We start from the raw sequence: 44,252 nt of genomic DNA, 5'->3' as shown, positions 1-44,252 counted from the left end.
TCGGTAATTTCGGATTTTTGAATACCTGTGAGGATAATTTTGATACAAAATCGTCGAAATCTTAGGTGGCGATCGCTAATATCAAATCCCCAAACGACCATTTTTCGTTGTGTGACAGTTTAGGGTGCGGAAGGTGGGTTCTAAACTTAATCCTTCAACTCTCAATAAATCACTATCATTAGAAACAAGAATAAAATCTTTAATAATAGCAGTTGCAGCAATTAAAATATCCTCTGTTTGGATTGGTAATCCTCTTAACCTGAGATTTGCATGAATTTCTGCCGCTTTTTCTAAAATCGCTAAATCATCCAAGAAAATGATTTCAAAATCCCTACAAAAATCATCAAATCTTTCTAATTGTTTACTTGCTTTTACTGCAAACAAACCTCTTTTAACCTCAAAATAAGTAATGCAACTAATAGATATTAATTCTTCTTGTGAACGTAATTCTTCTAATCTTTCCTTAATTATGAGATTATTTTTGATAGCAAAAGAAACTATGTTGGTATCTAATAAATAAGTCATTTTTTATTTCCTTTTAACTGCTTCGTCAAAAATAGCTATTTGTTCAGGAGTTAAATCATCTAACAATCCTGACAGCATTTCTACAGACAAAATACCGCTACAACGTTTTTTTAAGTCTTGATCTTCCATAATATTAAACTCCTCAATAGATAAATTTTTCTGAAATATGTTACATAAATGCTGAATCATTTCCTCATCATTCAGTTCTTCTTTAAACAAAGGACGTTCTTCCATTAAAATAGCCACAATTTTCTCAATTCTGCTGATCATGGATTCTTGTTGAAGTTCTGTTGATAACATAATATTTCCTCCAGAAAAATGTAAATGATATTCAGGTATGTTATTTATTGTAGCATTTTTTAGTTTTGTGATGTCTGTTTATTACTCCAGTGTTAATTTTTGAGTAATAGATTGTGTCAGATTTTGAATTTAATTGTTTTATGATTAAGTTTTGTATATGATGCAGTTTAATCATTAGTATACTGTACAGGCGCACAATTTTGGAACATTGAGATTCATCTACGTAATGCTGCTACTTTAGGTATTGTTGATAATCAGTGGCTAGAAATGCGATCGCAGTGATCGCCAAAGGCATCACGTCGTGGTAAAACTAAGTTTCCATTTAGTCTTGACAATGGTAAGCTTTTAACTATATTCATAAATGAGGAATTCACAATTTAACCTATAGTTAATCATCAATAGTTATGATTATTTTTTTAGATACCTCAATTCTTAAATCATGATCAGGATTAATTTTAAAATACAAGTGATAAACTATAGGAACTGTCAATGATATTTGATAGTTTGCGTGGCGTAGCCATAAAAATTCAAGTATTATCCGGTGGGTAATGCCCACCCTACGGATATTTCCAAAATCAAATATCAGTCCTATATTACTTTGAAAAGCACTTTCTTAAACTGCAAAGTTTGTGAAAAGAGAAAATATATTATGCTTTTTTATCCTTGAGATTTATCTACAGGATTTTTGTTTTATCTTCGTAATTTCCAAATTAATTTTAATCAAGGAGGATCAAATGAGAAAATTCATTAAAAGCTTTCTAGAACTTACCAGTGATAAAAGCTTCATGCACATGATTGAAGTTATTGAGGTAATAGTTGCAAAATTACTATCTCTACTTATGGTAATAGTAATTCTTGCAACACTTGGTGATTTAGCAATATTTATTTTTAAGGAAATACTTTCTCCACAAGAAGGTAGTTTTAGCAAGACATTGTTTCAAACTTTCGGTTTATTTCTCAATGTTTTAATTGCTTTAGAAATACTAGAAAATATTACTGGCTATCTCAAAAAGCACGTTTTACAAGTTGAACTAGTTATTGTTACTTCTTTAATTGCTATTGCCAGAAAAATTATTATTCTTGACCTGAAAGTTACTGAAGGTATCGAAATTATCGGTTTAGGTATTGCGATTCTTTCTTTATCAATTAGTTATTTGATAATTCGGAGTAATAATTCTCAAAAAGGGAATTAAATGCGGATTATTGCTATTAATCTATTATTTTTTTCAATTTTGTATTTTGAATGGGAGTAATGGTTAGAGAAGCTATGGTATATTCAGAGGTGGTGCGGCCGTGAATATGGCGAAAATTAACTCTACTACCACAAAATCTGATAGCGTGGCATCAGCCAGAGAATTTGTTTAGACACACTCAGTAACTCGATGACAGGCAAAAACGCAACACAGAATGCATTTCTGCGGTTGGTGTCCAGTAAGGTCGAAGTTTCCGAGTCAGCATCTCGCTACTCGTTGCTTCCTGGTAAAGAAATGGTAATTGGACGTGACCCCATCTGCCAAATTGTCTTGGATGCCATGATATACCGGATGGTATCTCGTCGTCATGCGGTAGTTCGTCCCCTTTCTTTAGTGACCAATAGCGGTTGTAGCTGGGTAATTTGTGATTTAAATAGCGCCAATGGCACTTTTTTAAATGGAGAACACTTAAAAGGATGTCAAGAATTACATTTAGGCGATCGCATTTCCCTTGGCGCTGATGGACCACAATTTATTTTTGAGTATGAAGTTATTGCTCAAAAAACGATAATTAATGTGAGTAAAGCGACAGTATTATCATCTATCAATAACCAAAGTCTGTCATCAAAGCAGGATTCTGTAAGCTTCACACAATTGTTTCCTATTATCTCTACTGGTAAGGATTTAACTCGCAAAGCCTACCTGATCCCAGGAATCCTCACGGTAGTTTTTGTGGTGTTAATGTTTGCTAGTGTGGGTCATCCTCAAGCCAATCAAGTAATTGTCGGATCTTATATCGCTTTTGCGGCTTACTACTTTGTTTATCAATTATGTGGTAAGTCTAAGCCTTGGTGGGTACTCATAGCTGCGGCACTGAGTACAATGTTAATTTTGCTGAGTCCTCTATTAGATTTATTCATCAAAGTATTCCGAGATATCTTACCTGGGACTTTAGATACGACATCTCCAGATGGTATTACCTTCACCGAATTATTCGTACGGATGTTTTTTGGGGCGGGGTTAATGGAGGAGTTGCTGAAAATACTACCAGTATTAGGGGCATATTGGATTGGAAATTCCTTACCTTCACCTTGGCGAGAACGGATTGGGGTTTGGGAACCCTTAGATGGCATTCTCCTGGGTACAGCTTCCGCTGTGGGCTTTACCTTACTAGAAACCCTTGGTCAATATGTCCCCTTAATTTCCCAAAATTCTGGTCAATCAGTGGGTTTACAGTTACTTATTCCCCGCATTTTAGGTTCTGTGGCTGGACACATGGCCTACAGTGGATACTTAGGCTATTTTGTTGGTTTGGCTGTGTTAAAACCCCTGAAAGGAAAGCAAATTCTCTCTGTGGGTTATTTGAGTGCTTCTGCACTTCACGCTTTATGGAATGCCACAGGTTCGATTAATGCTTTTTTCTTGGTGGTAGTTGGTGTTTTGTCCTATGCTTTTCTCATGGCAGCCATTCTCAAAGCCAGGGTATTATCACCAACAAGATCAAAAAACTTTGCAACCCGGTTTCTCGACCCAAAATAGCAGATAGCAGGGACAGGGAACAGAGTCAAAACTAAGTTTAAGAATCAGATTTTGAGAGATGTTGGAGGGCATAATCAGCGATCGCTAAAGTAATTTTTACTTGTTCTATTTCTGATAAATTTGCCCAATCTCGATGTTCAAAATCTCTAATTATAGATATCAATGTTTGTGGTTCACTACTTCGCATTGCATAGGCAAAAGGACGAGCTAAAACTAACAGATCATCCATTTCCCAACTGGGTAGTAAAGCCCGGACACATTCCACTAATTTCTCACTAGCTGATTTTTCAAGAATAGAAACTTCAGCAGCTTTTTGAGCAATTGCCGTGAGTAAAACTTCAGGCATAACCGAAAAAGCATTTTGCAAAGCTGACTGAAGATAATTAACTGTATTTTTACTAATGTTGTTATTTTCAATAACAGAAACTTGATCCCAAATTATATCTAAGTTTTGATAAAAATTATCGGCGCTGGTGATTAGTTCTGCGTCGGTGAAATCCTGCAAACCAAATTGTAGTTCTAGATGCTGAAAATAAGCTTCTGACGATTCATCAGCCAAATTCCAGGGATAAGTAGCATCTTCAGGTTCTAGTAGTGCTTCTATAAATTCTAAATCCAGATTCGATGGGACAATATTCACAATATTTAAATCCTTAGCTTGGTTTTTCATGTTCTTTTCCCTATTAATTCATTGTTCTTGTTGACAGCTACAACCTGAAGAATTGGATTTCCGTAAAATCATGGAAATAAACATCATCACCTGTTGCCATCAATAAATTTTAATCCAGCAGGTTGCAGGTAAATCAAATTCAACGGTTTTCAATCCTGACTCTTACTGCATTCTTCTGTGATAAATTCCCAAATGTCACCTTGAGAACTGCCAAACATTAACTGCATTCCCGATGTTAAAGCCACTTCTTCCCGCAGAATTTGTTGCCAACCATTGGGGCTTAAATACCAGGTAGTCCCATAGGTAGAGAAATCCTGTAGGTAATAAGTAATCATTGATGTAGTTTCATTGAGAGTATGCCGACATAAAATTTCCGCGTGCCGTTTAGAAATGTAAAGCTCGGGGATCACAATATCATTATCTTTCGTGCGACCGATGCGGGTAACACCAGGACGTAATAACCAAGTTTTCTCCCCTGGTGACAGTGATGGCTTTGCCCGCCCTAGGCATCGCAAATAAGCTGTATTCACCGGGGTAGCTATGCCAGAAATTTCCGGATCTGGTAGTTCTGTAACTCCTTCATCTACGCCTTTAATCAGTTCTCCATCAAAATCAGGATGGAGGTAGAGAACTGGTAAAGTCCAAGCTGGTTGATTGAATTTATACAGTGTCAACAGTTCTTGTCTAGCTGCTGCTACCGCCTCATCAATTAATTTACGCGATCGCAAATTAGCAGCAAAAGTTTGAATAAAACTATAACTTTCTGCATCAGCAATTTGATCACGCATTCCTAACACCGCTGGCACACCATGACGAATTAACACTTCTGCCAAACTACTAGCAGGGATAGCTTGGTGATTAGTTGCTGCTGGTTGCGCTCCCCAACAGGCGTTAAAAACTCCCAATTTTATCCCTGTCCGCGTTAAGACTTGAGCTAATTCTATCCCATTAATTTTGAGTTCATTTCCTAAAAATAATGAGCCTCCATCTGGATCTGGTAGTCCATGCCCGGCATAAAAAAACACATTATAAACTTTAGTTTCTAACTCTTGAATTAACTCTGTCTTCGTCGGTTGCACCAATGTCTTTACTGTACAAGGTGCATAACCAGCGGCAGTTTTGCCCACAGGACGACCTGCTAACAAGATTTTTTTCAGTAAAGATGCTTCCTGATCTAGTTGTAATTTATGATCATGTCCTAACACCAACAGAATATTTACAGCCCGGTCGGTTCGCAATTCTGGCAGAGGTTCAACTTCACGGATGGTGCGACTAAATAAAATATCCTGGGAAAGAGACATGGCTGATTGTCCGGCTTCTGGCTGCATAATTTCCCAAGGTAAAGCAATCAGATCAGGATCACGAATTTCTAACCGAAAGCGTAATTGAGTCTGTTGACCCATGGCCATCCCCCGACTCCGTTCCCAACTACTCAAAATCGCTCCATCAAATATCCATCGCCATAAATTGATGCCCAAGGATTGCATCAAACGACTACTATAGGGACTTGTATTTTGACCTTCAGCAGGTGAAATTACAGCTAAGGGTAAGCCATTAACTAATGGAGATGTTGAACCGGACGTAACATCTAATAGACTATGACCAGCAAACATTTGCTGCCAATCTCGCCAAACCTGATTAAGTTCAGCGGAGAAAACACAATCACGGAGAACATAACCACTGGGATATGGTGCTTGGACTACCCAAATGGCGAAGTGATCTGTGCCAGTATTCACTAGACGGGCGATCGCTATACTCGCCGAAGGCATTGCCAAATTCGGGCTGGACATGGATTGGTAGAAACTAAACGTTCAAAACACATATACAGATATTCTAGACAGAAGTAGCAAATTTAGTCATTAGTTAGTTGTCAGTTGTTAGTAGGGGCGAAGCATTTGGAAGATAAATTATCGGTCATTGCCAAAAATAGTTCTCCAAATGCTTCGCCCGTACAGTTGTTAGTTGTTAGTGGGAAAATTTATACCTGTCACCTATTGACAAGGACTAGGTTGACTTGATTGTAAAATAGAAATATCCTTCCCTAGATCTTGCAGTTCGGAAAAGTTAACTTGAACTATTTTAGAAGTTTCTAAGGCAGGATTGGATTTTTCACAGAGGCGCAAACGCACATCTGGATTATTTTCATTATTAGGATTAGTTTTTTTCTCTATAACTTGGAAAAAACTTTCAGCGGGAAAAGGTTGGTTATTTAAAGTTATGGAACTATTAGCTTGAATCACCCAATTAGGAGAGAGATTATCTAAAGTTCTTTGTATAGTTGAAGGTGGAGGCTGACTGGAAAAAGGAGTCGGAGAAGAAATTATTCTTGTTGGTGATTTGAATTGAAGTTTAAACCAATATCCCAATAAACCAGATAATAACGTTAATCCCAAAATAACAAACAACTGTAATGGTATTTGGGGAAGTTTGATAGTTTTATTTTCGGAAATAACTTGAGTTTTTTGATTATTAATAAAACTCTCACCATTGTGTGGATCATCTGATGAATATAATTCTGTGTCAGCTAAAAGATTAGAAATATCCGCTGTAATTCTTATATCTGGTTCAGAGTATTTGACATTGTAATGTATTAAGGCAATAGTAACATTATCATGTCCATTTTTAGTATTAGCAATTTCTATTAATCTTTGGGCAACATTTTCTATACTTGTTTTCCCAGAGAGGAGAGGCAATATTTCTGTTTCCCAAGATTCTTCTACTCGGTCAAAATCGCTCAAACCATCGGATGTGAGTAAGAAAACGGCATCTTCGTCAACAATAAAGCGTTGAGATGTGGGATGCAGTGAGGTACTTTTACTCATTCCCAAAGCCTGAACTAAGGAGCCAGAACCACTGTGTTGCAATGCTTCTCGGTAGAGAGCATAGCCCAAACGGACTTCACGGGACGCGACATCATCATCTAAAGTAACTTGATGACAACTATGGCGGGTAATCCAGTAGGCACGACTATCACCAACATGGGTAATATATATCTCATGGGCAATAGGCAAAGCCATGACAATAGTTGTTCCCATGCGTTGTCGTCCTTGACGATGTTCGCTATCATTACGCTGGCTGATTTTGTCATTGGCGGTTGCTACTGCTCGTTCTAAATCAGAAAGTAGCATGGAAGGATCTATGTTGTCTTTGGGAACTGAAGTAAGTTCTTTTATTTGTTGCTGAATGGTTTCAATTGCTAGGTTAGAAGCCACATTACCGCCCTCATGTCCACCAATACCATCACAAACAACTGCTAGGGCGTTATGCTGGGGTGGTTTAGTGATCAAAGTGTCGGCGGCAGGGTAACAAGCATCTTCGTTGCGTGGGCGGCTGGGGCCTGAGTCTGTTTTAGTATAGATTTTAATGGTGGTTGTTTGAGATTTTTCTAATTGGCTCAATCCTTGATCTAAAACTTTGATTAATTGTTCAGATGAGTTAATTTCCCCCTGAATTAGAAATTCACATACTTGTTGAATAAATGGGGCAATATTTGGTTTGGCATTTTTGAGCAGTTTCAGCCAAAATTCTCCCAATTGGGATAATGTTGGGGGGGTTTCTCCATCAAAACGCAATTCTAATAAGCGAATTAATACCCCTTCTACCCTTAATAGATAAGAGTCTAGAAGGCTAGATGCTACTCCTTCAATGCCTAGGGGCTGCCATAAATTAGCTAATTGCCACAGCCAATGAATTTGGCGGATTGATGAAGCTGCACTCCAAACAGTATCTAAACTACTACATAGATTTGCTTGAGTGATGGTTGCATCAGTTATTAATGGTGGTCTTTCTAATAGTAATATTTCTGTTTTGCTCTGCCCGTTACCTAAATTGAGAATTCCATAAACTTGTGGTATATGGAGACGATAGGGAATTAATTTCAGGTAAGGTCTAATTTTCTCTAAATCATCTAATTCAGGTATTTGGGGCAATAACCCAGGTTTAATATCTAAAAGTATGGATTTATTAATAACTAAATAGCGATTGCTCCCATCGCCTAAAATAGATCCGGGATGACCAAAGTTGAGATCATTGCCCACAGCCCACAAATAACGCTTAGGTAAAGGAGTGGAACACTGCTGGCAAAATTTGTGGGTGAGGGGATTAGCAGATTGACAATATTCATTTGGGCAGCAGAGCGTTACCGCATCATTTTCCATAGTTTTCCCACCGATCAACAATTGGCATTTTTTTCCAGAGTATTTCGTGTCATTAGTTGCTACCGCGCATATTTTTGGCAACCCACAGGCTCATTATAACTTTTATTGTTATGGGAATATGTAGCAATAGCAGAACTAATTCTCTACCTGTCATTAAAACTTGACATAGCTGGCGAATATAATTCGCCAAGACTAGGTAGATATGTATTCCGGTTATTGATTATTACTTACGGCAATTTGGGGTAATCCCATACTGTAGTTAGTAACCCGACTGGAGAGATTATAGCTAATTTCGCCTTTTTGAAGAAGCGATCGCAAATAATGCTCTAAGTCTGAACCAATACGGCGTAAGTTATAATCTGTTAGATCCGCGCCACTAGACGCTTCTACCAATTGATCAAACTGGCGATAAACTTTTTGCAGAGCATCTTCGTTCCAGTTAAATTCGTTATCTGGATCAATATCTAGTGTCAAAACTTGATTACTCGGAATCAGTTCATCTTTGTCCATTTCCGCCGCAAAAATGCGAACATGGCGGGTTGTGGACTTGAGCAGCATCAGGTTATCCATAAATTTGGGTGTAAGAATTTAGCTGAATTACACTGCAATTATTTTAACTGCTATGTTCGAGCTTACAGCAAAAATGACGGCGAAAGTCTAAAATTAGGACAGATGGGCGCAGTCAGAAGCAGGACTGGTGTTTGGGCTGTGATGTTAAGTTCGGATCTCATTTACCCGGAATGTGCCATATTCTTCTAAATTGATTCCGTCTCATGTATGTAATAATTCACAAAAAATTTTCTGATTTTTTGACTGATTCTGATTTTTTCTGATGTAAATGTACTCATCTTGTAGTGACTTCACTAGATTTTCTTCCAGTTAGTCAATTTTCCTACAGTTATAAATTGCATTTATCAAAGGAGCATCTTCAGTACAAATGCTTAATTGTTCTCATCCGAGAAAAGTAAAAAAAATAATATTTCTTGACGTTTTTAACAAGTTGATGTAAAAACCTTTAACAAGGTCTAATCAGTTCTTTACAAAAACTTCATGGTATGACATCTCAGAAATTGAATAATAGTTTATGGCTCGGATATGCCATAAATAGGAAAGAAACACCAAAAAATAGTAGAATCTAACTAAAAAAAACAGGGGGAGTAAAATAAGATGCCAGTTTTATGGATGAGAAAAAATTCTGATCTTGAAAAACTTTGGATTCACAAAAGTACAAAGAAAGTATAAGAAATTTTTCTGAAGATTTAGAACCCTACCCGGATGACCACTAACTAAAGGAATCCTCAAAACTATGAACTCTAAAGCATTACCACGCCAAATAAATAATCCAGAAGTAGGTGTTTATGAGTGTGAAATTCACCTCAAATTCCGCCTGATTGAGGAAAAGAGTCTATTAAGTGATCGTGAGCAACTGTTACAAGTATTACTAGAGGCTTTAACTGAAGGATCTGATGATTTTTTAGAAACCTTACAAGCATCTGTAAAAGCTCAGGAGATTTCGGAGTTTAAAGCCTCCCCACAAATGCGTCGCCAAATGATGCGTTTACGCAATTTCGCTGATACTATTCAATAGTTATTGGTGTAATTTTTGATAGTGACCAGTCTAATTCAGATTTTTCAATATTGAGTTGGAAAAGTTAGCCTTTACCTGTTTTTCTTAATAATGAGTTCGCTTGTAAACGTAAAATTACGTCTACAATATTTGCGTCTCAATGCTGGCAAGCTAGGAAAATTACAAGTAAAAATGTCTGACATTGTGTTACTATCTCGGCAGCAAAATTATCCAGGTGCACTTTACCATTTTTTTACCAAGTAACTCTCATCATAAGTAGAGTAGTTTACTTTGCTAGACCATGTTCTAAAGCAAAACGAACCAACTCTGTGCGGCTATTAGTACCAGTTTTACTAAATAGACGACTCACATATTTTTCGACATTGCGGACGCTGGTTTCCAAGCGCCGGGCAATTTCTTTATTCATTAATCCTTCTGCTACCAAATTTAAAACACTTTGCTCTCTAGGAGTCAAATCTATTTTAAACGGGGCTGGCGTTTGGGATATGGCACTCCGATGAGTTAATAGTATTCTAATTTGAGCGATTTGATTAGCCAAATCGGCAAGATTTGGAGTTTCGCTGTTTTCCCCGGTTGAGGGAGTTTGGGCGCTGCGACGCGCTAGTAAGTTTTCAACTATGGCGACTAATTCATCAGGATCGAATGGTTTGGGTAAATACGCATCAACACCTGCATGATAGCCTTGAATGCGATCGCCTGTCATCCCTTTAGCAGTTAAAAATACCACTGGTAGAGCCTGAAAACGGGGGTCATCCCGCATTTGCTTGAGGAATTGATAGCCATCTACCTGGGGCATCATAATATCAGAAATGACCAAATCAGCGGTGTTTGCTTGCATCCAGTCCCAACCTTCACGGGCATTACTGGCAGTTTGAACCCTAAAACCGCTTTCTTGTAAGTATTCTTTGACGGCTTCCCGCAATCCCGGTTCGTCATCTACCAGTAATAATTGTGCTGACATTGAAAATTCCTATTAGGTGTACCTTAATCTAATCTAGCGAAATTTGGTGAGTATTGACTACTAGGGCAGAGGAAATCCATTAATTCATCCGTCTTTATCTGCGTTTATCTGCGTTTATCTGCGGTCAATAATTCTTAAAATCTGATTCTATTCTCATCCTAACTTAGTATTATATATCGTATCAAAACCCAATGGTAAATTATTAAAAGTCAACAATAAATATGATTAAAGAAATAGGTAAAGTTTACCTTGTTGGTGCCGGTCCTGGAGATGTAGAATACTTAACCGTTAAAGCCTATCGGCTGTTAGCATCTGCTGAAGTGTTGGTGTACGATGCTTTAGTTGATAGTCAATTATTAGATTGTGTCCCTGTTGATTGCTTAAAAATAGATGTTGGTAAACGTGGAGGTAAACCTAGCACTTCCCAAAATGAAATCAACGATTTATTAGTAAAACATTGTTTAGAAAAGAAACAAGTTATTAGACTAAAATCGGGAGATCCTTTGATATTTGGGCGCTGTATTTTAGAAATTACAGCTTTAAAAAATGCAGGTTGTGAATTTGAAATCATTCCCGGAATTTCTTCCGCATTAGCTGCACCATTATTAGCTGGAATTCCGCTTACAGATAACGTTCTTAGTCGTTGTTTTGCAGTTTGTACAGCCCATGAACCAGAAAGTTTAAATTGGGAAGCATTAGCAAGTTTAGAAACCTTAGTAATTTTGATGGGAGGAAAAAATTTACCAGAAATAATCCATCAACTGATAAAATATAGAAAATCCCATTCTACACCAATTGCTATTATCCGTTGGGCTGGAACACCTAGTCAAGAAGTCTGGACAGGAGAACTGGGAAATATTCTCGAACAAACCACTGGTTTATCTCTCTCTCCCGCAGTTATAGTCATTGGTGAAGTTGTGCGATTACGCGATTACCTGTAAAAGATTTCCATTTGTAAAATTGTAGGTTGGGTAGAACGAAGTGAAACCCAACTAACTCTAGGAAATGTTGGGGTACAGGAAATGTTGGGGTACAGGAAATGTTGGGTTTCCTTGCGTCAACCCAACCTACGGATACTCTTTTGCGCGAAACCAAAAATTATTAAGTGAATGTCAACCGTGAATTACAATCTTTCTCCTTTAACTGGGAAAACCATTTTAGTTACCCGTTCTGTGGGACAATCCCATCAATTTAGCGATCGCTTAACCTCCGCAGGTGCTAATGTGATAGAAATGCCAGCTTTAGAAATTGGACCCCCTAGCAGTTGGTCAGCTTTAGATCAGGCAATTTTGCATTTATCAACTTTTAATTGGCTAATTCTCACTTCTAGTAATGGTGTAGAATACTTTTTTGAGCGATTAGAAAAATCCGGTCAAGATAAAAATGCTTTATCAGGTGTGAAAATTGCCGTTGTTGGGGAAAAAACAGCCCAAAGTTTACAAAAACAAAATATCCAAGCTGATTTTATTCCTCCTAACTTTGTGGCTGATTCTTTGGTGGAAAACTTTCCCGAATCACTAACAGGTAAAAAGATATTATTTCCTAGAGTTGAAAGTGGTGGAAGAGAAGTATTAGTAAAGGAATTAACAGCCAAAGGTGCAGCAGTAATTGAAGTTCCCGCTTATGAATCTTGCTGTCCTCAAAGTATCCCGGCTGCGGCTGAATATGCTTTAGTTAATAATACTGTAGATATTATTACCTTTGCCAGTTCTAAAACAGTGCTATTTTTCTCGCAATTAACAGCGCATATATTTACCTACAATCCCGAAAATTTAGCCAGAGTTTGCATAGCTTCCATTGGTCCCCAAACTTCAAAAACCTGTCAAAGTGTATTTGGGAGAGTAGATATTGAAGCAGAAGAATATACTTTAGAAGGTTTAACAAATGCCATAATTAAATTTTCTAATAACCAATGACTAAGAATTTAATTGGTTTAACTGGTGGAATTGCGACGGGTAAAAGTACAGTTGCTAATTATTTAGCTAAAACTTACAATTTACCGATTTTAGATGCAGATATTTATGCGAGAGACGCGGTATCTGTCGGTTCTCCTATTTTGTCAGAAATTGCCGAAAAATATGGTACAGAAATCATATTAAGTGATGGTAATTTAAATAGAGCTAAATTAGGAGAAATTATTTTTAATCAACCGGAAGAACGTTGTTGGGTAGAAGGGGTAATTCATCCTTATGTGAGAAATTGTTTTGATAAAGCTATTAATGAATCATCTGCAAATACTTTAATTTTAGTGATTCCTTTATTATTTGAAGCTAATTTAGAAAATCTAGTTAATCAAATTTGGGTGGTATCTTGTTCCTCACAACAGCAAAAAGAGAGATTAATAGAACGGAATAATTTAACACCAGAACAAGCAGCAGCGAGAATTAATAGTCAATTACCTATTGCTGAAAAAATTGCTCGTGCTGATGTGGTTTTAGATAATTCTGCTAATTTAGAATCGCTTTTACAACAGATAGATAAAGTTTTGTTGCAAAATTCAACACTTTTAGAAATAAAATAATTGATATATTCTTGCTTATGGATTGATGGAATATCAATAATTTTGACGTTTTTGTGATAACATTAAATTAGACGCAAATTTAGTGCGGAGTAATTCTCATGATTAATTTAAGTCGAGATATTCAGTCACTCTCAACCTTTAAACGCAATACGAATGAACTGATTAGTCAGATGAAAGAAACTGGAAATCCTATAGTTTTAACAGTTAACGGGAAAGCAGAATTAGTGGTACAAGATGCTGTTGCTTATCAACAATTACTTGATACTTTGGAAAAGTTAGAAACTCTCATCGGTATAAAGAAAGGATTGGAAGATATAGCAACAGGTAATACACAATCTCTCAATCAGTTTATTGAAGAAATGCACCAAAAACATGGAATTTCAGGTTAAATTAACTGGTAATGCCAAACTAGAAATAGAAGCTGCATATCTTTGGCTAAAACAAAATAATCCTGATTATGCGGATCAATGGTTTAGGGATTTAATGGATACTATTGCTACTTTGCAAGATAAACCTAAACGTTGCGCTTTTGCTAGAGAAAATGATGATTTTTCTGAAGAAATAAGACAACTTTTATATGGGAAAAGAAGAAATAAATATCGTGTAATTTTTACTGTTGAAGGGGATATTGTCTATATTCTCTATGTTCGTCATAGTTGAGCTACTAACATCGCATTGATGTGAGTGAAAACTCTATCTAACTCTCCAATAGCTTCCAATTCTATAACTTCTTCTGAAGTCAGTAAATCAGCTTTTTTTCTCTCCAAAAGTTCTTCCATTCGCTTCTGGAGTTCATCAGTAAATTTAAATAAATTGAATTTATCTACTTTTTCAACTTTAATCTCACCCAGTAAAGTTGAAGGTCTACTAATAGCTGGTATCATAGTTTAACTCCAGTATTGATCAGGAAAATCCAAACTCTTAAACTTTGCGTCTTTGCTCCTCAGCGTCTTTGCGCGAAAATAAATTCTCACCTTAAACAACGAATTGCTTCTAATAACCCTCTAGCTTTATTCAGAGTTTCTTCATATTCCTTTTCGGGGTCAGAATCAGCCACCAAACCTGCACCAGCTTGGACAGTTACCGTTTGATTATGTAATACCATAGTTCTGATAGCGATCGCACTATTCAATTGTCCTTCAAAATCATAATATCCATAGACACCTGAATACACACCTCGGCGACTTGGTTCTAACTCATTAATAATTTCCATCGCCCTGATTTTAGGCGCACCGCTAACTGTCCCAGCAGGAAAGCACGCTTTGAGTAAATCCCATGCAGTTTTACCCGGTGCTAACTTACCCACCACATTACTGACAATGTGCATCACATGAGAGTAGCGTTCAACGATCATTAATTCATCAACCTTCACACTACCACTGCTGCACACCCGCCCCAAATCATTGCGTCCTAAATCTACTAACATGACGTGTTCGGCGATTTCCTTGGGGTCTTGAAGTAAATCAGCGGCTAAAGCTGCATCTTCCTTTGTTGTCTTCCCTCTGGGTCGAGTTCCCGCAATGGGACGGACTGTGGCGATAATTTCCCCTTCATCATTGCATTCGGCTTTGACCATGACTTCGGGGCTAGAACCGATAATTTGCCAGTCTTGGAAGTTAAAATAAGCCATGTAAGGCGAAGGATTGATTTGCCGCAGAGAACGATATAATGCGAAGGGATTACCTGTATATTCTGTGGATAAGCGTTGTGAGATGACAACTTGGAAAATATCACCAGCTTTAATATGTGCTTTGGCTTTTTCCACACTGGCGCAAAATTCTGTCTGGGTAAAGTTGCTGGTATAGTCCTCTATGCCCGCTTTAGGCTTGTTTCCAGGGGCTGTCCAAGATATTCTGGTGTTTTCTGGTGATAGGGGCAAAGATAGCTTCCTGACCATTTCCTGAATGCGATCGCTCGCCTTTTGATATGCTACCTCTAAACCTGCTGGATCACGTAAATCTGCGTAGGCGATCGCCCAAATTTTCCGTTTTACCTGGTCAAAAATCAATAATTGGTCTACCTGCATCCATAATCCATCGGGGATATTGCGCTCATCTTGGGCATGAATTGGTACACGCGGTTCAATCCAATTTATTAATTCATAACCCCAAAACCCAAATAAACCACCAATTCCTGAAGGTAATTCTGGTAATTTTACTGGGTGATAAGGTGCTAAACATTCAGATAAAACTGTAAACGGATCACCTATAAAAACCTGTTGATCACCATTTCGATGGGTTTGGGTTGTTTTATCACCCCTAGCTTCCAAAATCCACAAAGGATCACAACCTAAGAAACTATAACGCCCTACAGTTTCCCCACCTTCCACCGATTCCAGCAAAAAGCTGTAAGGTTGATCTGCACAAACTTTATACCAAGCGGATACAGGTGTATCTAAGTCGGCTATCCATTCCTGATACACTGGCACGAAATTACCTTGGACAGCAAGCTTTTGAAACTGGTCGAAATCGGGGAAAATCATAAATAATTAAAAATTGACAATTAAAAATTAAAAATTAACAACGAGCTTTTAGTCATGGGTAAGGGGGCAAAATTTTTCTTTTTTCCCTATTACCCATTACCCACTACATAACGATTAGTTGACAACGGCGTAAATCAACCAACAATTAAAAATCACACAAAAAGCTAGTTATTTCTGCTTTTTTAATTTTTAATTGTTAATTTTTAATTCCGCCCTGCGGTACTAAGCGTCGTGAGTAGCTTTACCGCTGAATTTGATTTGTGCAGGGTTGGGGTTTTGACCGATTCTGCGGGGTACGTGACGCACCATAGAACGTCCAGCATTTACTTTTTCAGGGAAAACGCCATCAGCAGGGTGAATCATGGTAGTTTCGCCGCCGGGGAGAATGCGGTAAACTTTGTAGTCGGTGATTTTGAATTTGCGAAGTTGCGCGCCTAAAGCAATACCGTACTCTTTGCGAGCAATGTAAAGTAGGTTTTCGCCTTTTACCATTTTAGCAGCGCCACCTGTGGGCATTTCAAAGACTTGCTCTTTAGGGCTAGTCCAGGTGATAGCGTACTTTTCTTCTACATCAGCTTTTGTGAGTAGTCCGCCAGTGCTGCCACCAAAGATTGGGGTTTTTCCAGTCAAAGTTGCCATAAACTGTCTCTTGTAGGTTTTTACGGCATACTAACATTGGAACTCGACTTATGTTGCGATCGCGTTATAGACTGTAACAGTTTTTAGTAATTAGTTGGTGGTTAGTTGTCAGTTGTCAGTAGGGGCGAAGCATTTGGAAGATAAATTATCGGTCATTGCCAAAAATAGTTCCCCAAATGCTTCGCCCGTACAGTTGTCAGTTGTCAGTAGGGGCGAAGCATTTGGAAGATAAATTATCGGTCATTGCCAAAAATAGTTCTCCAAATGCTTCGCCCGTACAGTGGTTAGTTGTTAATTATTTTCCTGGCTGCCTTGGACGATAGGAATTGTAAAATGAAATTGACTGCCTTGATCTTTACCTGTGGATTCTGCCCAAATTTTTCCGTCCCAGCCGTTGACAATTTGGCGACAAATTGCTAAACCCAATCCAGTCCCACCGGTTGTTCGCCGTAATGCCCCTTCTTCCTGGTAGAAGCGGTCAAAAACGATTTCTAGGCGGTTGGGTTCAATTCCCCTTCCTGTGTCCGCTACGGTGACTTCTAGCATCTCCTGACTATTGCTAATGGCTTTAATAATAATTTGCCCAGAAGAGGGAGTAAATTTACAAGCATTATCTACAAGTTTGGCGATTACCTCCACTAACCAATCACCGTCAGCCCTGACTAAAGGTAGGTTGGCAGAAATTTGAGTTTTGATTTTTGGGATCTTTTCTTGACTGGAGCGCGTCCGTAAGCGACTGAGGGATAAATCTACACATTCTTGGATGGTTAATGATTCAGGATGCCATTCTACCCGACCACTTTCTAAGTTAGAAAGGGTTAAAAAGTCTTGTACCAGTTTCCGCATTCTTTCGGAGTCGGAAAGGGCTGTACTCAGCATTATTTGTTGCAATTCCCAAGGCATATCCGGTTCTGTAGCCAGGCTTTCTAAACAAACTTGAATGGTAGATAGGGGGGTGCGGAGTTCATGACCGGTAATGGCAATTAAGTTACTGCGGGTGCGGTCTAAGGCTTCTAGTTGTTGGTTGAGTTCTTCTAAATTAGCAAAAGATTCGGCTTGAATCAGGGCTGCACCAATTTGAGTAGCGATCGCCTTCACTAAGTCTAACTCCCCTGGTTGCCATTCATGGGGAGGAAAATGGCAATCGTGTAACTCCACAATTCCCAATAGTCGCCCTTGATATAATACGGGTTCGATTAACCAAGAACGCACGCTAAACTTCTTCACAATTGACGATAAGGCTGTTGATTTCTTTATTTTGGAGTCCCCCACGGTATCAGCTACACATACTCCCTCCTGTTGTCGTAGCACCTGCTGAAACAGGGGATTATTTTGTAACTCCCAACTTTGCCCTAGTACAGATGTAACATTAGAGTTCAAAAATTCATGTTCGATTATAGCTTTGGCATCTGTAGCTTGGGCGCGATAAATTAGACAACGACAGGCTTCTAAATGTTGTCCCAACTCCTGAGCCGCAACTTGGAGAATTTCTCGTGGATCAAGCGATCGCCTAATTGCTGTACTAATGGAATTTACCAACCGTTCTTTCCTTGCTTGAGCCGCAATCGCACGGTAAGCTTTATGCAGCTTATACTGACTAGCTTGCAGATATGTCACCAACCTCTGCACAAAAGGATCTGTATCAATATAATCTACATATTCATGATTAGAAATAACTTTTAACTTGTTTGTTGATTCCTTAATATTTAACCGCTGCTTCACTTCATCAACTTTATCCGCTAAATCTGGCCGATAAATCTCAATTCTATCTAATAACAATTGAGCGGCTTTTAAGCATACCCCTTTTTCCGATGTCCAAATCCCCTCAAATCTTCGCGCTGTATCCATATCCAAACTAGGAATCATCTCTGGGATATATTGATTTTTGGCCAGAGAACCCAGGCTTTCTCGACAGATTAAGCAAGTAGCATAGTTATCAGCAATTACTAGCAAATGCCATTCTTGCGCTAAAGCATCATCAGGCTCAAAAGCGACCTTTTCATAATATTCTGAGCTATTAGCAAACTCTGTTTCTGGTGCAGATAATACATATATTTGATTACTTTTTTCTGCAAGTCGCTGATAACGATGAGCTTCTTGCCGGTAAAATCGCTCTTGCTGGAAACTAGCAATGATCAAAGGACTGTCTAAATTGGCTGCTAAAACTTGATCTTCCATTGCATGGGAGAGAGCAGTTAGTGAAGCCTTAAAATATAACTGAGGTCGCAGATGGGGGAGTGAGTTTAGTAAATCACTCAGCACGGAAGTGGAAATACTCATTAGTCATTAGTCATTAGTCAGTGGTCAGTGGTCAGTAGTCAGTAGTCAGTGGTCATTAAACACATATTACTTATGATCTCCGTTCTATAAAACTTACCCAAAATTACCAAAGTCTAGACACATCTGGACAGCGATAATCTTAGTGTTTATTTCCTGCTTCATCGCGGTCTTAGAATGACTTCCAAGAGGTTTGCCCCTTATCTATTACCAGTCGCAAGAACATTTATCTATTTTTTTTAACCTTAATATAGGTTGGTTCGTACCTAATGTAGTCGGGGCAATGTATAAGCTTAACGAATTTGCTTGCATAATTTGGCATTTTGGAAATTCATATCCTTATTTTAGATTAGCCTAAAAAGACTGTTTATATTTGTCTTCCGTAAATCTAGGAATCTAGTTTTTGGTAAAATTGCCAAAAATATTAAATTTTAGTTAAAAATCAAAAAATAGTCCCAATATAGGCTATTTAACTCTATAGCCTGTAATTATTGCCCAAAAAATTCTGTAAGTGTTTATCACTGAGATAAAATTTCCATCAATGCTAAAATTAGTCTCTGGCTTTATTTACAAAAGTTAATTTATTCAGGTCATCCCCATAATTCCCCCAGGTTAAGAAAATGACAGATGCTCATATTCCCCAACTCGATAATTGTAGTTCCACAACCCTACTCAAATATTTTGAAAATTCCTGGGAACTGGAAGAAACCTTAATGAAGAGTTTGGTTAAAGAAGAAACATTTTATCTAAATCCCGATCCTTTAAGAAATAAATTAATTTTCTATCTTGGACATTCGGCTGTTTTTTATATTAACAAATTAATTCAAGTGGGATTAATAAAAAATCGGATTAATCCCCAATATGAAACCTTATTTGAAATAGGAGTTGATCCAGAAACACCAGCAGAACTAGAGGTAGCCATTCAAGGAGTCAACTGGCCTAATATCAAAAAAGTTTGGGAATATCGAAATAAAGCCAGAGCAGAAATTACCACAATCATTAATAAGACTCCTTTAGATTTACCCATTCATCAACAGCATCCTATTTGGGCTTTATTAATGGGAATAGAACATAGTCGTATTCATGTCGAAACCTCTTCCATGCTGCTGCGTCAATTACCCGTTGAGAACTTAAAACGTCCCCAAGGATGGAATTATGCACCGACTAATGGAGAAATTCCGCATCATCAAATGCGAGAAGTTCCTGGTGATGTAGTAAAATTAGGAAAACGCCAAGATGATTTAACTTTTGGTTGGGATAGTGAATATGGTCATTTAGAAGTTGAAGTAAAACCATTTTTAGCAAGTCAATATCTCATTACCAATGGAGAATTTTTAGAATTTGTTCAAGACGGTGGTTATAATAATGTAAATTATTGGCATACTGAATCTTGGGCATGGAAACAACTCTACAATATCCAATATCCCAAATTCTGGATACACCAAGAAAATAACTATCGCTATCGTGCTACATTTGATGAACTAGATTTACCTTTAGATTGGCCTGTAGAAGTTAACCATTATGAAGCCATGGCATTTTGTCGGTGGAAAGGTAAAAATACTCGGTTAATGACAGAAGCAGAATGGCATCAAGCTCTAAAAATATCTGAAGATTCCAGTTTAGCAAATAACTATAATCTTAACTTACAATTTATTTCTCCCACGCCTGTGGGAATGTTTTCAGAAAATCATCAATCTGGACTTTCTGACTTACGGGGTAATGTCTGGGAATGGTTAGGGGAAACATTCAAACCCTTACCAGGATTTAAAACTCACCATCTTTATGAGGATCAATCTGCACCCTTTTTTGATGATAAACATTTTATGATGTTGGGTGGTTCTTGGGCAACGAATGGTACAATGGCTTTACCTTGTTATCGTAACTGGTTTCGTCCTTATTTTTATCAGCACGTCGGTTTTAGAGTTGCTGAAAGTTTGGATTAATAAAATCGAGATCTCCGACTTCTTTTTTTATTTTGTGAATAAATTATCAATTGATATCAGAAGTCGGGGATCTTATAATCACTCTAGAGGATTTAGAAAATGATTACACAACCTTTAACCGTTTTAGATCATCATTATCAAGAGTTAAGTATTGATGGCAAGGATGTTATTAAGGGGTTAACTGAAAAACTGAAAAGTTTACCTCCCAAATATTTTTATGATGATCCTGGTTCTCAATTATTTGAAAAAATTTGTGAGTTACCAGAATATTATCCGACTCGCACAGAAGCCTGGATTTTAGAACAATATGCTGATGAAATTGCCGAAATTACAAATTGTTGTGACTTGATAGAATTAGGTAGTGGTAGTTCTACGAAAACTCAAGCTTTATTAACGGCTTATCAAAAAATTGCTAATTCTTGTAGATATCTTCCTATTGATGTTAGTGGGGGTATTCTGAAAACTAGTGTTTTACAGTTACAAGAAAAGTATCCTGATATTGCTATTCATGGGTTATTAGGAACTTATGAACAGGCTTTGGTTCATCTAGAATCGAATTATTTACAATCACGGATGTTGTTTTTTCTGGGAAGTTCATTAGGGAATTTTAATCAGGAAGAATGTGATATTTTCTTAAATCAAGTTTCTCGAACCTTACAACCAGGAGATTACTTTCTGCTAGGGATTGATTTACAAAAGCCCCTGGATATTTTAGAAGCTGCTTATAATGATAGTCAGGAAGTGACTGCTGCTTTTAATTTAAATATGCTTTCTCATTTAAATTGGCGGTTTCAAGGTAACTTTGATATCAGTTTGTTTAAACATCAAGCTGTTTATAATCAAGTTGATCATCAAATTGAAATGTATTTACATTGCCAAAAAAGCCATTGGGTATCTTTAGAACTTTTGGATTTAAAGGTTAACTTTGAAGCAGGAGAAAGTATCCTTACAGAAATTTCTCGTAAGTTTAATTTAGCAACAATGGAAAAAAACTTGTCAGATAAAGGATTGAAAACTGTAAAAACTTGGACAGATAAAAAAGAGTGGTTTGGGTTGATTCTTTGTCAAGTTGTATAATTAAAAAAAAGCATAATTACTAACCATGAAACCAAATCCTATCCCCCCACAACCAGGTCAAGAATCAGTTTGGGACTATCCCCGTCCGGCAATTTTAGAAAATACGAACAAACATCTCAAGATAATTGTTAATGGGATGGTTTTGGCTCAAACACATCAAGCTAAAAGAGTCTTAGAAACAAGTCATCCTCCAGGTTATTATATTCCGGCTGAAGATATTCAGTTAGAACATTTAATAGAGACACCTAGAAAAACTTGGTGTGAATGGAAAGGTTGGTGTCAATATTATGATATTTCCGTAGGAGATAAATACATAAATAATGGTGCTTGGCGATATATTCAACCTAGTCCTAATTTTGAATCAATTCAAGAATATTACAGTTTTTATCCTAGTTTAATGGATGCTTGCTATGTGAATGATGAATTAGTTAAAGCCCAAACAGGTGATTTTTACGGAGGGTGGATTACTTCTGATATTGTTGGACCATTTAAAGGTGAACCAGGAACTATGTGGTGGTAAATAAGGAAAATTTCAGTTATCAAAATTGATAGTTTGACAATTCATGAACATCATGTAGAAATTATCTATAGTGCAGATAAATTCAAATTCTCAACTAAGATTTTCTATCATGATGTTTCTTTTTCTATTTATCTGCGGTTAATTATTTCTTTGGTGTACCTCACTTGGATGAGAATCGCTATATTATTGGTTGTGATATAATAGTATTTATAGACCGAAACCCAATCATCTGAAACCAAAGGAATGATTTAAGCAATGAACAAATCACAGCTTAATTTGATATTACAAGAAGTTAAACAAGCTTTGCAAAAACTTTATCAAAACCAACTGGAAGCAATTATTTTATATGGTTCTCAAGCGAGGGAAGACGCTAAAGAATTTTCTGATATTGATATTCTGGTTGTTCTGAAATCAGAGATTAACCCCTATCATGAAATTGATAAAACCAGTCAAATAATCTCAACCATTTGTCTAAACAACGATGTTGTTATTTCTCGTCACTTTATCTCTTCAGCAAAGTTTGAAAATGAAAATACTCCCTTTAACTATAATGTCAAAAAAGAAGGTATTTTTCTATGATATCGGAGGAGAAAAAATTTATAAAAAATTTTATATTTTTGAGAATCAAATATCTGAAAATTATAATTGTTGAGATTTTAACCACTCACTGACAACTTTCTCCACCGGTTGAGATTGATTATCTACTTGATAATTCATCTTTTGTATTTCTGTTGTAGAAATTTTTCCTCCTAATTGATTAATGGTATCTGTTAACTCTGGATATTTTTGGAGAATTTCTTGATTAAAAATAGGTATAGCTTGATAAGGTGGAAAGTATTTTTTATCATCTTCTAAAATCACTAAGTTTAAAACTGGAATTAAACCATCTGTAGAATTTGCAGCAATAAAATCTACTTGTTTTTCCTTTAATGCTTGATACATTAATCCTAATTCCATTTGTTTAATATTGGCAAATTTTAAGTTGTAGGTTTTAGATAATCCTGGATAACCGTCTGCTCTTTCTAAAAATTCATAGCCAAATCCTGCTTTAATTTGCGGAGTATATTTACCAATTTCCGAAAGGCTTTTAATTTGCCATTTTTTGGCATCTTCTTCTCTGATAATCATGGCAAAGGTATTCTCAAATCCTAAAGGCTTCATCACTGCTAATTTCAAGTTTTGATCATAGTATTCTTTGACTTTTTTATAAACACTTTCAGGATCACTAATTGGTTTTTCTTTTAAGATAGTCGTAAATGAAGTTCCTGTATATTCTACATAACCGGCAATTTTTCCCGCTTTTACTGCTTCATGAGCAATAAATGTTCCTCCTAAGTTAAAACGACGATCTACTTTTAATTTGGTATGATTTTCTATGTGTTGTGCTAATAATTCTCCTAAAATTACTTGTTCTGTGAAATTTTTAGAACCGATAATAATTTTTGCTGGTGCTTGTTGATAGTTAAAAGCTATTAATCCTGCGATAATTAAGGTGATTATTCCCAAAACAATACCTATTTGCTGATTAAATTTACCTTTATTTGCTATTTGTTTCGTAAGGTTTTTTTCTAATAATTCTAAACCGAAATCTGCACTCAAAGCAATTACAGCAGCGGGGACTGCTCCGGCTAAAATTAATTCATTATTAACTGTGGAAATACCGCGAAAAATAAATACTCCTAAACCACCACCACCAATAGCAGCAGCAATTGTGGCAATTCCTACGGATATAACGGTGGCTACTCTTACCCCTGCTAAAATGACTGGTAAAGCTAGGGGAATTTCTACTTGCAATAGTAATTGTTGATCTGTCATTCCCATACCTATCCCGGCTTCTTTAATGGCGGGATTGATGCTATTAATGCCAATATATGTATTACGAATTATGGGAAGTAAAGCATAAAGAGTTAAGGCAAATATGGCGGGAGTTTTACCAATTCCTCCCAGAAAAGGTACGGAAATTAAAAAGCCAAAGATGGCTAAACTAGGGATGGTTTGAATGGCGTTTGCTAAACCAAGAATGGGGGAAGCTAATTTTGGTTGACGAGTGATAAAAATGCCGACAGGAAGACCAATCGAAATGGCGATCGCTAGGGATATGATGACTAATATTAAATGTTCTCCACTGTGGACAATTATTTCTGTACCGTATTGAAATAAAAACATAACTTTTGTATTTTTTATCTAATTTTAATTAAGTTCTTCCCAACTGTTACCAATATTTAAACAAGCTAAAAATGCTTTTGCTTCTGGATGTTGAGATTGGAGAAATTCTCTTCTTGTTCCTAATACGACTAAATTTCCTTCACACATTAAACCAATTCTTGTGGCTAAAAAGAAGGCTTCTTGAATATCATGGGTGACAAATATCACGGTTTTTCCTAATTGTTGTTGTAAATATTGAAATTGTTGTTGTAATTCTAAACGGGTAATTGGGTCAAGTGCGCCAAAAGGTTCATCCATTAATAGTATAGGTGGATCTGCGGCTAAAGCTCTAGCAACTCCCACTCGCTGACGTTGACCTCCTGATAATTGGTGGGGATAACGTTGAGCAAATTTTTCTGGTTCTAATCCTACTAAGTTTAACATTTCATAAACTCTATTTTGAATTTTCTGTGGTGGCCATTTTTCTAAGGATGGGACGAGTCCGACATTTTCCGCGATGGTAAAATGAGGAAATAAACCTGTTTCTTGGATGACGTAACCTATCCGTCTTCTCAGTTTAATGGCATCCCAGTTAGTTGTAGGATGATTTTGGACTAAAACTTGTCCTTGGGTGGGAATAAGTAAATGATTAATTAATTTTAAAGTTGTGGTTTTTCCACTCCCACTGCGTCCTAATAAAATTAATGCTTCCCCTTGATGAATGCTCAGATTTAAGTTAGATAATAGGGGACGGTGATTAATGGCAAAACTGGTATTTTGAAACTCAACGGCAATTTCTGATGTTGTTGACATAATGGTTTCGTTAAACAAAATTAAGGTGGTCATATCCCCGACTTCTTAGAGAAGTCGGGGATCTTATTTATGCTTATTTATTCAATATCAGTATGAAAAGAAACAAAGATGGTGAGTAGTTCTTATTCACCTCTTTCTACTTTTATGAGATTTTATGCCTGAGTAAGTATTCTCTACCTCTAGCACCTCTCAATGTTTATGAAGGAATAAACTCTTGAAAAACAGCCAGTTTTCAGGCTTGACTTCTAATTAATAAGGTATACATTTATAGAAATTCATTGTCTTAGATTTAATTACTTTTGTTTTTTAAGAGTATTGATTTGAGCAAATTTACACCTGTATAGGTAACTCTGGCTAATGACACCGGATACATTGATGACTCCAGAAACAATTGTCCTCGACAACAGAACTTTTACTCCCGCAGACCAAAAAGAGATTTCCGAATGGCCTTGTGTTGTCAGTCAAAGACCACAGCCAACCATTACAGTTAAAGATGATGATTTATTCCTGGTGACAGATACCATGGGGAATATTTCCGATTGTTACCTTTATGGTAGCACTCCTAGTATGGGGATGTTTTGCCGTGATACCAGGTTTTTGAGTCGTTTGGAGTTACAGATTGAAGGGCGATCGCCTATATTATTGAGTAGCAACGCTGATAAGGGATTTGCCCTCTCGGTTTTATGTACCAATCCTGATTTAGAGAATCTTTTTAAGGCTGATACTGTGGGTATTCGTCGAGAACTGGTTCTCAATGGGGCATTATTTGAAGAAATAGAGGTTGCTAACTACAACACTAGCAGCATTGTTTTTGAACTGAGTCTGAGTTTTGATGCTGATTTTGTGGATTTATTTGAGGTTAGAGGTCATCATCGCCAAAAACGGGGAAGACTTTTACATTTAAATGAATTAACATCTGATCATGTTGCACCCTCATCTCCTCAAACCCATAAAGAAGAATCTCTAACCCTTGCATATCAGGGTTTAGATGCTTCGATTATGGAGTCTCTAATTCAATTTCAGCATTTGCAACCAACTCGGTTTCACGGTTCTACGGCAGTTTGGCGCATAGAATTGGCATCTCATGAAACTAAGAAGTTAGGTTATCGGCTGAATATGTTCACTGACAATCAACCTAGCTCTACTATCAGTGCTGCCTCTACTTTAGCACAAGCAAAAGCTGCTGAATTAATGGAGGAGCAAAATTGGTTGCAGCAAATTACCCGGATTAGCTCCGATAAAAGTCTTTTTAATCGCGTTATTTCGCGGGCTGAACAAGATATATATTTATTGCTTCAGTCCTTTGGCAAACATAAAACTGTTTCTGCTGGAGTTCCTTGGTTTTCTACTTTGTTTGGTCGAGATTCGATCATTACCGCGTCCCAAACCTTGATGTTGAATTCCAAAATTGCCAAAGAAACCTTGATACTATTGGCAGAATATCAGGGTCAAACTGATAATATTTGGCGGGAAGAAGAACCTGGTAAGATCTTACATGAACTGCGGTTGGGAGAAATGGCGAGATGTCAAGAAATTCCCCATACACCCTACTACGGTACTGTGGATGCTACGCCGCTGTGGTTAATGTTGTATGCTGAATATTACAGTTGGACTCATGATCAAGAAACCTTGGAAGCACTGTGGCCAAATGCTTTAGCGGCTATGGGTTGGATTGATCGTCAACTTCAAGAAACTGGTTATCTCAGCTATGCACGCAAATCTAAAGGTGGTTTAATTAACCAAGGTTGGAAAGATTCTGGTGATTGTATTGTCAACCGCAAAGGAGAATTAGCCATTGGGCCAATTTCTCTGTGTGAGGTGCAAGCTTATGTCTATGCAGCGAAAAACCGCCTCGCAGAAATTGCCAAAATCCAACAACGTCCAGATTTAGAAGAACTTTGGCAAACAGAAGCGAGACAACTTAGGGCTAAGTTTAACCAAGATTTTTGGTTAGAAGATCAAGATTTTTGTGCTTTGGCTTTAGATGGAGAAGGTAAACCAGTAGATAGTATTAGTTCTAATCCTGGCCAGTGTTTAAATTTGGGGATATTTACGTCTGCAAAAGCCTATAGTGTGGCAGAAAGACTGCAGGCTGCGGATATGTTTAATGGTTGGGGAATTAGAACTTTAAGTAGTTTGTCACCGGCTTATAATCCGATGGGTTATCATACTGGTTCAGTTTGGCCTCATGATAATTCTATGATAGCAATGGGATTGCGATCGCTCGGTTTAATTGATCAATCTCTGGAACTATTTCAAGGGTTATTCAACATGACCTCCCAGCAACCCTATCAACGTCCTCCAGAACTATTTTGCGGTTATGAAATGAACGGTGATAATGCTCCCGTCCAGTATCCCGTTGCTTGTACTCCCCAAGCCTGGGCTACAGGTAGTATTTTTCAACTATTGCAAATGATGGTGAATTTAGTCCCAGACGCACAGAATAATTGTTTGCGAATTATTGACCCAGCTTTACCAGAATCAATTAACAATTTATCTTTTCACAATTTGCGTGTTGGTGGCACGATTTTAGATTTAGAATTTGAACGAATTGGTAGCACTACCGCTTGTCGAGTTGCGAAAAAACGCGGTAATTTGCGCGTGGTGATTGAAGCTTAAATTGAACAATAAGATCCCCGACTTCTCAGAGAAGTCGGGGATCTGACTCTGACACCAATCACATAGGATGGCTATATTCTGTAGAGATTTATCAAAAATGCCCACACATAGCAAAAGTTAATTAAACTTTCATCTGTACTTGATGTGAGCTTTATTTTTCGTATGTTAGACTTGCCTAAGTTCTAGAAATTCAGCACCCAGTATTTTTTTGGGTACTCACATAGAGCAGGTTTTCAGGGATTTTGATGAACTTTGTCCATCTAGGATGACTCAATCTTCAAGCGTATCATCAGTAATCATTTGTCTGTCACCATCAAGCACGACAATTACAAAAATAATCCGGGATGTCAATTTACTTGGCTCAATGAATTTGAATTGGGCTAACTTTATATAGCTTCATTGTAGTTTTGATGCTGAATATTTCTAGCATCCTACCTTAATCTGCTGAGTATTTAACATATCAAAAACATCTTTTCCAAACTATTGAGGTTGATTAATTCATGGTTACTAGTATTAGACAAACCGTTCGGGGAATAGTTTTTACAAATCGCCACCTAGCAAGACTTTACTATTTTTTGAGTTTTTCTCGTCCAGTTTTACCACAATGGGTTGGCGCTGATTACTACCGCGAAAAATCATCTTGGGGATTACAACCAGAGCGTTGTCCATGTGATCTTGAATTAGTTGAATACTTACAAAAGCATAATATCCAAGATCAAACCATCTTCCATTTTGGCACAGGCTCTCATCATATTCTAGGATTGGAAAATCAGAAATTTTCTCAACCAAATGAAATTATTGGGATTACTGCTTCTGCACCCGAACATCAAGAATATGTCCGATTATCTCTTAAAGATCGTCTATTGTCCAAGTATTACAAGGTTCTCTGTACAGATATATACACCTTGACAGATCGTTCTTTACCCATGCTCGATGTAATTTCTTTGTTTCATCTAGGCGAATTTTATATGCCTGAAGAAGCACCTTTTTTACATCATAATGACGAATCTCTTCTAGCGATGTTTCTTAGTAAACTGAATCCCAATGGCAAAATTCTCTTCTATACAAAATCAATTGGCTGGGGTCATGCTAAACCAATGATTGAATCATTTGTAAAACAGGGAAAAATGCACAAGATTGAAGAGTATAATAACTTATTAGTATATACCAAAGTTAGCTAAACTCACGGTAATAGAGATTGGTATCATGTTCATTTAATTAATGCAAGAGTCAGATCCTCGATTTCTCTAAGAAGTGGGGGATCTTGTTTTTCAGGGCTAGATAGGGCTATACTCAATAAAATTAACCTAAATTAATCTCAGGTGGGCGATGACTTCAGAAACATTCAATTCAGTACCAGTAACTGTTTTAACTGGCTATTTAGGCGCAGGTAAAACCACTCTATTAAATCATATTCTTACCTACGAACACGGTAAAAAAGTTGCCGTTATTGTCAACGAATTTGGAGAAGTAGGTATTGATAATCAATTGGTAATTGATGCAGATGAAGAAATATTTGAAATGAATAATGGCTGTATTTGTTGTACAGTTCGTGGTGATTTAATTCGCATCATTGGCAACTTAATGAAACGCCGAGATAAGTTTGATCATTTAGTCATTGAAACCACTGGATTAGCTGATCCTGCACCTGTAATTCAAACGTTTTTTGTAGATGAAGATCTACAAGATCAACTATCATTAGATGCAGTTGTCACAGTTGTTGACGCTAAACATATTTGGCAACATTGGGAAGCGGACGAAGCCCAAGAACAAATTGCTTTTGCTGACGTGATTTTATTGAACAAAACTGATTTGGTAACACCAGAAGTTTTAGATGAATTAGAAACCCGGATTCGGTCAATGAATGCAATGGCAAAAATTCACCGCACCCATAATTCCGAATTAGCAATGTCAGCTTTATTAGGAATTCAAGCATTTAATTTAGATCAGGCTTTAGAAATTGATCCTAATTTTTTAGGAGAAGATGCTCATGTCCATGATGAAAGCGTCTCTTCTGTAGCTATAGTCGCAGCAGGTTCTGTAAATGGTGAAAAAATCAATGCTTGGATGACAGAATTACTCAGAACACAAGGAACAGATATCTTCAGAATGAAAGGGATTTTAAATATTGAAGATGAGGATACTCGTTTTGTTTTCCAAGGAGTACACATGATATTTGAAGGTAAAGCAGATAGACCTTGGAAAGTAAATGAAACTCGTAAAAATGAACTTGTATTTATTGGTAGAAATTTAGATGAAGCTAAATTAAAAGAAGACTTTTTTGCTTGTATGAGTTAAATAAACTAATTAGATCCCCGACTTCTTCAAGAAGTCGGGGATCTGGAAATCTGTAAATCTGTAAATAAAATATCAAAACCATGAACTTAACAACTAGCAAATCTCCAGAATTTACAAAACATTATTCCACAAAACTTGCAGATTATGTCACCGCTTTGGCTTGGTCTTCTCAAGGAGAAATACTAGCAGCTAGTTCGGCGGCTGGAGAAGTTATTTTATGGGAAAATGGCGAATTAACAACCTTACAAACTGCTACAGATAAAGCAGTAAATTGTCTGGCTTTTTCCCATGATGGCAAATATTTAGCCATTGGTGGACAAGATGGAAAAGTAAAAATTTGGTGTGAAAATCAATTAATTAGCACTTTAGAAAATGCTCCTATTTGGGTTGATCAATTAGCATGGAGTCCTACTCATAATCAACTAGCTTTTAGTTTAGGACGTTATGTGCAAATTTGGGATGCAGATACATTAGAAGTTATTGCTACTCTCAATTTTAATGATTCCTCAATTTTGGGAATTGATTGGCGTAAAGACGGCAAATATTTGGCTATTAACGGCTATAAAGGCGTAAAAATTTGGTCTACTCAAGATTGGGATGAAGAACCATTTATGCTTTCCATGTCTACCGTCAGTACAGCAATGGCTTGGTCTGGTGATGGTGAATATTTAGCATCTGGAAATATGGATCGGACTCTCACCGTTTTAGAATGGGAAAACCCTGATCCTTGGGTCATGCGTGGCTTTCCAGGAAAAATTCGTCACTTAGCATGGTCAGAACTAAAAGCCCCTACAGGTGCGCCAATTTTGGCTATTTCCAGCGTTGAAGGTATAGTATTATGGGAGAAGTCGGTAGATGAATCTGTGGGTTGGGAAGCGCAAATATTAACCAATCATGTGGATATCATTAATGCAATATCTTTTGCACCCCAAAGTTTTATTATTGCTTCTGCTGGTGCTGATGGTTGGCTATGTTTGTGGGATGAAAACAAACAAGTATCACAGATTTTTACCGATACAGAAGCAGGGTTTTCTACTCTATCTTGGCATCCCCAAGGACAATTTTTAGCCGCAGGTGGTGAACAAGGTGAATTAATTATTTGGTCAACTTCTTTGGGGAATTAAAAATTAAAAATACCTTGAAATTTGCTAAGGTGTTAATTAAGGTTTAATATTTTTGGATAGGTTGTTTGGAGATAATACAGCACTTCCCGGTGTTATGAGGTACATATCTAGCGGGCAAGATGCCCGCACTACAAGAGTTTCATGATTGATTCGACTTTGTACCTCATAAGAGCGGAAACCGCTGTAGTAAATTATCACACCAGCACAAGAACAAGAAATCCTGAATTTATGGGCATTAAATTTAACACCAAAACAAATAGCCCGAAAACTAGGTATCAAAGTATTAGAAGTTAATGCAACGATTCACAATCAAGCAGATTAGTAAAAGGAGAATTATTTTTTATGAGTCGGTTTTAACCGACTTTTGCTTTTAGACAGGGAATTTATTCCCTGGATATATTTGATGTTTTATTTTGTTACGCTATCTTATGCTATTTATACAAGATTCTTTTATACTAAAAGCATAACTATTGAGTAAATCAGAGTACATTAACCATGCAAGCATCAGAAACTAAGCTGCAAGAGATTATTGAAGGTAATAAACAGTATGTTGTTCCCTTGTTTCAGAGAGCCTACAGTTGGAAAAAATCTCAGTGGGAATCTCTATGGAATGATATTTTAGAACTATATCATAGCGATAATCGTCGTCCTCATTTTATGGGTTCTATTGTCACTATGCCAACTTCTGCTATACCTGAAGGTGTAAGTAAATATTTATTAATTGATGGACAACAACGTTTAACTACTATTTTTATCCTGCTTTGTGCTTTGCGAGATAAAGCTAAAAATATTCATGATGAGTTAGCCGCAGAAATTCATAATACTATTATTGTTAATCCATATAAAAAAGGTTTAGACCATTATAAACTTCAACCTACCCAGGTAGATAGACAGTCTTTTCATAGTTTAATTAATGGTCAAGATTATGTAAATAATTCTGGTATTACTGAATGTTACTTATTTTTTGAAAAGAAGATTAGACAAAGTAATTTAGATTTTTCTGATCTCAAGAAAGTAATCTGTAGTTATTTATCTATTGTGAGCGTTGTTTTAAGTACAGAAGATAATCCTTATTTAGTCTTTGAAAGTCTCAATGCTAAAGGTGAACCTTTAACACAAGCAGATTTAATTCGTAATTATTTTTTCTTGAGAATTAATACCGAAAATCAAGACGATGCTTATAATAAATATTGGCTACCAATGCAACAAACTTTAGATGTTAATTTAACAGAATTTATCAGACATTATTTAACCAGAGATGGCGTAGAAATCAAGAAAGATGAAGTTTATTTTCAGATCAAAGAAAGAATGATCAAAAGAGATGCTATTGATTATTTGAAAGATTTATATGAATTTTCGGAATATTATGCAAAACTTTTAGATCCACTAAAAGAGAATAATTTAAAAATTCGTCGTTGTTTGGAAAGAATCAACCGTTTAGAACAAGCTACCGTTTATCCCTTTTTACTTAATTGTTATCATGATTATGAGGAAAATAATCTCTTAGAAGCAGATTTTATTGCTGTTTTGCAGATTTTAGAAAATTTCATTATTCGCCGATTTATTTGTAACGTCCAAACTAGGGGATTAAATAGGATATTTTCTGTACTGTATTCTCAAGTTAGCAAAGCAAGTAATTTAGCTCATGCTGATTTTGTGGAAAGATTAAAACTAGATTTACAAAATCGAGATTATCCCAAAGATACAGAATTTAAAGATAGATTATTGGATGTTAAACTATATGGTACTGGACGTACTTGTAAAGGTAAATTAATTTTAGAATCTATAGAAGAATCCTTCTATCATAAAGAACAAGTATCTTTTACTAATCTAACTATTGAACATATTATGCCACAAACTATAACTAAATGGTGGCAAGAACATTTAGGAGAAGAGGGCGACATAACTCATGATTTATTACTGCACTCGTTGGGTAATATAACTATTACAGCTTACAATGGTGAATTATATAATGCTGAATTTATCCAGAAAAAAGAAATATTGATTAATAGTCATTTGGAAATCAATAAATACTTTGAAAATCAAGAAACTTGGAAAAGAGAAGATATAGAAAAAAGGAGTTTATATTTAGCAGAAAAAGTTTTACAAATTTGGCCTTACTTTGGTAATGAAAATCTTATGAATCCTGCGAAAACTAAGGTAAGGGGTACAACTCCCAAACAACTAAAAATTTTTGGTAAGGAATATCCTGTCAAAAGTTGGCGGGATGTTTTAGAAAAAACTTTAAATGTGATCGCTGATTTAGATGCCGATAAATTTAAGGATGTTATGGAACAATTTCCCCGGTTCATTAGTAGAGATGAAAAAGATTTTCGGGATACGAGAAAATTAGAAAATGGGGTGTTTGTTAATGTCAACTTATCAGCTAGAGATATTAATGCTTTTTGTATAAAAGCTATCGAAACGGCAGAAATTTCTCTAGAAGATTGGCAAATAGAAACCACAACTTAATGTATGTTAGGTATCATTTTCCAAAAACCTTATTTTCTTCTTTTGCTCCTTAGCACCTTTGCGTTAAAAAAAAAGAGCGATATATTATGTAATTACCTGCATTTTACACAAAGACCAGATTCCAGATCATGAGTTTTCGCTAAACAACAATAACAGATTTTAAAATAGTCTGTGTGTCCTTCTAAAATTTCCCCTGGATTACAATCATCTTCATAACGAGCTAGTTTGACAATTTCTTCAATCAGATTTTGCTTCTCTTCTTGATCCAAATGATCAAAACAATGCTCACGTTTCAAAATTGTAATCACTTCATTTAACATATAACTTCCGCTATGATTTGACATACAATTTACTCCTATTGAAAAACTGAGAATATCGCATTTATTGTATCATAGTACAAATATACTTGTAAATCCTGTAAACAATTTTTATAGATGTAATTTTAGATACCATGTATACGGTTAACCTAGCGATGTCTATAGATAAAGAACATTATCAAATCTTCCCAATATTTGGACATCGTTAAACCTGCTTTTAGATCCCCGACTTCTTTGATAAATTATCATTATTTACAAAAGATTAAATTAAGAAGTCGGGGATCTTTAGCCTGAATTAAATCACCTTAGAGAATTTGTGATAAGAATTTCCTGGTTCTCTCTTCTTTGGGATTAGTAAAAAAGGTGTCGGGGGTAGAGGATTCAACTAATAAACCGCTGTCCATTAGCACTACTCTATCAGCAACTTCTCGCGCAAATCCGACTTCATGGGTAACAACTACCATTGTCATTCCGTCATTAGCTAGGTTTCGCATTACGTCCAAAACTTCTCTTACCATTTCTGGATCTAATGCTGATGTCGGTTCATCAAATAACATGATTTTCGGTTGCATTGCTAATGCACGCGCTATGGCTACTCGTTGTTGTTGTCCACCAGATAATTGTCCTGGATATTTTTGTGCTTGTGCTAAAATTCCCACTCTTTCTAATAATTGCATTGCTAATGCTTCGGCTTTAACTTTGGATATTTTGCGGACATATATTGGTGCTAAGGTGATATTTTCTAAAACTGTTAAATGGGGAAATAAATTAAATTGCTGAAATACCATTCCCACTTCTCGACGAATTGTTTCAATATTTCTTAAATCATGACTGAGGGTAATTCCGTCAATGGTAATAGTTCCTTGTTGATATTCTTCTAAGGCGTTGAATGTTCTAATAAAGGTTGATTTTCCTGAACCAGATGGTCCCATTAAAACAACGACTTCTCCCCGTTCTACGGTTAAACTTACACCTTGGAGGGCATGGAATTTACCATACCATTTGTGAACATCTTTAGCAATAATTATCGGGGTTGATTCTGTCATATATTCCTTTTGTGTCATACAAGTTACAGTTAAATATTTAGGAATGTTGGGTTTCCTTTCGTCAACCCAACCTACGGGTAGTTGGTGATAAAATCATTGTTTTTCATCCTGTTTATCCTTTAATCCTGGATATCCTGATTCTGACAATTATTCCTTTTGTGTAGTTTAAGATTTTAGGAATGTTGGGTTTCCTTGCGTCAACCCAACCTACGGGTAGTTGGTGATAAAATCATTGTTTTTCATCCTGTTTATCCTTTAATCCTGGATATCCTGATTCTGACAATTATTCCTTTTGTGTAGTTGAAAATTTTAGGAATGTTGGGTTTCCTTGCGTCAACCCAACCTACGGGTAGTTGGTGATAAAATCATTGTTTTTCATCCTGTTTATCAGGGGAAACGCATCTAAATCTTATTGACAAAATACCATTTTAATGTATAAACCAATAAATCCCTATTTATCGTTTGATTGATTTTTTCAGGATCATAGTGATGGACTAAAGTATTGTCAATAAGTGGTCGTTAATGCGAATATTTTGGTCATTATTGAGATTGAATCACCCTTATTGATAAGATGCGTTTCCCCTGTCCTGTTTATCCTTTAATCCTGGATATCCTGATTCTGACAATTATTCCTTTTGTGTAGTTTAAGATTTAAATAGATATTTAGGAATGTTGGGTTTCCTTGCGTCAACCCAACCTACGATGTTAATTGTTTTTCTAGGTTTTTAGCAGCTAAGGACATTGAATAACAAAATACCCAATAAATCAACCCGATAAATAAATATACTTCTGCATATCTTCCTAAAAATTGCGGTTGTGCTAATATAGAACGTGCCATTCCTGTTAATTCTACTAATCCCACTAATGATAAAAGGGAAGTATCTTTAAATAAACCAATAAATTGACCAACAATTGCGGGAATAACTGCGCGTAAGGCTTGGGGTAATATGACTAATATGAGTAATAAAGGTGTATTTAATCCTAGTGCTTTTCCTGCTTCTATTTGTCCTCTGGGAATTGCTTGTAGTCCTCCGCGCACATTTTCAGCCATGTATGCTGCACTAAATAATATTAGTCCCACAATACCTCTGAGTAAACGATCTAAACGTAAATCTGCTGGTAAGAATAAGGGTAACATGACTTGGGCTAAAAATAGAATCCCAATTAAGGGTAATCCTCTAACAATTTCAATATAAAGAATAGAAAACCACCGCACTACAGGTAAATTGCTGGTTCTTCCTAATGCGAGTAAAACTCCTATGGGGAAGGAAAGGATAATACTAATTATTGCCATTAATAGGGTAAGTAATAACCCATTCCATAGGTTTGTAGATACAGTTTGTAATCCTAAACCACCACCAATTAACCAGATAATTATGAAAAATGATGATAACCAAATTAGTGAAAGCCAAGGTGTGATGATTTTAGTAAAATTTTGACCAATTATCAAACCTGCAAATATTGAACCTACTATTAATAATAACCATAAACGGCTTGTTAATGGTATGGGGAAAATAAACAGTGAAATCCCCATAATCACAACAGCAATCAAAGAATTGCGGTTTTTGATTATTGCTTTTTTGGTAAATGCACTCGCTGTAATTGCGGTTAAAGTTGTAGATATTCCCAAAACAACCCAAATCCGCCAATATAAACTTTGGGGAAATCTTCCTACTAAAAATAAGTGTAAATTAACTTGGATTACTTGCCATTGTGCCTTAGTAATTAACCAAATTGCAAATCCTTGAACTAACCAAAATAGAAAGATAAAACAAACAACAGTTAGTAAACTATTGTACCAATTATTAAAGAGATTTTTTCTTAACCAAGTCAGTTTAATCATCATAGAAATGTGAGACCATATAGAATAATTATCACCCGTATTTATCTGCGTTTATCTGCGTTCAACATTATCTTTCCTTAATTTGCACAGAACGATTAAATAAATTTATGGTGAAAGAAATTATCAAACTCAAAGTCAGATAGGTAATCATAATTAACAGCATTACCTCCACAGCTTTTCCAGTTTGGTTAAAAGTGGTAGAAGCAACAAAATAAATATCAGGATAACCGATAGCGATCGCTAAACTAGAATTTTTTGTTAAATTGAGATATTGACTGGTTAATGGGGGAATAATCACCCGCAACGCTTGGGGAAAAATAACCAATCGCATTGCTAAATCTGGTTTTAACCCCAGAGATTTGGCTGCTTCTAGTTGTCCTTTTGGTACTGATTGAATTCCTCCCCGCACAATTTCCGCAATAAATGCACCTGTGTAAAAAGTTAACCCCAATAATAAACTAGAAAATTCTGGAGATAAAGTAAACCAAGGAAGTTGAATCCCGTTTTGGCTAAAGTTAACAAAACCCAATAAGGAAAGTTTATTTTCGGCTTTGGGAAAACTCAAGAAAACTGCAAAATACCAAAATAGCAATTGCAATAATAATGGAGTATTCCGAAAAACTTCTACATAAACCAGACTAATTTTCCTCACTAACCAATTATCTGATAATCGCGTAATTCCCGCAGTAATTCCCACAATTGTGGTGAGACAAATTCCCATTATTGCTATTCTTAAAGAATTAACTAATCCTACTAATAAAGCATAATTATAGGCATCCGTTGGTTGATAATTAATGAGAGTTTCACCAATATCAAAAGATGCTTGTTGCTTGAGAAAATTAAATCCAAATTGAATTCCTAATTGCTGTAAATTTCGTCTGACATTCCCCCACAAGATAATAACTATAACTACTGCTAAAAATACAAAAATTAGCTGGATAGCATTTTGCCAAAAGCGATGATCACGCCACAAAGGAGGTTTTGAATTGGTCATTAGTTAGTTGTCAGTTGTCAGTTGTTAGTTGTTAGTAGGGGCGAAGCATTTGGAGAACTATTTTTGGCAATGACCGACAATTTATCTTCCAAATGCTTCGCCCGTACAGTTGTCAGTTGTTAGTTGTTAGTTGTCAGTTGTTAGTTATTAGTTGTCATCCCGTCAGGTCAGTTGTTAGTTGTTAGTTGTTAATAATAAATAATAAATTCTTGTGCTTCCTTAGCGAAAAGGTGGAGAATAGAGTAATCCTCCTTTTGAGGAAATTTGATTTTGTCCGCGCGGGAGATTTAGTTTTGTCTTTGTTCCTAAATTGCGATCATAAATTTCGCCATAATTACCAACGTGCTTGATAATTTTGGCAGCAAAATCCTTTGTTAAACCAATTCCTTCTCCGAGATTTCCTTCTGTTCCTAAAAAACGTTTAATATCGGGATCTTTACTATTAGCAACCTCGGCTAAATTTTGAGAATTAATTCCCAATTCTTCCGCTTTCACTAAAGCATAAACAGTCCATTTCACTATATCACTCCACTTACTGTCACCCTTAGCAACTGCTGGCGCTAGAGGTTCAGAAGAAAGAACATCATCTAAAATGATATTATCTTCTGGTTTAGGTAAGGTTGTCCGTCGAGAAACCAAAGCGGAACGGTCTGTAGTTACAGCATCACAACGCCCTTCAGCATAAGTACCAAAGGTGATATTCACATCTTCAAAAACAACGGGTTTATAAGTAATTCCCTGTTTCCGCATTTGGTCTGCTAAATTTTGTTCGGTAGTAGTTCCAGTTTGCACACAAATGGCTTTGTCTTTCAGGTCTTTGATGGATTTAATATTGCTATTTTTACGCACCATGACAGCTTGACCATCGTAAAATACCACAGGTGCGAAATCTAAACCTTGGGAAGTTGCACGGCTAAAAGTCCAGCTAGTATTGCGACTGAGAATATCTACCTCTCCAGTTTGCAAAGCTGTAAATCGCTCCTTAGTGTTGAGATTGCGATATTCTACCGCGTCTGGATTGTCAAATACTGCTGCTGCAACAGCCCGACAAATATCAACGTCAATGCCGCTATATTTGCCGTCAGTGCCGACAAAACTAAATCCTGGTAGTTCACCACTAACGCCACAAACAAGCTGTCCACGGCTTTTAATGCGATTCCAGAGAACGCGAGTAACTTGTCCTTGGGGAGTGCTAACGGGATTTTGTGTATTATTTTGTGGTTGATCATTACAGCCACTCAGAATTAGGATTAAAGGGGCGATCGCTAAAGGCATCCCTATCCCCTGTAAAATGACAGATAATTTACTAAATTTCATAATTGTTTTTTCTCAAGAATCTTCTTTATAATTGAAACATTTATTGATACTCGTGGCAAATATATCCTCTTAGGAGTATGACTAACGGCACTCCAGCTATTAAACTGGATTTCTGTAGATGAGATTTAATTACAAGAAAACCTCTTAATTAAGAATATGCTAAATTTTCTCAACTCTCTTCTCGGTCGCCATCCAGAGCAAATCAAAGCCAATGTAGAAATTTACACTTGGCAAACTTGCCCCTACTGCATCCGCGCCAAAATGCTACTATGGTGGAAAGGTGTTAATTTCACCGAGTACAAAATTGATGGCGACGAAACAGCCAGATCAAATATGGCAGAACGCGCCGACGGCCGCCGTAGCGTTCCCCAAATTTTTATTAATAATCAACATATTGGTGGTTGTGATGACCTGTATCAATTAGATGCAAAAGCTCAACTTGACCCTCTGTTATTTGAGGTTGCGGGTAATGGGTAATGGGTAATTGGTAATGGGTGATTGGTGATTGGTGATTGGTAATTGGTAATGGGTAATTGGTGATTGGTAATTGGTAATTGGTAATTTCCTTCTTCCTCCTTCCTCCTTCCTCCTTCCTCCTTCCTTTCTTCCTTCTCCTGAACTCCTGACTCCTGACTCCTGACTCCTGACTCCTGACTCCTGACTCGGTGACTCCTGACTCCTGAACTCCTGACTCCTGACTCGGTGACTCCTTCCCCCAATGCTTCAACACCCAGAATATTTAAAACATCGAAAATGGATGAATCACGCCCTGGAATTGGCACGGGTGGCGGGTGATGCTGGTGAAGTTCCTGTGGGGGCTGTAATTGTTGACACAGATAATCAATTGGTTGCTGTGGGTGAAAATCGCAAAGAGCGAGATCAAGATCCGACTGCACACGCAGAAATTATGGCGATTCGGGCTGCTAGTCAAGTTTTACAAAGTTGGCGCTTGCATCAATGCACTTTATATGTCACTCTAGAACCCTGTCCGATGTGTGCCGGTGCGATAGTTCATGCCCGATTGGGAAAATTGATCTATGGCGTGGACGATACCAAAACTGGCGCAATTCGTACTGTTATTAACATCCCTGATCATCCAGCCTCTAATCACCGTCTGAAAGTGCTAGGAGGTATTCTAGAATCAGACTGTCGAGAACAATTACAAAATTGGTTTGCTACCCAACGTCAACAAAAATAACAGACACAGATAAAACTGTCCAAATGGGAAAACACAAGTTACCCAAGAAAATCTACGGTGGACATAATCAAGTGTGTGTCATCTTTTATTCGCCAAAAAATCAGCCACCGTTATGATCAAATCATACTTTGCTTTTACCAACCGCCATTCTCAAACTAAAAATACGCCTGTAAATCCTCACCTCGACTCCGCTCGGCGACCTTCGGTGCTTCAGAATACCTCGCGGGTTTCGCCTTGGTTAATCCGTGTTGCTTATCTTCTAGGACACTACATGGTTTTGCCATCTTTCTTTGGGCATATTAAGGTGACTGGAAGAGAAAATATTCCTACAAGTGGACCAGTAATTCTTGCACCTACCCATCGTTCCCGGTGGGATTCTTTGGTTTTGCCCTATGCTACTGGTCGTTGTGTGACGGGTAGAGATATGCGATTTATGGTAACGAGTAATGAATGTCAGGGGTTGCAAGGTTGGTTTGTGCTGCGAATGGGGGGTTTTTCTGTAAATATTGAACGTCCGGCGATCGCAACTCTCCGGCATACGGTAGAGTTAATGCAGCAGGGGGAAATGTTAGTTATTTATCCCGAAGGTGGCATTCATCGTGATGGTCAACTTCATCCCCTGAAGCCGGGAATCGCTCGTTTAGCTGTGACTGCTGAATCTACCTATCCAGGATTAGATATTAAGGTTATCCCTGTCGGTATCCACTACAGTGAACCCTATCCTAATTGGGGTACTGATGTGAATATTCATATTGGTGAACCTATCAAAGCCGCAGATTATATGAATGGAAATTTAAAACTAGAAGCCAAAAGGCTGACAGCAGATTTAACCCATAAATTAAAACAATTAAGTCATCAAGAAGTGGAAATTAGCGATCGCATTTTTGCAAAAATTCATAATTAAAATCAGGTAGGGGCGCAGGGCTTGCGCCCATTCATAAGTTACAATCAGGAAAATTCTTCCCCTAGTACCGCAGGGCGGAAGTCAAAAGTCAAAAGTCAAAACTAATATACAGTAGGCTTTTTGGCGATTGAATATGGTTGCTTTATTTACGCCGTGATGTACTAGTAGTCTGTCAAAGACATTTTGACGGGTTTTTGGTAGTGCGGGCATCTTGCCCGCGTGAGCGAGACGCTCACACTACAGTCCATCATTTTTATGTATCTGCTCAATAAATGTGAGCGAGACGCTCACACTACAGTCCATCATTTTTATCTTGACAGACTACTAGTTCCCATTACTTACAGGTATTTAACAAATATAATCCGATTTCAGGAATTTTTTTCAGTTAATATGTAAAAGCTAAAACCTGTAGCCAAAATATTTGGTAGCCATATTACATAACTGTAGATATTTCCTGAAATAATTAAAGCATTAATAACCGCCTCAAATATTTTCATTAACCCCAGAATTACTAAAGTAACTGTAAAACTATTATATTTAATCCTTGGTTGCAAATTAATTCCTATAGCTGTACCCAAGAAAGCCAATACAGCGCAGGAAATAGGTAGGGTAAATCTTTTTTGAAGATTAACTTGTAATTTGATTAGATTCGAGATATCTCCTGCTTTTTTTGCAACTAACAATCGTTGATAAATTTGAAATATATTCATTTCTCTATGATCTAATTTTTCCCTATCTAGTTGAAATTGCCGAGATATACTAGAAAGATTAAGGCGAATTTCATCAAATTTAATTCCCTGACTATAAGAACCATCTGGATTAATTATACTCTTGACACCATTATAAAAAAACCAATATTTGTTTCCTTCATTCCATTCAGCAAATTTAGATTTTATAATTACCTTCAATCCCCGATTATCTCTAATTAATAAGGTAACTTCTTGCATTTTTCCATCACTAAATCTCTCTGAGTAAAAGAAGTATTTAAGATAATTATCTTTATCAGATATTTGTTCATAATTTCTGTTGGCTAATTCTTTATAAACAATGTGATCACTTTTAAGATCCCATCTATTTATATTCATCACTTCCTCTAAGGTAATAGCAGCTTTATAGTTAGAGATAGGGACAATACCCTCATTAACAATAAATAGGATTAATGAAAGAATAAGACTTAGATGAATCGCTGGACAGATTAATTTATACAAACTTATTCCACAACTTTGTAAAGCAATAATTTCACTGGTAATTGATAATTTATTATAAACGAATATTGTGGTCATTAAAATAGCAATTGGTACAGCCAAAACAATAAACTCAGGTACTTTAAGAATGTGTAAATATATTAAAGTACCGAAAGATATTTGTTCCGTCAGGAGAAAACTAAATTGCTCGAATGATATACCAATTGATTCCGCAACAACAGTAACAATAACGATGGTAAATAGTAAAATCGGGGTAATTTCTGAGATTAAATAGCGCTCTAGTAATGATATGCGAGGAAAAATATTTATTTTTTTCATTTATCATTTTGCTGGTTATGTAGTTGCAGCAGTTGACGATATTTTGATATACAGATATTAGTGATAAAAATTTTGTGGTGTGCTTATTAATCTTATTTTTGTTTTTCGCAAACTGCTGGTTAAGTTATTTTTGGAAATGTTGGGTTTCGCTGTCGCTCTACCCAACCTACAACACCCAACCTACGACTTTAACTCCTGATAAAAGCAACTGCTTGGTTATATGCTGTCTCAACCTCAGCAGCGCAAGCTTGGGCTTTAGAACCAAAAGGGTTTGCTTCTAGGGAAGTACACTGCGTAGCTAAATCTCTCCTTAGGGCTGTAATATCACTAATGGGTGTACTCTTAGTAATGGTTTGTGCATAATTTAATGAGGGAACCCTAACAGTTAAAGTTTGAGGGGTAGTACCTCCACCTCCACTATTAGTACCTCCACCTCCACTAGAAGTATTACTTGATGTACCTCCACCTCCACTAGAAGTATTACTTGATGTACCTCCACCACAGGAGGTAATCATTAAACCAACCAGTAGAAATCCGAAAAGCCCATGAGTTGAAAAAATTCTTAACATAAAGTAGTTTTACATAGATTTACTTATCCCACTCTAAATCTAAAAATCTCAACTCCTGTCTAAGTAATGATTGTCTTGTGACTGTTTTATGATTAACTTGGAGGTCGTTGAAAAAGTTTTTGATTGTAATATTAGACACTTGTTAATTATTCAATCTGCTTCTTTCAAAGGGATTTTAGAGGCATATAAGATTTGTTGATACATGATGAGAGACTTTTTATGAGAGAATAAATACTGTCAGTAATAATATGTTTTTAGGTGATGAAAAGCCATAATAATGATCAAAAAAAGAAAAGAATTACCGTGACAGCCTCTTGTCAATGTATAAAGAAGGCCGAAATGGCTTTAATTAGACTAGGATTTGAATCAAAATCCAATTTTGCTAAACATCATTTATCTAGAACAACAGTTACCAAATTTTTTCAGGCTCAACCAATTTCAGTTGACTCCCTGAAAAGGATATGCAGAGAGTTAGAATTGAATTGGGAAGATTGTTTACCAACAGAAGAAATAATTAATAATAACCAAGAGAAAAAGACAAGAGAAAATAACAATTATTCCAATTACCAATTACCAATTACCAATTACCAATTACCAATTACCAATTACCAATTACCAATTACCAATTACCAATTACCAATTACCAATTACCAATTACCAATTACCAATTACAAATTA

The 44,252-nt window shown here is 36.6% G+C and carries 43 protein-coding genes and 1 pseudogene; 23 read left to right on the top strand and 21 right to left on the bottom strand.

Annotation, left to right across the window (positions count from 1 at the left end):
• Window positions 1-81: 81 nt before the first annotated feature.
• Complete coding sequence (locus tag PN450_RS23450) at window positions 82-525, bottom strand: type II toxin-antitoxin system VapC family toxin (protein WP_271837720.1); 444 nt, start codon at window positions 523-525, stop codon at window positions 82-84.
• Window positions 526-528: 3 nt separating this feature from the next.
• Window positions 529-825 carry a hypothetical protein gene (locus PN450_RS23445; protein WP_148765803.1) on the bottom strand — a complete coding sequence of 99 codons (297 nt, stop codon included), beginning with the start codon at window positions 823-825 and terminating at the stop codon, window positions 529-531.
• 734 nt (window positions 826-1,559) lie between these two features.
• On the opposite strand from PN450_RS23445, the gene PN450_RS23440 reads away from it, so the two are divergent.
• Both PN450_RS23440 and PN450_RS23435 read left to right on the top strand, forming a co-directional pair.
• Window positions 1,560-2,018, top strand: a complete 459-nt coding sequence (locus PN450_RS23440; protein WP_213717982.1) for a phosphate-starvation-inducible PsiE family protein — start codon at window positions 1,560-1,562, stop codon at window positions 2,016-2,018.
• A gap of 189 nt (window positions 2,019-2,207) precedes the next feature.
• Entirely contained in the window at window positions 2,208-3,557 is a 1,350-nt protein-coding gene (locus tag PN450_RS23435) for a PrsW family glutamic-type intramembrane protease (protein ID WP_168651835.1), read from the top strand.
• Between the two features lie 37 nt (window positions 3,558-3,594).
• Here the strand turns inward: PN450_RS23435 and PN450_RS23430 are convergent, their stop codons facing one another.
• Together PN450_RS23430 and PN450_RS23425 are read right to left on the bottom strand one after the other, a co-directional pair.
• A complete protein-coding gene (locus PN450_RS23430) occupies window positions 3,595-4,227 on the bottom strand; it encodes a hypothetical protein (protein ID WP_271837719.1) in 633 nt (210 codons plus the stop codon).
• 149 nt (window positions 4,228-4,376) lie between these two features.
• On the bottom strand, window positions 4,377-5,996 hold the full coding sequence (locus PN450_RS23425) for a CHAT domain-containing protein (RefSeq protein WP_271837723.1): 1,620 nt from the start codon (window positions 5,994-5,996) through the stop codon (window positions 4,377-4,379).
• Window positions 5,997-6,101: 105 nt separating this feature from the next.
• Here PN450_RS23425 and PN450_RS23420 point away from each other — a divergent pair, with 105 nt between their 5' ends.
• Complete coding sequence (locus tag PN450_RS23420) at window positions 6,102-6,245, top strand: hypothetical protein (protein ID WP_271837718.1); 144 nt, start codon at window positions 6,102-6,104, stop codon at window positions 6,243-6,245.
• On the opposite strand, the gene PN450_RS23415 is transcribed toward PN450_RS23420, so the two are convergent.
• Window positions 6,219-8,384, bottom strand: coding sequence for a PP2C family protein-serine/threonine phosphatase (locus PN450_RS23415; protein WP_271837717.1), 2,166 nt, complete (start codon window positions 8,382-8,384; stop codon window positions 6,219-6,221). The genes PN450_RS23420 and PN450_RS23415 overlap by 27 nt on opposite strands.
• A gap of 213 nt (window positions 8,385-8,597) precedes the next feature.
• Window positions 8,598-8,954, bottom strand: coding sequence for an NAD(P)H-quinone oxidoreductase subunit M (gene ndhM, locus PN450_RS23410; protein ID WP_041457849.1), 357 nt, complete (start codon window positions 8,952-8,954; stop codon window positions 8,598-8,600).
• 736 nt (window positions 8,955-9,690) lie between these two features.
• Between ndhM and PN450_RS23405 the strand changes: the two genes are divergently transcribed.
• A complete protein-coding gene (locus PN450_RS23405) occupies window positions 9,691-9,972 on the top strand; it encodes an Npun_R1517 family heterocyst differentiation transcriptional regulator (protein WP_213711316.1) in 282 nt (93 codons plus the stop codon).
• 265 nt (window positions 9,973-10,237) lie between these two features.
• On the opposite strand, the gene PN450_RS23400 is transcribed toward PN450_RS23405, so the two are convergent.
• Complete coding sequence (locus tag PN450_RS23400) at window positions 10,238-10,933, bottom strand: response regulator transcription factor (RefSeq protein WP_213711317.1); 696 nt, start codon at window positions 10,931-10,933, stop codon at window positions 10,238-10,240.
• Between the two features lie 221 nt (window positions 10,934-11,154).
• Between PN450_RS23400 and cobA the strand changes: the two are divergent.
• The 5 genes and pseudogenes from cobA to PN450_RS23375 all read left to right on the top strand — a co-directional run.
• A pseudogene (gene cobA, locus PN450_RS23395) lies at window positions 11,155-11,871 on the top strand (uroporphyrinogen-III C-methyltransferase); the annotation flags it as partial.
• Between the two features lie 171 nt (window positions 11,872-12,042).
• Complete coding sequence (locus tag PN450_RS23390) at window positions 12,043-12,849, top strand: uroporphyrinogen-III synthase (RefSeq protein WP_334311508.1); 807 nt, start codon at window positions 12,043-12,045, stop codon at window positions 12,847-12,849.
• On the top strand, window positions 12,846-13,454 hold the full coding sequence (gene coaE / locus PN450_RS23385; RefSeq protein WP_271837716.1) for a dephospho-CoA kinase: 609 nt from the start codon (window positions 12,846-12,848) through the stop codon (window positions 13,452-13,454). The genes PN450_RS23390 and coaE overlap by 4 nt, the downstream gene beginning before the upstream one ends.
• A gap of 98 nt (window positions 13,455-13,552) precedes the next feature.
• Window positions 13,553-13,843 (top strand): type II toxin-antitoxin system Phd/YefM family antitoxin, encoded by a 291-nt coding sequence (locus PN450_RS23380; RefSeq protein ID WP_168499821.1) that lies wholly within the window; start codon window positions 13,553-13,555, stop codon window positions 13,841-13,843.
• The gene (locus PN450_RS23375; protein WP_271837715.1) at window positions 13,827-14,114 is read left to right on the top strand and encodes a type II toxin-antitoxin system RelE/ParE family toxin; all 288 of its coding nucleotides are present in this window, start codon (window positions 13,827-13,829) and stop codon (window positions 14,112-14,114) included. The genes PN450_RS23380 and PN450_RS23375 overlap by 17 nt, the downstream gene beginning before the upstream one ends.
• Here the strand turns inward: PN450_RS23375 and PN450_RS23370 are convergent.
• The 3 genes from PN450_RS23370 to PN450_RS23360 all read right to left on the bottom strand — a co-directional run bounded on the left by PN450_RS23370 (window position 14,105) and on the right by PN450_RS23360 (window position 16,575).
• A complete protein-coding gene (locus PN450_RS23370; RefSeq protein WP_271837714.1) occupies window positions 14,105-14,338 on the bottom strand; it encodes a hypothetical protein in 234 nt (77 codons plus the stop codon). The two genes, PN450_RS23375 and PN450_RS23370, sit on opposite strands and share 10 nt — an antisense overlap.
• A gap of 86 nt (window positions 14,339-14,424) precedes the next feature.
• Window positions 14,425-15,936: an anthranilate synthase component I gene (trpE, locus tag PN450_RS23365; protein ID WP_148765829.1), complete on the bottom strand. Its 1,512-nt coding sequence runs from the start codon at window positions 15,934-15,936 to the stop codon at window positions 14,425-14,427.
• Window positions 15,937-16,158: 222 nt separating this feature from the next.
• Window positions 16,159-16,575, bottom strand: a complete 417-nt coding sequence (locus PN450_RS23360; RefSeq protein WP_015079642.1) for a photosystem I reaction center subunit II PsaD — start codon at window positions 16,573-16,575, stop codon at window positions 16,159-16,161.
• Window positions 16,576-16,775: 200 nt separating this feature from the next.
• Between PN450_RS23360 and PN450_RS23355 the strand changes: the two genes are divergently transcribed.
• A complete protein-coding gene (locus PN450_RS23355) occupies window positions 16,776-16,898 on the top strand; it encodes a hypothetical protein (RefSeq protein ID WP_271837713.1) in 123 nt (40 codons plus the stop codon).
• Here the strand turns inward: PN450_RS23355 and PN450_RS23350 are convergent.
• Complete coding sequence (locus PN450_RS23350) at window positions 16,867-18,855, bottom strand: DICT sensory domain-containing protein (RefSeq protein ID WP_271837712.1); 1,989 nt, start codon at window positions 18,853-18,855, stop codon at window positions 16,867-16,869. The two genes, PN450_RS23355 and PN450_RS23350, sit on opposite strands and share 32 nt — an antisense overlap.
• Window positions 18,856-19,472: 617 nt before the next feature.
• Between PN450_RS23350 and ovoA the strand changes: the two genes are divergently transcribed.
• The 4 genes from ovoA to PN450_RS23330 all read left to right on the top strand — a co-directional run bounded on the left by ovoA (window position 19,473) and on the right by PN450_RS23330 (window position 22,971).
• Window positions 19,473-20,795: a 5-histidylcysteine sulfoxide synthase gene (gene ovoA, locus PN450_RS23345; protein ID WP_271837711.1), complete on the top strand. Its 1,323-nt coding sequence runs from the start codon at window positions 19,473-19,475 to the stop codon at window positions 20,793-20,795.
• A 99-nt stretch (window positions 20,796-20,894) separates the two neighbouring features.
• A complete protein-coding gene (gene egtD, locus PN450_RS23340; RefSeq protein ID WP_271837710.1) occupies window positions 20,895-21,872 on the top strand; it encodes an L-histidine N(alpha)-methyltransferase in 978 nt (325 codons plus the stop codon).
• Between the two features lie 25 nt (window positions 21,873-21,897).
• Window positions 21,898-22,392, top strand: coding sequence for a DUF427 domain-containing protein (locus PN450_RS23335; protein WP_015079637.1), 495 nt, complete (start codon window positions 21,898-21,900; stop codon window positions 22,390-22,392).
• Window positions 22,393-22,647: 255 nt separating this feature from the next.
• Window positions 22,648-22,971 (top strand): nucleotidyltransferase domain-containing protein, encoded by a 324-nt coding sequence (locus tag PN450_RS23330; protein ID WP_015079636.1) that lies wholly within the window; start codon window positions 22,648-22,650, stop codon window positions 22,969-22,971.
• A 60-nt stretch (window positions 22,972-23,031) separates the two neighbouring features.
• Here PN450_RS23330 and PN450_RS23325 read toward each other — a convergent pair whose 3' ends face one another.
• A complete protein-coding gene (locus PN450_RS23325) occupies window positions 23,032-24,558 on the bottom strand; it encodes a glycine betaine ABC transporter substrate-binding protein (RefSeq protein WP_271837709.1) in 1,527 nt (508 codons plus the stop codon).
• A 24-nt stretch (window positions 24,559-24,582) separates the two neighbouring features.
• On the bottom strand, window positions 24,583-25,350 hold the full coding sequence (locus PN450_RS23320; RefSeq protein ID WP_271837722.1) for an ATP-binding cassette domain-containing protein: 768 nt from the start codon (window positions 25,348-25,350) through the stop codon (window positions 24,583-24,585).
• Between the two features lie 357 nt (window positions 25,351-25,707).
• Here PN450_RS23320 and PN450_RS23315 point away from each other — a divergent pair, with 357 nt between their 5' ends.
• The 5 genes from PN450_RS23315 to PN450_RS23295 all read left to right on the top strand — a co-directional run bounded on the left by PN450_RS23315 (window position 25,708) and on the right by PN450_RS23295 (window position 33,863).
• Window positions 25,708-27,969, top strand: a complete 2,262-nt coding sequence (locus PN450_RS23315; protein ID WP_271837708.1) for an amylo-alpha-1,6-glucosidase — start codon at window positions 25,708-25,710, stop codon at window positions 27,967-27,969.
• 500 nt (window positions 27,970-28,469) lie between these two features.
• Window positions 28,470-29,150, top strand: coding sequence for a hypothetical protein (locus tag PN450_RS23310; protein WP_213711330.1), 681 nt, complete (start codon window positions 28,470-28,472; stop codon window positions 29,148-29,150).
• Window positions 29,151-29,298: 148 nt separating this feature from the next.
• Entirely contained in the window at window positions 29,299-30,267 is a 969-nt protein-coding gene (locus tag PN450_RS23305; protein WP_271837707.1) for a CobW family GTP-binding protein, read from the top strand.
• Window positions 30,268-30,347: 80 nt separating this feature from the next.
• Window positions 30,348-31,391 (top strand): WD40 repeat domain-containing protein, encoded by a 1,044-nt coding sequence (locus PN450_RS23300; protein WP_271837706.1) that lies wholly within the window; start codon window positions 30,348-30,350, stop codon window positions 31,389-31,391.
• A 495-nt stretch (window positions 31,392-31,886) separates the two neighbouring features.
• Entirely contained in the window at window positions 31,887-33,863 is a 1,977-nt protein-coding gene (locus PN450_RS23295; protein ID WP_271837705.1) for a DUF262 domain-containing protein, read from the top strand.
• A gap of 92 nt (window positions 33,864-33,955) precedes the next feature.
• On the opposite strand, the gene PN450_RS23290 is transcribed toward PN450_RS23295, so the two are convergent.
• The 5 genes from PN450_RS23290 to PN450_RS23270 form a co-directional block, all read right to left on the bottom strand.
• Window positions 33,956-34,207 carry a hypothetical protein gene (locus PN450_RS23290; protein WP_148765851.1) on the bottom strand — a complete coding sequence of 84 codons (252 nt, stop codon included), beginning with the start codon at window positions 34,205-34,207 and terminating at the stop codon, window positions 33,956-33,958.
• Window positions 34,208-34,485: 278 nt separating this feature from the next.
• Window positions 34,486-35,226: an amino acid ABC transporter ATP-binding protein gene (locus tag PN450_RS23285; RefSeq protein ID WP_148765853.1), complete on the bottom strand. Its 741-nt coding sequence runs from the start codon at window positions 35,224-35,226 to the stop codon at window positions 34,486-34,488.
• A 697-nt stretch (window positions 35,227-35,923) separates the two neighbouring features.
• Window positions 35,924-37,069 (bottom strand): amino acid ABC transporter permease, encoded by a 1,146-nt coding sequence (locus tag PN450_RS23280; protein WP_271837721.1) that lies wholly within the window; start codon window positions 37,067-37,069, stop codon window positions 35,924-35,926.
• A 67-nt stretch (window positions 37,070-37,136) separates the two neighbouring features.
• A complete protein-coding gene (locus tag PN450_RS23275; RefSeq protein ID WP_271837704.1) occupies window positions 37,137-38,063 on the bottom strand; it encodes an amino acid ABC transporter permease in 927 nt (308 codons plus the stop codon).
• Between the two features lie 219 nt (window positions 38,064-38,282).
• On the bottom strand, window positions 38,283-39,380 hold the full coding sequence (locus tag PN450_RS23270; RefSeq protein WP_271837703.1) for an amino acid ABC transporter substrate-binding protein: 1,098 nt from the start codon (window positions 39,378-39,380) through the stop codon (window positions 38,283-38,285).
• Between the two features lie 156 nt (window positions 39,381-39,536).
• Here PN450_RS23270 and grxC point away from each other — a divergent pair, with 156 nt between their 5' ends.
• On the top strand, window positions 39,537-39,857 hold the full coding sequence (gene grxC / locus PN450_RS23265; protein WP_148765859.1) for a glutaredoxin 3: 321 nt from the start codon (window positions 39,537-39,539) through the stop codon (window positions 39,855-39,857).
• Here grxC and PN450_RS23260 read toward each other — a convergent pair.
• Complete coding sequence (locus tag PN450_RS23260) at window positions 39,815-40,162, bottom strand: hypothetical protein (protein WP_271837702.1); 348 nt, start codon at window positions 40,160-40,162, stop codon at window positions 39,815-39,817. The genes grxC and PN450_RS23260 overlap by 43 nt on opposite strands.
• On the opposite strand from PN450_RS23260, the gene tadA reads away from it, so the two are divergent.
• The gene (tadA, locus tag PN450_RS23255; RefSeq protein ID WP_041458316.1) at window positions 40,138-40,578 is read left to right on the top strand and encodes a tRNA adenosine(34) deaminase TadA; all 441 of its coding nucleotides are present in this window, start codon (window positions 40,138-40,140) and stop codon (window positions 40,576-40,578) included. The two genes, PN450_RS23260 and tadA, sit on opposite strands and share 25 nt — an antisense overlap.
• Window positions 40,579-40,690: 112 nt before the next feature.
• Entirely contained in the window at window positions 40,691-41,482 is a 792-nt protein-coding gene (locus PN450_RS23250; protein WP_271837701.1) for a lysophospholipid acyltransferase family protein, read from the top strand.
• Window positions 41,483-41,850: 368 nt separating this feature from the next.
• Here PN450_RS23250 and PN450_RS23245 read toward each other — a convergent pair whose 3' ends face one another.
• Both PN450_RS23245 and PN450_RS23240 read right to left on the bottom strand, forming a co-directional pair.
• Window positions 41,851-43,005, bottom strand: a complete 1,155-nt coding sequence (locus tag PN450_RS23245; RefSeq protein WP_271837700.1) for an LptF/LptG family permease — start codon at window positions 43,003-43,005, stop codon at window positions 41,851-41,853.
• Between the two features lie 188 nt (window positions 43,006-43,193).
• On the bottom strand, window positions 43,194-43,574 hold the full coding sequence (locus tag PN450_RS23240) for a hypothetical protein (RefSeq protein ID WP_271837699.1): 381 nt from the start codon (window positions 43,572-43,574) through the stop codon (window positions 43,194-43,196).
• A gap of 569 nt (window positions 43,575-44,143) precedes the next feature.
• On the opposite strand from PN450_RS23240, the gene PN450_RS24170 reads away from it, so the two are divergent.
• Window positions 44,144-44,252: alpha/beta hydrolase (locus tag PN450_RS24170; RefSeq protein WP_417033767.1), on the top strand; the 109-nt coding region annotated here is incomplete at its 3' end.

Source organism: Dolichospermum lemmermannii CS-548 (genome assembly GCF_028330815.1).
Classification (GTDB): domain Bacteria; phylum Cyanobacteriota; class Cyanobacteriia; order Cyanobacteriales; family Nostocaceae; genus Dolichospermum; species Dolichospermum lemmermannii.
The sequence above is the reverse complement of the archived record's forward strand: the minus strand, read 5'-3'. Positions and strand labels throughout refer to the sequence as shown.

Coding starts and splice junctions, on each gene's coding strand:
- PN450_RS23405 (WP_213711316.1), top strand. CDS start 9,691: ATGAACTCTAAAGCATTACCACGCCAAATAAATAATCCAGAAGTAGGT.
- egtD (WP_271837710.1), top strand. CDS start 20,895: ATGATTACACAACCTTTAACCGTTTTAGATCATCATTATCAAGAGTTA.
- PN450_RS23450 (WP_271837720.1), bottom strand. CDS start 525: ATGACTTATTTATTAGATACCAACATAGTTTCTTTTGCTATCAAAAAT.
- tadA (WP_041458316.1), top strand. CDS start 40,138: ATGAATCACGCCCTGGAATTGGCACGGGTGGCGGGTGATGCTGGTGAA.
- PN450_RS23285 (WP_148765853.1), bottom strand. CDS start 35,226: ATGACAGAATCAACCCCGATAATTATTGCTAAAGATGTTCACAAATGG.
- PN450_RS23430 (WP_271837719.1), bottom strand. CDS start 4,227: ATGAAAAACCAAGCTAAGGATTTAAATATTGTGAATATTGTCCCATCG.
- PN450_RS23300 (WP_271837706.1), top strand. CDS start 30,348: ATGAACTTAACAACTAGCAAATCTCCAGAATTTACAAAACATTATTCC.
- PN450_RS23445 (WP_148765803.1), bottom strand. CDS start 825: ATGTTATCAACAGAACTTCAACAAGAATCCATGATCAGCAGAATTGAG.
- PN450_RS23320 (WP_271837722.1), bottom strand. CDS start 25,350: ATGTCAACAACATCAGAAATTGCCGTTGAGTTTCAAAATACCAGTTTT.
- PN450_RS23435 (WP_168651835.1), top strand. CDS start 2,208: ATGACAGGCAAAAACGCAACACAGAATGCATTTCTGCGGTTGGTGTCC.
- PN450_RS23315 (WP_271837708.1), top strand. CDS start 25,708: ATGACACCGGATACATTGATGACTCCAGAAACAATTGTCCTCGACAAC.
- PN450_RS23245 (WP_271837700.1), bottom strand. CDS start 43,005: ATGAAAAAAATAAATATTTTTCCTCGCATATCATTACTAGAGCGCTAT.
- PN450_RS23425 (WP_271837723.1), bottom strand. CDS start 5,996: ATGCCTTCGGCGAGTATAGCGATCGCCCGTCTAGTGAATACTGGCACA.
- coaE (WP_271837716.1), top strand. CDS start 12,846: ATGACTAAGAATTTAATTGGTTTAACTGGTGGAATTGCGACGGGTAAA.
- PN450_RS23325 (WP_271837709.1), bottom strand. CDS start 24,558: ATGTTTTTATTTCAATACGGTACAGAAATAATTGTCCACAGTGGAGAA.
- PN450_RS23335 (WP_015079637.1), top strand. CDS start 21,898: ATGAAACCAAATCCTATCCCCCCACAACCAGGTCAAGAATCAGTTTGG.
- ndhM (WP_041457849.1), bottom strand. CDS start 8,954: ATGGATAACCTGATGCTGCTCAAGTCCACAACCCGCCATGTTCGCATT.
- PN450_RS23310 (WP_213711330.1), top strand. CDS start 28,470: ATGGTTACTAGTATTAGACAAACCGTTCGGGGAATAGTTTTTACAAAT.
- PN450_RS23380 (WP_168499821.1), top strand. CDS start 13,553: ATGATTAATTTAAGTCGAGATATTCAGTCACTCTCAACCTTTAAACGC.
- PN450_RS23280 (WP_271837721.1), bottom strand. CDS start 37,069: ATGATTAAACTGACTTGGTTAAGAAAAAATCTCTTTAATAATTGGTAC.
- PN450_RS23330 (WP_015079636.1), top strand. CDS start 22,648: ATGAACAAATCACAGCTTAATTTGATATTACAAGAAGTTAAACAAGCT.
- PN450_RS23295 (WP_271837705.1), top strand. CDS start 31,887: ATGCAAGCATCAGAAACTAAGCTGCAAGAGATTATTGAAGGTAATAAA.
- PN450_RS23360 (WP_015079642.1), bottom strand. CDS start 16,575: ATGGCAACTTTGACTGGAAAAACCCCAATCTTTGGTGGCAGCACTGGC.
- PN450_RS23240 (WP_271837699.1), bottom strand. CDS start 43,574: ATGTTAAGAATTTTTTCAACTCATGGGCTTTTCGGATTTCTACTGGTT.
- grxC (WP_148765859.1), top strand. CDS start 39,537: ATGCTAAATTTTCTCAACTCTCTTCTCGGTCGCCATCCAGAGCAAATC.
- trpE (WP_148765829.1), bottom strand. CDS start 15,936: ATGATTTTCCCCGATTTCGACCAGTTTCAAAAGCTTGCTGTCCAAGGT.
- PN450_RS23370 (WP_271837714.1), bottom strand. CDS start 14,338: ATGATACCAGCTATTAGTAGACCTTCAACTTTACTGGGTGAGATTAAA.
- PN450_RS23270 (WP_271837703.1), bottom strand. CDS start 39,380: ATGAAATTTAGTAAATTATCTGTCATTTTACAGGGGATAGGGATGCCT.
- PN450_RS23290 (WP_148765851.1), bottom strand. CDS start 34,207: ATGTCAAATCATAGCGGAAGTTATATGTTAAATGAAGTGATTACAATT.
- PN450_RS23415 (WP_271837717.1), bottom strand. CDS start 8,384: ATGGAAAATGATGCGGTAACGCTCTGCTGCCCAAATGAATATTGTCAA.
- PN450_RS23250 (WP_271837701.1), top strand. CDS start 40,691: ATGATCAAATCATACTTTGCTTTTACCAACCGCCATTCTCAAACTAAA.
- PN450_RS23400 (WP_213711317.1), bottom strand. CDS start 10,933: ATGTCAGCACAATTATTACTGGTAGATGACGAACCGGGATTGCGGGAA.
- PN450_RS23275 (WP_271837704.1), bottom strand. CDS start 38,063: ATGACCAATTCAAAACCTCCTTTGTGGCGTGATCATCGCTTTTGGCAA.
- PN450_RS23305 (WP_271837707.1), top strand. CDS start 29,299: ATGACTTCAGAAACATTCAATTCAGTACCAGTAACTGTTTTAACTGGC.
- ovoA (WP_271837711.1), top strand. CDS start 19,473: ATGACAGATGCTCATATTCCCCAACTCGATAATTGTAGTTCCACAACC.
- PN450_RS23350 (WP_271837712.1), bottom strand. CDS start 18,855: ATGAGTATTTCCACTTCCGTGCTGAGTGATTTACTAAACTCACTCCCC.
- PN450_RS23440 (WP_213717982.1), top strand. CDS start 1,560: ATGAGAAAATTCATTAAAAGCTTTCTAGAACTTACCAGTGATAAAAGC.
- PN450_RS23390 (WP_334311508.1), top strand. CDS start 12,043: ATGTCAACCGTGAATTACAATCTTTCTCCTTTAACTGGGAAAACCATT.
- PN450_RS23375 (WP_271837715.1), top strand. CDS start 13,827: ATGGAATTTCAGGTTAAATTAACTGGTAATGCCAAACTAGAAATAGAA.